58 protein-coding genes and 3 pseudogenes (1 of these 61 running past the window's edge) are annotated in these 57,671 nt (G+C 39.1%); 36 read left to right on the top strand and 25 right to left on the bottom strand.

Annotation, left to right across the window (positions count from 1 at the left end):
• From ccsA to TH67_RS09085, 8 genes are all read left to right on the top strand, one after another.
• Positions 1–118 carry the final stretch of a cytochrome c biogenesis protein gene (ccsA, locus tag TH67_RS09120; RefSeq protein ID WP_072595290.1) on the top strand. The gene continues 2,498 nt to the left of window position 1, outside the view, so 118 of the gene's 2,616 nt are visible here — the last part of the coding sequence; its start codon lies off the left edge, out of view; its stop codon occupies positions 116–118.
• A gap of 8 nt (positions 119–126) precedes the next feature.
• Positions 127–951 (top strand): tetratricopeptide repeat protein, encoded by an 825-nt coding sequence (locus TH67_RS09115; protein WP_072595289.1) that lies wholly within the window; start codon positions 127–129, stop codon positions 949–951.
• 78 nt (positions 952–1,029) lie between these two features.
• Positions 1,030–2,148: a nitrous oxide reductase accessory protein NosL gene (locus tag TH67_RS09110; protein ID WP_072595288.1), complete on the top strand. Its 1,119-nt coding sequence runs from the start codon at positions 1,030–1,032 to the stop codon at positions 2,146–2,148.
• A 1-nt stretch (position 2,149) separates the two neighbouring features.
• Positions 2,150–2,335, top strand: coding sequence for a hypothetical protein (locus TH67_RS09105; protein ID WP_054197437.1), 186 nt, complete (start codon positions 2,150–2,152; stop codon positions 2,333–2,335).
• Positions 2,325–3,434 carry an ABC transporter permease gene (locus TH67_RS09100; RefSeq protein ID WP_072595287.1) on the top strand — a complete coding sequence of 370 codons (1,110 nt, stop codon included), beginning with the start codon at positions 2,325–2,327 and terminating at the stop codon, positions 3,432–3,434. Before TH67_RS09105 ends, TH67_RS09100 begins: the two co-directional genes overlap by 11 nt.
• Positions 3,431–4,099 carry an ABC transporter ATP-binding protein gene (locus tag TH67_RS09095; RefSeq protein WP_072595286.1) on the top strand — a complete coding sequence of 223 codons (669 nt, stop codon included), beginning with the start codon at positions 3,431–3,433 and terminating at the stop codon, positions 4,097–4,099. Before TH67_RS09100 ends, TH67_RS09095 begins: the two co-directional genes overlap by 4 nt.
• Complete coding sequence (locus TH67_RS09090) at positions 4,096–5,049, top strand: hypothetical protein (RefSeq protein ID WP_072595285.1); 954 nt, start codon at positions 4,096–4,098, stop codon at positions 5,047–5,049. The genes TH67_RS09095 and TH67_RS09090 overlap by 4 nt, the downstream gene beginning before the upstream one ends.
• Positions 5,046–5,555 (top strand): hypothetical protein, encoded by a 510-nt coding sequence (locus tag TH67_RS09085; protein WP_072595284.1) that lies wholly within the window; start codon positions 5,046–5,048, stop codon positions 5,553–5,555. Before TH67_RS09090 ends, TH67_RS09085 begins: the two co-directional genes overlap by 4 nt.
• A 116-nt stretch (positions 5,556–5,671) precedes the next feature.
• Here the strand turns inward: TH67_RS09085 and TH67_RS10865 are convergent.
• The 5 genes and pseudogenes from TH67_RS10865 to rsmA form a co-directional block, all read right to left on the bottom strand.
• Positions 5,672–5,794 (bottom strand): annotated as a pseudogene (locus tag TH67_RS10865) (tetratricopeptide repeat protein); the annotation flags it as partial.
• A gap of 290 nt (positions 5,795–6,084) precedes the next feature.
• Entirely contained in the window at positions 6,085–6,858 is a 774-nt protein-coding gene (locus TH67_RS09080; RefSeq protein WP_072595283.1) for a pseudouridine synthase, read from the bottom strand.
• A 2-nt stretch (positions 6,859–6,860) separates the two neighbouring features.
• Positions 6,861–7,814 carry a KpsF/GutQ family sugar-phosphate isomerase gene (locus TH67_RS09075; protein WP_072595282.1) on the bottom strand — a complete coding sequence of 318 codons (954 nt, stop codon included), beginning with the start codon at positions 7,812–7,814 and terminating at the stop codon, positions 6,861–6,863.
• Positions 7,815–7,823: 9 nt separating this feature from the next.
• Positions 7,824–9,953, bottom strand: a complete 2,130-nt coding sequence (locus TH67_RS09070; protein WP_180371755.1) for a ribonuclease J — start codon at positions 9,951–9,953, stop codon at positions 7,824–7,826.
• Complete coding sequence (rsmA, locus tag TH67_RS09065) at positions 9,919–10,761, bottom strand: 16S rRNA (adenine(1518)-N(6)/adenine(1519)-N(6))-dimethyltransferase RsmA (RefSeq protein WP_072595317.1); 843 nt, start codon at positions 10,759–10,761, stop codon at positions 9,919–9,921. The genes TH67_RS09070 and rsmA overlap by 35 nt, the downstream gene beginning before the upstream one ends.
• Before the next feature lie 106 nt (positions 10,762–10,867).
• On the opposite strand from rsmA, the gene TH67_RS09060 reads away from it, so the two are divergent.
• Genes TH67_RS09060 through rlmN form a run of 4 tightly spaced genes read left to right on the top strand, consistent with a single transcriptional unit; the run spans position 10,868 to position 16,726 of the window.
• The gene (locus tag TH67_RS09060) at positions 10,868–14,152 is read left to right on the top strand and encodes a DEAD/DEAH box helicase (RefSeq protein ID WP_072595281.1); all 3,285 of its coding nucleotides are present in this window, start codon (positions 10,868–10,870) and stop codon (positions 14,150–14,152) included.
• Complete coding sequence (gene hisF, locus TH67_RS09055; RefSeq protein WP_072595280.1) at positions 14,149–14,904, top strand: imidazole glycerol phosphate synthase subunit HisF; 756 nt, start codon at positions 14,149–14,151, stop codon at positions 14,902–14,904. Before TH67_RS09060 ends, hisF begins: the two co-directional genes overlap by 4 nt.
• Entirely contained in the window at positions 14,904–15,584 is a 681-nt protein-coding gene (locus tag TH67_RS09050) for a purine-nucleoside phosphorylase (protein WP_072595279.1), read from the top strand. Before hisF ends, TH67_RS09050 begins: the two co-directional genes overlap by 1 nt.
• A complete protein-coding gene (rlmN, locus tag TH67_RS09045) occupies positions 15,581–16,726 on the top strand; it encodes a 23S rRNA (adenine(2503)-C(2))-methyltransferase RlmN (RefSeq protein WP_072595278.1) in 1,146 nt (381 codons plus the stop codon). Before TH67_RS09050 ends, rlmN begins: the two co-directional genes overlap by 4 nt.
• Positions 16,727–17,030: 304 nt before the next feature.
• Here rlmN and TH67_RS09040 read toward each other — a convergent pair whose 3' ends face one another.
• Positions 17,031–17,945: a pseudouridine synthase family protein gene (locus TH67_RS09040; protein ID WP_072595277.1), complete on the bottom strand. Its 915-nt coding sequence runs from the start codon at positions 17,943–17,945 to the stop codon at positions 17,031–17,033.
• A gap of 187 nt (positions 17,946–18,132) precedes the next feature.
• Between TH67_RS09040 and purB the strand changes: the two genes are divergently transcribed.
• Positions 18,133–19,464, top strand: a complete 1,332-nt coding sequence (gene purB, locus TH67_RS09035) for an adenylosuccinate lyase (protein WP_021085691.1) — start codon at positions 18,133–18,135, stop codon at positions 19,462–19,464.
• Positions 19,465–19,681: 217 nt separating this feature from the next.
• Entirely contained in the window at positions 19,682–22,057 is a 2,376-nt protein-coding gene (locus TH67_RS09030; RefSeq protein ID WP_072595276.1) for a ribonucleoside-diphosphate reductase subunit alpha, read from the top strand.
• Between the two features lie 117 nt (positions 22,058–22,174).
• Here the strand turns inward: TH67_RS09030 and TH67_RS09025 are convergent, their stop codons facing one another.
• Both TH67_RS09025 and TH67_RS09020 read right to left on the bottom strand, forming a co-directional pair.
• Entirely contained in the window at positions 22,175–22,627 is a 453-nt protein-coding gene (locus TH67_RS09025) for a hypothetical protein (protein WP_081370937.1), read from the bottom strand.
• Positions 22,611–23,144 (bottom strand): hypothetical protein, encoded by a 534-nt coding sequence (locus TH67_RS09020; protein WP_072595275.1) that lies wholly within the window; start codon positions 23,142–23,144, stop codon positions 22,611–22,613. The genes TH67_RS09025 and TH67_RS09020 overlap by 17 nt, the downstream gene beginning before the upstream one ends.
• Positions 23,145–23,458: 314 nt before the next feature.
• On the opposite strand from TH67_RS09020, the pseudogene TH67_RS09015 reads away from it, so the two are divergent.
• The 12 genes and pseudogenes from TH67_RS09015 to TH67_RS08960 all read left to right on the top strand — a co-directional run bounded on the left by TH67_RS09015 (position 23,459) and on the right by TH67_RS08960 (position 33,585).
• Positions 23,459–25,741: pseudogene (locus TH67_RS09015) on the top strand (ribonucleoside triphosphate reductase).
• 85 nt (positions 25,742–25,826) lie between these two features.
• Entirely contained in the window at positions 25,827–26,501 is a 675-nt protein-coding gene (locus TH67_RS09005; protein ID WP_072595273.1) for an anaerobic ribonucleoside-triphosphate reductase activating protein, read from the top strand.
• A 74-nt stretch (positions 26,502–26,575) separates the two neighbouring features.
• Positions 26,576–27,721, top strand: a complete 1,146-nt coding sequence (locus tag TH67_RS09000; protein ID WP_072595272.1) for an iron-containing alcohol dehydrogenase — start codon at positions 26,576–26,578, stop codon at positions 27,719–27,721.
• Between the two features lie 29 nt (positions 27,722–27,750).
• Positions 27,751–28,392, top strand: coding sequence for an NAD(P)H-binding protein (locus TH67_RS08995; protein ID WP_072595271.1), 642 nt, complete (start codon positions 27,751–27,753; stop codon positions 28,390–28,392).
• A complete protein-coding gene (locus tag TH67_RS08990) occupies positions 28,389–29,159 on the top strand; it encodes an SDR family NAD(P)-dependent oxidoreductase (RefSeq protein WP_072595270.1) in 771 nt (256 codons plus the stop codon). Before TH67_RS08995 ends, TH67_RS08990 begins: the two co-directional genes overlap by 4 nt.
• A 70-nt stretch (positions 29,160–29,229) precedes the next feature.
• Positions 29,230–30,666: a subtype B tannase gene (locus TH67_RS08985; RefSeq protein ID WP_141081779.1), complete on the top strand. Its 1,437-nt coding sequence runs from the start codon at positions 29,230–29,232 to the stop codon at positions 30,664–30,666.
• A 15-nt stretch (positions 30,667–30,681) separates the two neighbouring features.
• Positions 30,682–31,362 carry a putative quinol monooxygenase gene (locus TH67_RS08980; protein ID WP_072595268.1) on the top strand — a complete coding sequence of 227 codons (681 nt, stop codon included), beginning with the start codon at positions 30,682–30,684 and terminating at the stop codon, positions 31,360–31,362.
• An 8-nt stretch (positions 31,363–31,370) separates the two neighbouring features.
• The gene (locus TH67_RS10415) at positions 31,371–31,529 is read left to right on the top strand and encodes a hypothetical protein (protein WP_180371753.1); all 159 of its coding nucleotides are present in this window, start codon (positions 31,371–31,373) and stop codon (positions 31,527–31,529) included.
• Between the two features lie 135 nt (positions 31,530–31,664).
• Positions 31,665–32,225, top strand: a complete 561-nt coding sequence (locus tag TH67_RS08975) for an NAD(P)H-dependent oxidoreductase (protein WP_072595267.1) — start codon at positions 31,665–31,667, stop codon at positions 32,223–32,225.
• Positions 32,222–32,446 (top strand): DUF2798 domain-containing protein, encoded by a 225-nt coding sequence (locus tag TH67_RS08970; protein WP_072595266.1) that lies wholly within the window; start codon positions 32,222–32,224, stop codon positions 32,444–32,446. Before TH67_RS08975 ends, TH67_RS08970 begins: the two co-directional genes overlap by 4 nt.
• A gap of 93 nt (positions 32,447–32,539) precedes the next feature.
• On the top strand, positions 32,540–33,184 hold the full coding sequence (locus TH67_RS08965) for a ferritin family protein (protein ID WP_072595265.1): 645 nt from the start codon (positions 32,540–32,542) through the stop codon (positions 33,182–33,184).
• Positions 33,185–33,294: 110 nt separating this feature from the next.
• Positions 33,295–33,585, top strand: coding sequence for a DUF5339 domain-containing protein (locus TH67_RS08960; protein ID WP_002940734.1), 291 nt, complete (start codon positions 33,295–33,297; stop codon positions 33,583–33,585).
• A 30-nt stretch (positions 33,586–33,615) separates the two neighbouring features.
• Here TH67_RS08960 and rmuC read toward each other — a convergent pair whose 3' ends face one another.
• Positions 33,616–35,184 (bottom strand): DNA recombination protein RmuC, encoded by a 1,569-nt coding sequence (gene rmuC, locus TH67_RS08955; protein WP_072595264.1) that lies wholly within the window; start codon positions 35,182–35,184, stop codon positions 33,616–33,618.
• A 79-nt stretch (positions 35,185–35,263) separates the two neighbouring features.
• Complete coding sequence (gene ilvD / locus TH67_RS08950; RefSeq protein WP_072595263.1) at positions 35,264–36,937, bottom strand: dihydroxy-acid dehydratase; 1,674 nt, start codon at positions 36,935–36,937, stop codon at positions 35,264–35,266.
• A 318-nt stretch (positions 36,938–37,255) separates the two neighbouring features.
• Here ilvD and TH67_RS10710 point away from each other — a divergent pair, with 318 nt between their 5' ends.
• Entirely contained in the window at positions 37,256–37,384 is a 129-nt protein-coding gene (locus tag TH67_RS10710; protein WP_257638070.1) for a hypothetical protein, read from the top strand.
• Between the two features lie 75 nt (positions 37,385–37,459).
• The gene (locus TH67_RS08945) at positions 37,460–37,810 is read left to right on the top strand and encodes a hypothetical protein (RefSeq protein WP_072595262.1); all 351 of its coding nucleotides are present in this window, start codon (positions 37,460–37,462) and stop codon (positions 37,808–37,810) included.
• 35 nt (positions 37,811–37,845) lie between these two features.
• Here TH67_RS08945 and TH67_RS08940 read toward each other — a convergent pair whose 3' ends face one another.
• The 4 genes from TH67_RS08940 to TH67_RS08925 form a co-directional block, all read right to left on the bottom strand.
• On the bottom strand, positions 37,846–39,615 hold the full coding sequence (locus tag TH67_RS08940) for an aryl-sulfate sulfotransferase (RefSeq protein WP_072595261.1): 1,770 nt from the start codon (positions 39,613–39,615) through the stop codon (positions 37,846–37,848).
• A 265-nt stretch (positions 39,616–39,880) separates the two neighbouring features.
• On the bottom strand, positions 39,881–41,005 hold the full coding sequence (locus TH67_RS08935) for a cytochrome d ubiquinol oxidase subunit II (RefSeq protein ID WP_072595260.1): 1,125 nt from the start codon (positions 41,003–41,005) through the stop codon (positions 39,881–39,883).
• Positions 40,998–42,533 carry a cytochrome ubiquinol oxidase subunit I gene (locus TH67_RS08930; protein ID WP_072595259.1) on the bottom strand — a complete coding sequence of 512 codons (1,536 nt, stop codon included), beginning with the start codon at positions 42,531–42,533 and terminating at the stop codon, positions 40,998–41,000. The genes TH67_RS08935 and TH67_RS08930 overlap by 8 nt, the downstream gene beginning before the upstream one ends.
• Before the next feature lies 1 nt (position 42,534).
• Positions 42,535–42,750 carry a DUF4492 domain-containing protein gene (locus TH67_RS08925; protein ID WP_072595258.1) on the bottom strand — a complete coding sequence of 72 codons (216 nt, stop codon included), beginning with the start codon at positions 42,748–42,750 and terminating at the stop codon, positions 42,535–42,537.
• A 125-nt stretch (positions 42,751–42,875) separates the two neighbouring features.
• On the opposite strand from TH67_RS08925, the gene TH67_RS08920 reads away from it, so the two are divergent.
• The 7 genes and pseudogenes from TH67_RS08920 (at position 42,876) to TH67_RS08900 (ending at position 50,124) form a co-directional block, all read left to right on the top strand.
• Entirely contained in the window at positions 42,876–44,510 is a 1,635-nt protein-coding gene (locus tag TH67_RS08920) for a CTP synthase (protein ID WP_072595257.1), read from the top strand.
• A 105-nt stretch (positions 44,511–44,615) separates the two neighbouring features.
• Positions 44,616–45,167 (top strand): NAD(P)H-dependent oxidoreductase, encoded by a 552-nt coding sequence (locus TH67_RS08915; protein WP_072595256.1) that lies wholly within the window; start codon positions 44,616–44,618, stop codon positions 45,165–45,167.
• A gap of 239 nt (positions 45,168–45,406) precedes the next feature.
• Positions 45,407–45,529: a hypothetical protein gene (locus TH67_RS10705; protein WP_257638069.1), complete on the top strand. Its 123-nt coding sequence runs from the start codon at positions 45,407–45,409 to the stop codon at positions 45,527–45,529.
• Positions 45,519–47,093 carry a single-stranded-DNA-specific exonuclease RecJ gene (gene recJ, locus TH67_RS08910; protein WP_072595255.1) on the top strand — a complete coding sequence of 525 codons (1,575 nt, stop codon included), beginning with the start codon at positions 45,519–45,521 and terminating at the stop codon, positions 47,091–47,093. Before TH67_RS10705 ends, recJ begins: the two co-directional genes overlap by 11 nt.
• Positions 47,094–47,320: 227 nt before the next feature.
• Entirely contained in the window at positions 47,321–48,022 is a 702-nt protein-coding gene (locus TH67_RS10410; RefSeq protein ID WP_180371754.1) for a TonB-dependent receptor plug domain-containing protein, read from the top strand.
• A 5-nt stretch (positions 48,023–48,027) separates the two neighbouring features.
• Positions 48,028–49,317, top strand: a pseudogene (locus TH67_RS08905) (TonB-dependent receptor domain-containing protein); the annotation flags it as partial.
• 222 nt (positions 49,318–49,539) lie between these two features.
• Entirely contained in the window at positions 49,540–50,124 is a 585-nt protein-coding gene (locus tag TH67_RS08900; RefSeq protein WP_072595254.1) for a hypothetical protein, read from the top strand.
• A 36-nt stretch (positions 50,125–50,160) separates the two neighbouring features.
• Here TH67_RS08900 and TH67_RS08895 read toward each other — a convergent pair whose 3' ends face one another.
• The 11 genes from TH67_RS08895 to TH67_RS08845 form a co-directional block, all read right to left on the bottom strand.
• Positions 50,161–50,793, bottom strand: coding sequence for a protein-L-isoaspartate(D-aspartate) O-methyltransferase (locus tag TH67_RS08895; protein WP_072595253.1), 633 nt, complete (start codon positions 50,791–50,793; stop codon positions 50,161–50,163).
• Between the two features lie 60 nt (positions 50,794–50,853).
• Entirely contained in the window at positions 50,854–51,621 is a 768-nt protein-coding gene (locus TH67_RS08890; protein ID WP_072595252.1) for a carbon-nitrogen hydrolase family protein, read from the bottom strand.
• Complete coding sequence (locus tag TH67_RS08885) at positions 51,622–52,110, bottom strand: hypothetical protein (protein WP_072595251.1); 489 nt, start codon at positions 52,108–52,110, stop codon at positions 51,622–51,624.
• Positions 52,100–53,122 (bottom strand): ribonucleotide-diphosphate reductase subunit beta, encoded by a 1,023-nt coding sequence (locus TH67_RS08880; RefSeq protein WP_072595250.1) that lies wholly within the window; start codon positions 53,120–53,122, stop codon positions 52,100–52,102. Before TH67_RS08880 ends, TH67_RS08885 begins: the two co-directional genes overlap by 11 nt.
• Positions 53,123–53,193: 71 nt before the next feature.
• Positions 53,194–54,318, bottom strand: a complete 1,125-nt coding sequence (locus tag TH67_RS08875; RefSeq protein ID WP_072595249.1) for a PepSY-associated TM helix domain-containing protein — start codon at positions 54,316–54,318, stop codon at positions 53,194–53,196.
• A 546-nt stretch (positions 54,319–54,864) separates the two neighbouring features.
• A complete protein-coding gene (locus TH67_RS08870; RefSeq protein ID WP_072595248.1) occupies positions 54,865–55,131 on the bottom strand; it encodes a type II toxin-antitoxin system RelE/ParE family toxin in 267 nt (88 codons plus the stop codon).
• On the bottom strand, positions 55,125–55,349 hold the full coding sequence (locus TH67_RS08865) for a hypothetical protein (RefSeq protein WP_072595247.1): 225 nt from the start codon (positions 55,347–55,349) through the stop codon (positions 55,125–55,127). The genes TH67_RS08870 and TH67_RS08865 overlap by 7 nt, the downstream gene beginning before the upstream one ends.
• 399 nt (positions 55,350–55,748) lie before the next feature.
• Positions 55,749–55,889, bottom strand: a complete 141-nt coding sequence (locus tag TH67_RS08860) for an HrcA family transcriptional regulator (RefSeq protein ID WP_072595246.1) — start codon at positions 55,887–55,889, stop codon at positions 55,749–55,751.
• A 276-nt stretch (positions 55,890–56,165) separates the two neighbouring features.
• Positions 56,166–56,504 (bottom strand): hypothetical protein, encoded by a 339-nt coding sequence (locus tag TH67_RS08855; protein ID WP_072595245.1) that lies wholly within the window; start codon positions 56,502–56,504, stop codon positions 56,166–56,168.
• A gap of 4 nt (positions 56,505–56,508) precedes the next feature.
• The gene (locus tag TH67_RS08850) at positions 56,509–56,736 is read right to left on the bottom strand and encodes a hypothetical protein (RefSeq protein WP_072595244.1); all 228 of its coding nucleotides are present in this window, start codon (positions 56,734–56,736) and stop codon (positions 56,509–56,511) included.
• Positions 56,733–57,098, bottom strand: coding sequence for a hypothetical protein (locus TH67_RS08845; RefSeq protein ID WP_072595243.1), 366 nt, complete (start codon positions 57,096–57,098; stop codon positions 56,733–56,735). Before TH67_RS08845 ends, TH67_RS08850 begins: the two co-directional genes overlap by 4 nt.
• A 155-nt stretch (positions 57,099–57,253) precedes the next feature.
• Here TH67_RS08845 and TH67_RS08840 point away from each other — a divergent pair, with 155 nt between their 5' ends.
• Positions 57,254–57,475 (top strand): hypothetical protein, encoded by a 222-nt coding sequence (locus TH67_RS08840; protein ID WP_021089218.1) that lies wholly within the window; start codon positions 57,254–57,256, stop codon positions 57,473–57,475.
• Positions 57,476–57,671 lie beyond the last annotated feature (196 nt).

Below are 57,671 nucleotides of genomic sequence, written 5' to 3'. Positions count from 1 at the left end.
TCACTCATACGCAAATGTCGATGGATTTAGCGTTTCAAATTTGCTTTATTTGCTTTTAATGCTCTTGGCTTTGCTAATCGCCTTTGCTTATAGAGGTAAGGATATAAAAGAGATTTAGGAGATATGATGAAAAAGAGTTTAGTTTTATTGTTTGCTTGTTTGGGACTATTGAATGCTGGCTATATCAAAGAGGCTTTAAGTGCAAAAGACGACCACAACAAGCTAGCACAAATTTATGAAGATGCTTGTGACAAAGAGAAAAAGGCATCAGGCTGCTACAATCTAGCTGTGCTTTACAGCAGAGGTGATGGTAACGTCAAAAAGGATGAAGCAAAGGCAGCAATGCTTTATGAAAAGGCTTGTGATCAAAATTTCTCTATGGCTTGCAGCAACCTTGGCTACGTCTATGAAAAAGGCAAAGGGGTGGAGAAAGACCTAGAAAAAGCAGTTAAATTTTATGAAAAGGCTTGTAAGGATAATGAGGGTTGCACAGAGCTTGGCTTGCTTTATGCAAATGGCACCGGCGTGACAAAGGATATTGAAAAGGCAAAAGAGCTTTACGAAAAGGCTTGCAAGGCAGGGGACGGCATAGGATGTAGTAATCTTGGCTATTTGTACGCGCAAGGTGAAGGTGTCGAGAAAGACTATGCAAAAGCCAAAGTAAACTACGAAATGGCTTGTGCAAACGAAGCTGGCATAGGATGTGATAATCTTGGCTTTTTATATGTTTATGCACAAGGCGTTGATCAAAACCTTACAAAAGCGACAAAACTTTATGAGCAAGCGTGTATATATGGATATGAAAAGGGTTGCAACAACTACGCTATCATGCTAGCTGAAGGCAAAGGCGTAAAAGAAGATGTAGAAAAAGCACGTGAAATTTTCACTAGAAGCTGCACAAATGGCTTAAAAGAGGCGTGTGAGAATTTAGAAATTTTAGGAAAGCATTGATGCTTTGATAAAGCCAGGCCAGTGGCATTTAAAGCTTATGTAATATAAAAAATGAGACAAAATACTAAAGGAGATAATATGATTTTACGTTCCATCTTGGGTTCAGCACTACTGGCGAGCCTACTTTTTGGTGCCTCGGCAAATGAGCAAACTGTCAAAATGAAACCGATGTTTCAAAGCGTAGAGCCAAGCAAGGCTACACTAGTAGGAAGCGGTGAGGACAAGGAGTATTGTGCTGTTTGTGGAATGAATTTGGTTAAATTTTATAAGACTAATCACGTATATAACGGCAAGCAAGTAGCATCACTACACTGCCTATACGAGCTAACAGAAGGTAAGATCCCAAGTGATGCACAAGTTGTCGATACTAAAAATCTAAATTTGATCGATGTAAATAAAGCCTTTTATGTCGTTGGTAGTAGTGTCAAGGGCACAATGACTAGAAATAGCAAATACGCTTTCTCAACTGAGGCTGACGCAAAAGAATTTCAAGCAGAAAATGGCGGCGAGATAATGAATTTTGCTAAAGCTTACGAGGTCGCTGGACAAGACTTCGCAGGCGATAATAAAATGATCAAAGCTAAGCGTGAGGGCGGCGTTTACGCACATGGTAAGGAATTTTACGAGGCAAACTGCGACAAAACTGATCCAAAAAGCTTTAAAGCTATCTCTGAGCTAAAAGCTCATCTTAAAAAAGTATGCGATGCAAAAGAGGCTAACAAAGCTCCAGAGTACGACAAGCACTTGCAAGCCGCTGCTCTTTATCTATGGGACGCTCCGGTAAATTTAGGTACTAGCAACCAAGCTTCAAAACCTAAACAAGAAAAAAAACCTGAGAGAATAGTCGTGCCAAAGGGCGCGAGATGTGCGGTATGTGGCATGCTTGTCAAAAATTCTCCATGGGCTACGCTCATCAAAGCAGATGGCAAGGATTATTATTTTGATGGCGTAAAAGATATGGCACAATTTTACTTTGCGGATGGCAAAATGAAAGATGCTTATGTGAGTGATTATTACACGCTAGAAAAGCTTGATGCAAAAGATGCGTTTTATGTTCATGGCTCAAACGTTTATGGACCAATGGGTGATGAGTTTATCCCATTTAAAGATGAAGCAAAGGCATGGAGCTTTTTAAAAGATCATGCCGGCAAAGGTGTCATAAGATTTGACGAGATAAAGAATTTTATCGGTAAATAGTGTGAAATTTCTAGTTTTTTTGGCGTTATTTTTTGGACTCTCTTATACGCTTTTGGCGGCACACTATCTTAGCTTTGATCATAAAGCAAAGCAAGATGAGCTAAGAGAAATTTCTAAAATAACAAGAGCAAATGCTGCTTTTAGTTTTAACCAAAAGGGGCAAAAAGGCTTTGTCTATGATAGGTAAAAATTTTATAAACTACGCTGTGGTTCTGCTTTTTAAAGATAGGAAGGATTACCTTTTTAGCTTTTGCCTCTTTGCACTCATTATCTTTGTGCTAAGCTCGGTACTTTTTATCTCTGGATCGATCCAACATGATCTTATAAATTTAGTAAAAGATAGATCAAGTATCGTAGTGAGTGCATTTCGCGCTGGTAAAAATGATCTAATGCACCCTGGCTATATCTACGATATCTCGAAGATCGATGGAGTAAGCGATGTAAGGGGCGTAGTTGATGGAGAGTACTACTTCGTTCAAAAGCGTATTTGGTTCCATCTATATGAAGATGATAGCTTAAAAGAGGATGAGATGATCGTCGGAGAAGGTGTAAAGGCAGCGATGAATGAGCTTTACTACGATGAGAGCTTTAATTTTCTAACTGAAGAGCGCATGATACCAGTAAAGATAGTAAAAACCATGCCAAAACAAAGCGGACTTATCACAAATAACGCCATATTTTTGCACCCAAAAACGCTAAGGGCTATCTTAAATTTAAAAGATGAAGAGTACACAAAGCTCTATGTCGATGTGCCAAATAGCGAAGAGATCAGCCAAGTGGCTTTAAAGATTGAGAATTTATATCCAAACTCATTTGCCATTAGCATAGAAGATGAGGTGGCAAACATTAGACATCTTTATTACTATAAGGGTGGAATTTTTATGAGTATTTATGTTAGCGTTATGCTAATATTTTTCGTACTGCTTAAAAACCAAATTTCACTTGCTTACGGAAGTAAAAAGCGCGAGATAGCCATTTTGCGAAGTATCGGCTTTAGTATAAAAGAGATCATATTTTTAAAATTTATACAAAATTTCATCGTTAGCGTTAGCGCATTTTTGCTTGGCGTTATGTTAGCTTATCTCTTTGTATTTGTTTTTAATGCTCCTTTTTTAAAGGGGATATTTTTAGGTGATGAGCTTTTAAATTTTACAAATTTCACGCCTATTTTGGAGTTTGATAAGCTCTTTTTGATCTTTGTCTTTGGCGTCATACCATTTTTGGCATTCGTGCTTATCCCGTCGTGGCGTGTGGCGTGTGGCGACATAAATGAGGGGCTAAAATGATAAATGTAAGAGGCGTTAGCCTAGTCTATAACCAAGGCAAACAAAACGAGTTTTGCGCTCTAAAAAATATAAATTTAGACGTTAATAACGGCGAGTTAGTGATACTAAAAGGCGTTAGTGGAAGTGGTAAAAGCACTCTGCTCTCGCTCATAGCCCTACTTCAAAAGCCAACTAGCGGAGAGATTTTGATAGACGGCACTAACATCGCAAAGCTGCCTGACACGTTTTGCTCTGAGTTTAGGCACAAAAGGCTTGGGCTTGTCTTTCAAAATTTTAACCTCATCGAGGGTTTAAGCGTCTATGAAAATTTGTTAGCTCCGTTTGCTCTAACAAATTTCAAGGCAAACGTGCGTGAAGAGATGATAAAAAAGGCTCTAAACCTTGCAAATATCTCTCACAAAAGAGATGAAAACGTATCAAATTTAAGCGGTGGCGAACGCCAAAGATGTGCGGTGGCTAGGGCTTTGTCAATGGACGCTGATATCATTTTGGCTGATGAGCCAACGGCAAATTTAGATAGGCAAAATGCGCGCGCATTTTTAGGATTGCTAGAGTCATTTAAAGCGCTTAAAAAAAGCGTTATAGTTGCCACTCACGATAGCATTTTTGATGAGCTAAGTGCAACAGATAGGGTTGTCAGCTTGCAAAACGGAGAGATAGTATGAGTGTCTTTTTATCAAACGCCGTTATTGCCTTTTTGTTAGCAGAGTTTGTACTTTTGGTTTTGATGAGCATTTCGCTCTTTTACGTCGTTAGGATCGTGAGGTCGTGGGATTACAACGCGCTAACATCGCTTCAATACTCGCTTGAAAAACAAAACTATCTTGTAAATACTATCTTGCTTTTTTGCGTCTGTATAAAGATCGTATTGTTTATATTTTTTGCACTTTGCCTAAATGAACTCTCTGATATTGTGCCTGGTGCTATGTGTTCAGCTGGCGTGATTGGCTCAAATAAATTTGGTGGCATATTGATGCTCACTAAAATTTTGCTGATCTTTGGGCTTGGTATTTGGCTGGTTATAAATAAGCTTGACTTGCAGGCTCTAAATTTCCCTTATCTAAAGAAAAAATATGTCATTTTTATCTGCCTTTTTGTTATGATACTACTTGAGCTTGGTATAGAAATTTCGTTTTTTTACAATATCCCACTAAAAGTGCCGGTCTTTTGCTGTTCTGTTACTTTTCAAGCTCCAAAGCTACCATTTGGCTATACAAATTTTGGCTTAGTAAGCGTATTTTATGTACTATTTTTTGTTATTTTGGTGCTAAATTTTTTAAAGCAAAGTATGGCGAGCTTTGTGGCAAATTTGTTGTTTTTGGTGCTTAGCTACTATGCCATTACTTACTTTTTTGGCCTTTACGTTTACGAGCAACCAAACCATAAATGTCCATACTGCATGCTAAAAGGTGACTATTTTTATGTTGGCTACCTTATCTGGGACAGTTTGTTTCTTGGTGTATTTTACGGTCTTATGCCATATCTTGTTGAGATCATCACAAAGACAAACTACTCACACAAGCTTAAATTTTCATCGATCTGGTTAGGTGTTTGCGTGTTGATATGCTCGCTTTATGTACTCAAATACTATTTGTTAAGAGGATTTTTATTTTGATAAAACAAATTTTTTCTTTGTGTTTGTTAGCTCTAGTTTTAGCTGTACTTGCCTATAATGCCGACATAAGCGACGATAAAATTTTAGTTTTAAATAATGGCAAATCAGAGCCGATCGAGCAACTTACGCCAAATAAATTTATATGTTATGAGAGTAGGACGCTTATCGCTGATAACAACGACACAGCCCAAGCCATCATGCCAAATGGCGACATCTACTTCTTTAACGACATCACAAATTCTTTCATCTGGTATATGGCTGAAAAAGATAAGGAGAAGATCAAACTATATATCTATTCAAGAGATACAAATCGCTACATCCTAGCGCAAAATGCGTGGTATTCAAGGGTTGATATCACGCCTATGGGATACGGCATAGGGGCGTACGAGTTTCACACATATGGCATAAACGACAACTACTTTAAAGAGGTCTTGCTCTACGCAGCACGAGGTGAGACGCTACTAAATCCATATATAAACATCCTACTTTCAGAAAATAAGATATAAATTTATGAAGCTCTAAATTTGCTAGAACCCTGTTGGATTATTTTTAGTATTAAAGGCCTTTTTCGTTTAACTTTTTATAAACGTCACACCCTGGTTGAAGCCCTAATTCGCAAGCTTTATAAAAATATTCTTTTGCTATGTGGTAGTTCTTGTTTTGCGCCTTTGCCTTTTAGATAAAAAGCTCCTAAATTAAAACAACCGCGATTGTATCCATTATTGCAAGCTTTTTCATATAATTCTAGGGATTTACTGTAGTCTTGCTCCTACACCTTGACCATCCTTGTATAATTCCTAAATTATGACAAGCATAGGTAACATTATCGTCGTAAGTTTTTGCCATTGTTTAGTTGCTTTATCATAAGTCACCTTTATTGAGCTTCAAGTCTAAGCTCAATAAAGATCCTTACAAAGACTGGTAGCTAGTAAAATAATGGATAAAAGAACAGCCTTTTTCTTTTTTCTCCATTTTTGTAAATTTATTGTTGTTTTGGTTTAGCTTGTCTTCTTTTATTATAGGAACAAGCCAAATTTAGTATCTAACGTTATTAACCTTTAAAAAATCTCTTAGGTCTTCGTATTCGCTGTTTTCAAAGTAGCGCCATTTGCCAGGCTTTAGCATATCAAGACTAACGCGCCCAAAGCTAACTCTTTTTAGATCCATAACTTCAAGGTCAAAGTAGCCAAAGAAGCGGCGTAGTTCTCTGTTTTGCCCCTCGTTGATGATGACCTTTAGTTTTGTGTAGCCACCACTTGAGCCAAAGACTTTGTAGGCTAGAAATGGCTTAAATTCCATTGATTTTATAGTGGTTTTTGCGTGAGCGCCTTTGGTAGCATCCTTGGCAAAAAAGCCATTTGTCATAGCCTCAATCACCTCTTTTGTCACCTCGCCTTTTACCTTTAGATAGTATTCGCGCTCTAAGTCGCTATTCATCAAAGCTGTGGCGATTGCTGGAGCGTCAGTTAGTAAAAGTAGCCCTTCACTTGCATAGTCTAAGCGTCCTACGCTAACAAATTTTGCAAATTTCTTATCTAACGTGTCGTAGATCGTCTTTCGTCCGCGGTCATCTTTTTTGCTAACTAGCTCGCCCTTTTGTTTGTGATAAACGATAACGGTAAATTCTTTTTTTAGCTTTATCAAACGGCCATTTATACGCACTTTGTCATCTTCATCCACGCTTGTAGCAAGGTCGCTAACCACACGCCCTGCTACGCTAACCTTACCAGCTTTTATCAGCTCATCTGCCTCACGGCGTGAGTAGTTTGTGTTGTGTGAGATAAATTTATTTAGTCTTGTTTTTTCCATTTTTATAGTCCTAAACTTGCAAGGTCGTGGATGTGTAAAACTCCAACAGGTACGCCATCTTCAACAACGACAAGAAGCTGAATTTTATATTTTTCTATCAAGGCTAATGCATCCACAGCTAACATTTCCTTGTCGTTTATCTCTTTTGGATGCAATGTTGCAAATTTCATTGCTGGCTCGTCTAGGTCAAAGTCCTCTCGCATAAGTGCACGCCTAAGATCGCCATCGCTTAAAATAGCATCTAAGACACCATCTTTATCGACGATTAGGACCGTGCCAAGTTTACCGTGCGTCATAGTATCGATTGCTTTTTCTAAGCTCGCATTCCAGCGAACTATCGGTAAATTTTCGCTTCTCATCACATCTTTTACCTTTAAAAATAGCCTCTTTCCAAGGCTGCCACCTGGATGAAAATTTGCAAAGTCCTCTTTTTTAAAGCCTCGCTTTTGCATCAAACAAACAGCTAAGGCATCACCAAGAGCTAACGTTAGCGTAGTTGATGCCGTTGGAGCAGCGTTTAGTGGGCAGGCCTCTTTTTCTACGTCTATACCGATAAATGCATCGCTAAATTTACCAAGTGAACTTGTTTTACTCCTTGCCATTGCGACGATCTTTACACCAAAGCGCTTTACATGAGGTAAAATTTTGATAAGCTCATCGCTTTCGCCACTAAAGCTAATGGCTAACAAAACATCATCCTTTTCTATCATACCAAGGTCACCATGCATAGCCTCTGTTGGATGCAAAAAAAAGCTTGGCGTACCAGTACTAGCAAGCGTGGCAGCGATCTTTGCGCCTACATGACCGCTCTTGCCTACGCCTGTTACTATGACCTTGCCTTTTGTATTAAATATCAAATTTACAGCATCTTCTATCTCTACGCTTTTAGCATGTCTTAAAAGCTCGTTTGCTTCTATCTTTAAAACTTCGGCTGCGATTTGGTTGATTGTTTGCATAAATTTCCCCTACATTAGATAGATGATCGGCACGATAGTTGGGTACTTTTTGACCTTTCTAAAGATGTGCTTTCTAATCACTTGGCGCACTTGTGACTCAAGCAATCTACCATCTTTTAAAAGCTCCTCTTTGACATTGCTTAAAAACTGCGTCAAAATTTCTTGCATCTCTTTGCTAAACTCCGCATCTTGTTTGTTACCCACAAGGCCGTAGCTAATAACGCGAGGCTTGTTTATAAGCTTTGCGCCATGACGCGAAATTTGAGCGATTATCATGACTACACCTGCTTCAGCAAGGTTTTGTCTATCGATGACGACATCGTCTGAAATTTGTTTATTTATTTGATTGTCTATGAAGACTTTACCAGTTTTTACCGTTTTTACACGTTTTAAGTATTTTTGACAGATCTCCATTTGATCGCCATCACTCATTAGATAGATGTTTCTCTCGTCTACGCCGCAGCTTATAGCTGTCTCTTTGTGCTTTGCGATATGATTGTACTCGCCATGCACCGGTAAGAAAAATTTTGGTTTTATGAGGCGAAGCATCAGCTTTTGCTCTTCTTGTGCTGCGTGACCGCTGACGTGGATCTCGCTAAAGTCTTGATAAGCGACGCTTGCGCCTGATTTTATTAGGAAATTTAATACAGTTGAGATACTGCTTTCATTGCCAGGGATCGCCTTTGAGCTGATGATGATCTGATCGGTTGGTTTTATTTTGATGTATTTGTGTTCGTCGGTAGCCATTCGGTAGAGCGCGCTCATAGTCTCACCTTGAGAGCCTGTGGTAACGATCAGCACCTCGTTATCTTTAAATTTGCCAACCTCGTTTGCATCGATAAAAATTTTCTTATCAAGTTTGATGTAGCCAAGCTCCATTGCAGTATATAAATTTCTCTCCATTGATCTACCGATGACACAGACTTTGCGGTTATATTTTAGCCCCCACTCGATTGCCTGATAAACGCGGTGGATGTTTGAGCTAAATGTGCTCATTATCACGCGTCCTTTGGCCTTTGAGAATATCGCATCAAAGGTTTTGCCCACGCTACTTTCGCTTTTGGTAAATCCTTCGCGGTAGCTATTTGTGCTATCACTCATTAGACATAATACGCCTCTTTCGCCGTAGTATGCAAGTCTGCCAAGATCTGTCGGATAGCCGTCGATCGGCGTATGGTCGATCTTAAAGTCACCCGTATGGATGATGGTGCCCGCCTTTGTCGTGATAGCAAGTGCTGAAGCATCGATGATAGAGTGAGTTATGTGTATCCACTCAACCTCAAAGTCGCCTATCAAGTACGGCTTGCGCTTTTCGACAGAGCGGAAAAGCGAGCGCTCCTGCTTTAAGCCGTGCTCTTCAAATTTATTATTTATCATACCTAGCGGTAACGGCGTGGCGTAAATCAGAAATTTAAACTCTTTGTAAAAATATGGCACTGCGCCGATGTGATCTTCGTGCGCGTGAGTGATGATGACGCCTTTTATTTTATCTTTTATTTTTCTAACATAGTCAAAGTCTGGGATGAGGATATCCACGCCGTGCATACTCTCGCTTGGAAAGCTCATACCGATATCAACAATGATAGCACTGGTTTCGGTTTCAAAGATAGTCATGTTTCCGCCGATCTCGCCAAGACCGCCAAGTGGAGTTATGCGAATTTTATGTTCGCTTGAGTTTAGATACTTCATCGGCTCCAGACGAAGCTCGTGAACGGCCTTGTTTGCCACCATTGCACTTGCAATATCTTGCTGCCACTGCTCATTACCATTTAGTTTTGCAGGTAAATTTTTCTTTGGCTTTTTAGCCTTTTTTGGTTTATCTTTTTGTTCTTGTGTTTTGGTTTTTGTTTCTTGTGATTCTTGTTTTTGCTCTTTTGGCTTATTATTTTCGCCATTTTTGTTTTGATTTTTATTGTTTCTTGGTTTTTTTGGGCGAGAATTTTGGCTCTTTGGCTCGGCGTGCGTTTCAGTTTCAGCTTGCTCTGCTGCAAAGAAGTTATCTATCACGCTTTTGCTTGCTAGTGAAGCTTGCTCGGTAATTTCGCTTTCTTGTTTTGGTTTGTTTTTTGGTCTAAATCTTCGTCTTTTGTTGTTTTTGCTTTGATTAGTTACAACTTTCTCTTCGTTTTTGTCGTTCATTATCTTCCTTTAATCTTTCAAATACTTTTAGATAAGAATCGACATCTAGCTCGTGTGGACGCAAATTTTGGTTTAAAGCTAGGCTTTCAAAAATTTCTTCTAACGCATTTTTGTCAAAATTTGTAGATAAATTTTTCAAAAGCGTCTTTCTTGGCGAAGCAAACGCAGCTCTTAAAAATACTTTAAAAGCCTCGTATTGTTTTGCATCTTTGAAAATCCCGTCTTTGCCAAAAATCTTTTTTGTTTTTTGTAGTTTGATGACTGAAGATGTGACCTTTGGGGGTGGATTAAAAAGCTTTGCATCCACATCAAACAAAAGCTCACACCTGCCTTGGAGTGAAGCTAGGATTGATAAGGCGCTAAATTCTTTATCCTTGCTCTTTGCACTAAATTTAATAGCAACCTCTTTTTGTATCATCACGATAAGCCCAAGGCATTTTTCGTCATCTATCGCATTTAGTATCATCTTCGTAGCAACGTAATAGGGTAAATTTGCGACCAAAAAGTAGTTCTCGCTACTTAGTCCACCCTCTTGCTGCCACTGCTCTAATGCATCTTTACAAAAAAGTTTTAATTGTCCATTTTGGATCTCATTTGCAAATTTGACCTTTAAAATTTGAAACAGCTCACAATCTATCTCAAAACAGGTTGTCTTATAAATTTGCAAAAGTCTAAATGTCAAATCACCTAAGCCAGGCCCAATTTCAACGACGTTTGCTACGTCCTTGGGTATCGCTTGGATGATCTTGTCTAGTGTCGCTTTGTCTTGTAAAAAATTCTGTCCAAAGTGCTTTTTTGCCTTTATCATAGCCGCGATATTAGCCAAAAATTACTTATACAATGATTACAAGTTTAGTTTAATCATATATAAAATGGACTATAATCACTAAATAATAACGAAATAGGGCATAAATTTGAGCAAGGCAAATACCTTAAAATACTTTTTATTATCACAATATTTAGAGCCAAAAACCTTAGACGAGCCAAAAAAGACAAATACCAAATTTAAAAAATCAATAGACCTTGACATCGCAAATTTCGATGAGGAATTTATGCAAATTTTAAGAGTATTTGATAGCTCGCTTTTAAAAAATGGTATAGAAATTTCGATTTATGGCGGCATTTTTGAGACTGACTTGCTTGCTATTTATATCTCAAAGCTAGCAAATATTAAATTTGAAAAAAAGCAAATTTTAGATGAGCTACGCTCTGAGCAAACGAGCTTTGATAAGGCATTTTGCTATAAATTTAAGCTTGCCGGTGATTTGGTATTTTGCAAAAATGAGCAAAGTTTTGCTTTAAAAGATGTAAATTTGGATGATGATTTAACTCCATTTTTTACACCAAACTCATCTGATGATCTTTTTATCTCAACAGCTCCTTGGGCAATGGCTCGTCTAAATCATCTAAAGGAGATAAGCCAAAGTGATTTTAGCAAAGAGTGTGAGCGCATAAAAGACAAGCTATCTATTTATAAAGAAAAAATGGAATTTGGTAAATATATAAAGCTTATAAACGATGAGCTAAAAAGTGCACTTAAAACACCATTTTGTAATGATTTCTTAAGGCTTGAAGTAAAGATCATAAATCCAAATTTTAAAGAAAATGATAGCCTTTTAAATAGCTTTTTCATAGATGATATAAATTTGCTTATAAAATTTTACGAGTCAGGCAGGACGCATGAGCTAACGGATCAATTTATAGACGAGGGTAGTGAGAATAAATTTGAAAGACTTGATGTAAGAGATGAGCAAAATAAAAGGTTTGTTAGAGATTTTTTTAAAGCAGAAGAGTATCCAAGATCGGCCTTTGCTAGCGATTTTGCTTTAAATTTCTCGCAGCAAATTGCTGTTAATAACATCATTAAAAAAATTAAAGAAAAAAGTGGTGGAATTTATAGCGTAAATGGCGCTCCAGGCACTGGTAAAACAACGCTTTTAAAAGATGTAATGGCTGAAGTTGTTACGCTTAGAGCGATGAAGCTCGCACAAATGAGTAGACATGATATCTTTGCACCAGTTCGAGATAGTAGCGATAAGGTGCTTTATTTTACTCTAAATAAAGAACTTCAGGGCTACGAGATGGTTGTTAGCTCTTGCAATAACGGTGCGGTTGAAATTTTAAGTAAAGAGCTTAGCCAACTAAAAAGTATCGGTAGTTACGCAGGCGAGATTGATTATTTTAAATTTATAGCTACAAGGCTTCTCTCGGCCGATGAAAAGACAAATTTTGGAGAAAAATCTTTTATCTCAAAACCTGCATGGGGGCTTTTTTGCATACCTCTTGGCTCAAAGCAAAATAAGTCAAATTTTGTTTTTAACGCGATTAATGGCGTAAAGATCGAAAAAACGCATAGTCAGTTTGAAGACATTTCAAAAGAATTTAAAGAATTTATAGAACAAGATGGCTTTTTAATGGGGCTTGGCAAGTATTTGGCTACCGACGAAGGAGTTGATGATTTTGATATGGCAAAGGAGAAATTTAATCAAGCCCTACATGAAGTAAATCTACTTTTTAGTGAGATCAGGATCAAAGAAGAGGAGCTAAAAAGTATAAATAGTGAGCTTATAAATATCGATAAAAGACTTGATAACTATAATTCAGCAAGGCAAATAGACGAGCTTTTAAAACCACTAATAGATGAACTAGATTTGAGCAAAAATGAGCTAGAGCAAAAGGCTACGGAAGCTAACGAGCTAACAAAGCTTATCGGACGAAATGAAATTTTGCAAGAGTATCTGAGTGCGCCTATAAAGCCATCATTTTTTATTTTCCAGCAAATTTTAAAGACGCAAGCTTTTGAAAAATATAATAATGAAGCGCAAAAAGTTAGTGAGATAAATCTCCAAATAGCTGAGCAAAATTTGAAAGCAAATAAGCAAAATAGTGAAAATAAAGAGAAGAATGAAGCAAAATTAAACGAACTAAAAGCTCAAATAACTCAGCTTGAAGAGAAAATTTTAGAACTTAACACCAAGATAGACCATCTAAACAAGCTTAATGATGACTTTATTAGACGTCAAAAATTAATTGGTAGAAGTGAAGAACTTGATAGCTTTTTAAACGGTAGCTTTAATCAGAGTAATGAAGAAATGCAAAAGAGTATGCCATTTATGATGGAGCTTGGCCTTGATGGAAAATCCCACAAGACGAAGCTTTTTAACGCAAGAATCAAGCTTTTTAAAGAAGCGCTTAATCTGCATAAAGCCACTATCTTTGCTTGCAAAGAAGCTGTTAGAACAAATTTACGAGCTCTTAGCGTTATATTTAATGATGAAAAGATGGCTGAGAAAAACGGGCTTGAGGCTAAAGATAGACGTGAAATAATAAAAGGATTATTTTTACTAACGCCAGTTGTTAGTTCTACTTTCGCATCTTTTAATAATACCTTTAAAGAGCTACTAAATGGTGATATAGGCTTGCTCTTAATAGATGAAGCAGGGCAGGCAAATTTAACTAACGCATTAGGTGCACTGCTTCGTTCAAACATGGCTGTTGTAGTTGGTGATCCACTTCAACTTGAGCCTGTTGTAACATTACCACCAGCTTTAAATAATGCTATTTTGCGCTACTGTGATGCAAAGGATGAGTTTAATCTACTAAAATCATCAGTTCAACTTCGAGCCGATAAAGTACAAAATATTGGTACATATATAAAAGGAGAGGGTAAGTCCATTTGGGTTGGTTCGCCACTTATCGTTCATAGAAGGTGTGCCAACCCTATGTTTAAAATTTCAAACGAAACGACATATGATGATATGATGATACTTGGTAGAAATAGTGAAAGTAAACTTAGTGACCCCAACATCAAAACAGAATGGATTGATGTTAGTAGTGATGAATGGATAGGTAACTATAATAAAGCCGAAGGTATGATCGTTGAAGAGCTTTTAGATGGTAAGCTAGCCAAGCTAAAAGATAGTGTTAAAATAATAACACCTTTTAAAGATGTTTGTAAAAATTTAAAAGGGGCTGGTACCATTCACACCATGCAAGGCAAAGAAGCTGATGTTGTTATCTTTGTCCTTGGCGGTGCTACAAAAGGTGCTAGAGCATGGGCTGCTAGTACGCCAAATTTACTAAATGTAGCACTAACAAGAGCAAAAGAGGTTGTTTATATAGTTGGTAACCGAGAAAATTGGTCTAATTTGCCATATTTTGAGGTAGCAGCTAGAAAAATAGATAAAGGACAGATTTGAATCATTTTGCAAAACGTATAATCCCATGCCTTGATGTAAAAGATGGCAGAGTCGTAAAGGGTGTAAATTTCGTAGGACTTGTCGATGCTGGTGACCCAGTCGAGATAGCTAAAAGATACAACGACGAGGGTGCTGACGAGCTTTGCTTTTTGGATATCACAGCCTCTCACCTTGGTCGTGATACGATAGTTGATGTCGTAAAAAAGGTCGCAAGTAAGCTTTTTATCCCACTAACAGTTGGTGGCGGTATACGCACGATAGATGATATCTCTCGGCTTTTAAATGCGGGCTGCGACAAGGTGAGCCTAAACTCATCGGCGATAAAAGATCCAAATTTGATCGACGAAGCGGCTAAGAAATTTGGCTCACAGTGTGTCGTTGTGGCGATCGACGCTAAAAAGATCGAAAATGGTTATAGCGTTTTTATAAATGGTGGCAGGATCGATACTAAAAAAGATGCTTTTTCTTGGGCAAAAGAGGTCGAGTCGCGCGGAGCAGGGGAGATATTGCTAACGTCTATGGATAACGACGGCGTCAAGCAGGGCTTTAGTCTGGAGCTAACAAAGATATTTAGTGCGCTTTCTATACCGACTATCGCAAGCGGTGGCGCTGGTAAGATGGAGCATTTTAAGGATGCTTTTGAGTCTGGGGCTGATGCATGTTTGGCTGCTTCGATATTTCACTTTGGTGAGATCGAGATAAAAAAGCTAAAAGAGTATCTCAAAGCAAATGGCGTTGAGGTTAGGCTCTGATGTTAGTTATCTCTGCTGGAAAAAACGAAATCTTTGACTTTGCTTTGCCAATGGGTGTGGGGCTAGTTGATATGGCGATAAATTTGACAAAGTTTTTGCAAAAAAGATCGTGCGTGGGAGCAGATGAAAAGAGTATAAATTTAAAAAATATTGACCCGCACTACCTCGCAAAGATCGAGGCTAAATTTGCAAACTCATCAAACCCAGAGCTGCAAAATCTAAGCCAAAATTTGTCAAAAAATCCTGAACGAAATTTGTATCAGATGCCAGAAAAAATAGTTTTCGTTGGCTCGGCAGGTCTTTATAAAGATGGTGAAATTTTACAAATTTATGAAAGCTCGGTTGGGGCAAATATTGAAATTTCTAGCGTAGAAAATAGATCTTATTCACCAATTGAGTGTGAAATTTCTTCTATCGTTTCACGTGGAACTATCAAAATAAATTCGTCAAATTTCATAACGACAGACAAAAATTTGGCCCATAAAATGTTTGAAAAGGGCTATTTTTTAGAAAATATGGAGTTTTTTTCTGTTCTAAAAGTGGCTCAAATTTTTAAAATCCCTGCTTATGGAATTTTCATAGCGACAAATTTTTGTAATAAAAATGCACATGCTGATTTTGTAAAAAATCACGTAGAGGCCAAGAAAATTCTAACAAAATATATAAAGGAAAATATGTGATAAATTTGCTTGATCTTAGTATCGATGAGCTAAAAGAGTTAGTTTCTCCACCATTTAGAGCAACACAAATCTACGAGTGGATATATAAGAAAAATGCAACCGATTTTAGCCAAATGCTAAATTTGCCTAAAGATATGCGTCAAGATCTGGCTGAAAAATTTTATATCGATCCTTTAAAATGTGTAAAATTTGAGCAAAGTAGCGACGGCTCTATCAAGTATCTTCTTGAGCTAAAAGATGGGCTAAAGATAGAGAGTGTTTTGCTGCCGATGAAAGAGGAGATTAGTGATGAGAATGGAAAGGTCAGTCGCCATGCTCGTTATACGGTTTGTGTTAGTTCACAGGTTGGCTGTAAAATGGGATGTGCTTTTTGTCTAACAGCAAAAGGCGGGCTTGTCAGAAATTTGACTGCAGGCGAGATCGTAGGGCAAATTTTATGGATAAAAAGAGAGAATAACATACCATACGAGAGGCGTATAAATGTCGTTTATATGGGTATGGGTGAGCCACTTGATAATCTTACTAATGTTAGTAAAGCTATCAAAATTTTAGCTCTTAACGAGGGTCTAGCCATATCGCCACGTCGTCAAACCATTTCAACTAGTGGCCTTGGTAGCCAGATAAAAAAGCTTGGTGAGATGGATCTTGGTGTGTTATTGGCCATATCGCTTCATGCTGTTACTAATGAGCTTAGAAGCCGCCTAATGCCGATAAATAAGGCATATAACATCGAGGCTGTTATGGATGCTGTTAGGGGATTTCCTATCGATATGCGAAAGCGTGTAATGTTTGAATACCTTGTTATCAAGGATTTAAACGATAGCGTGAGCGATGCTAAAAAGTTAGTAAAATTACTTCATGGCATAAAAGCGAAGGTAAATCTTATATATTTTAACCCGCATGAAGGTAGTGAATTTGGACGGCCTGAGCTTACCAGTATGCTAAAATTTCAAGAATATCTAAGAGATCATGGTGTCACTTGCACGATCAGACAGAGCAAAGGGCTTGATATAAGTGCAGCTTGCGGACAGCTAAAACAGCGAAATGAAAATCCTAAATTTAGAGCTAACGTTAGCGATAAGAGTGCAGTTAAAGCAGAAGAAAAACCAACTAACGATAAAACTAACGTGAGTAAAAAATGACAGCTCTTGATATCGCCGAGATAATTTTTATAGTGTTGGTTGCTGGCATTGGACTTGGGCTGATCATAAAAGTTTTGAAAGAGGAAAATAAAACTTCAAAATAAAATCTGAAAATTTGGCATGAAATTTTGTAGGTGAAAAACAAAAACACAAATTTGATTGCCAAAATTTAATTCACAATGCGGCGACACTAAAAATCTAATTCTATCTTTTAATAGAAATTCTATTTCAAATTTAAAAGCAAAATTATGAAAAATTTTTATAGATTATTTTTACTAGAAAGAGTTTTTAAAATTTAAATAGTTTAATTATTTGCTTCTTTTGCAAATTTATAAAACTCATTTTCGGCGTCAAATTTACTCTTTATCTTGTAAAAAATATCATCAAATTTAAATGAAATTTCGTCCGAGTGAAGCAAGAGCCTTTTTGCTCCAGTTAAATTTATCCGTTCACGCTCGCTCATCTCTTTATCTAAAATTTTCTCTATCTGCAGGCGTGACAAACCATAAAGTGGTTCACCAAGTATCTTGTGTTTCACATGAAACAAATGTAAGCGAATTTGATGCTGCCTGCCAGTGAGAGGAATAGCCCGAAGTAAAGTCGTATCGATATCGTCAAAATATCTGATCGGCAAAATTTTAGTCACAGCACTCTTGCCATTTTCACAAATTTGCATCCGCATTTTCACATCGTCGTAGTTATTTGCTAGATTCATTTTGGCATCGATCGTAAATTCTCGCTCGATCTTACCTTGTACCATCGCAACGTAGCTTTTAAAAACCTCTCTATTTTCAAAAATTTTCTTTAGTTTAATCGTAGAATTTCTATCTTTGCCCACGACTATCACGCCGCTCGTCTCAAAATCAAGCCTATGTGCCACGCTCGCATCTCGTCCAAAAAGCGTATAAATTTCATCATTTAGCGAGTATTCGCAGTGTCTACCATTTGGATGGCTCAGCATGCCACTTGGCTTGTCAAATACCGCAAAGCTCTCACACTCAAAGATCGGCTTAAGTCCCTTTGGCTCCGCCTCATAGTCGATCAAAAAAATATCGCCACACAAAATGGCATTTTTCTCACTCACGACACTACCGCCACATATCAGCCTACCTTTATCTATGAGGCGCTGGGTTTGGCTCATGTTAAAGCCATTTTGCAGTAAAATTTCGTAAGCTTTTTGGTGATCTGCAGTGACGATAAATTTATTTACGTAGGGCAAAAATGATCCTTTGAAAAAACGAGCGAGCTATCTTAAGCCTAAATTTATAAGCGTATAACCGACATTTCAGCCCGGATTTTATATAATCAAAACTTAAATTTAGAGAAATTGCACGACGTGATTTCTGGCTCAAAAAGCCAAATTTATACTTTCAGGACAAAAGCAAACTAACACAAAAGGTTCAACAATGGTCGAAAGATACTCACGCAAAGAGATGGCTGAAAAGTGGAGCATACAAGCAAAATACGACGCTTGGCTCAAGGTAGAAAAAGCTGCCGTTAAAGCTTGGAATAAGCTTGGCTTTATAAGCGACAGCGACTGCGAGAAAATTTGCAAAAACGCTAAATTTGAAGTGGCTCGCATCGACGAGATAGAAAAGACGACAAAGCACGACGTCATCGCATTTTTAACAAGCGTCAGCGAGAGCCTTGGCGAGGAGAGCAGGTTTGTGCACTACGGCATGACCTCAAGCGACTGCATCGACACAGCCGTCGCACTTCAGATGAAAGAGAGCTTAGAGCTCATCATCAGCGACGTAGAGGAGTTCATGCAGGCGGTCAAAAACAGAGCAAATGAGCACAAGCACACGCTCATGGTTGGCAGAAGCCACGGCATCCATGGCGAACCGATAACTTTTGGCCTTGTACTTGCCATCTGGTACGACGAGATCGCAAGGGCGCTTAAGCTCATCAAAGACGCAAAAGATACGATCAGCTACGGCAAACTCTCAGGCGCTATGGGAAATTTAGCCCACGCTCCTATGGAATTTGAAGAGCTAACTTGCGAGGAGCTAGGTTTAAAAGCTGCCCCAGCCTCTAATCAAGTGATCCAGCGCGACCGCTACGCCCACGTGGTGAGTGCTATGGCTATCTTGGCTTCTACTTGCGAGAAGATCGCAGTTGCCATTAGGCACTACCAAAGGACAGAAGTTTATGAGGCGGAGGAGTACTTTAGCCCAGGGCAAAAGGGCTCAAGCGCGATGCCACACAAACGCAATCCAGTCCTTAGCGAAAATATCACCGGCCTTTGCAGGGTGCTACGCTCATACGTCACGCCTTCTCTTGAAAACGTCGCACTTTGGCACGAGCGCGACATCAGCCACAGCTCGGTTGAGAGATTTATCCTGCCAGATATGTTTATCACGGCTGATTTTATGCTGGTTCGTATCAAAAATTTGATAGCAAATTTAGTCGTATACCCAGAAAATATGATGAAAAATTTAAATTTAACAGGCGGCCTAGTCTTTTCACAGCGCGTGCTTTTACAGCTACCACAGCGTGGAATTTCTAGAGAGGACGCCTATAAGATCGTTCAGCGCAATGCTATGAAGGTCTGGGCAGACTTGCAAGAGGGCAAAAAAGCGATCGACGAGCAAGGCCACAGCCTGTTTTTACAAAATTTACTAAACGATGAGGACCTAACTAAGAGCCTTAGCAAAGATGAGATCAAAGAGTGCTTTGACTACAACTACTACACTAAAAACGTAGATAGAATTTTCGCCAGAGTTTTTGGCAAGTAAATTTAAATGCAAGAAGCAAATTTATGCTTCTTGCTTCAAGACATCGCTTCAAAAATTTTTACAATCATTTTAAAATAAGATTAATTTTTTAATTTTTAAAAATAAAATATTATTTTTTGAGTCAAATTTTATATCTAAAATCACTTTTTAAACAAAGAGAGTTTTTATCTCCTTTTGGATAAAATCCCAAATTAAAATTTAACATGGAGAGATATTTTTGAAAGTTATAAAACGTAATGGCAGAACAGAAGAGCTTGATATAAGTAAGATCAAAAAATACACAAACGAAGCAGTTCTTGGACTAAGCAACGTAAGCCTTAGCGAGCTTGAAGTAGACGCGAAAATCCAGTTTAGAGATATGATCACGACTGAGGAAATTCAGCAGACTCTTATAAAAACAGCAGTCGATAAGATCGACATCGACCGCCCAAACTGGACATTTGTTGCTGCAAGGCTATTTTTATACGATCTTTATCACAAAGTATCTGGCTTTAACGGCTACAATCACTTAAAAGATTATCTAGTAAAAGGTGAAAAAGTAGGCCGTATCATCCCTGGACTAAAAGAGAAGTACGATCTTGAGGATCTAAACGCTTATATCAAGCCTGAGCGTGACCTTCAGTTTGCATACCTTGGTATCAAAACGCTTTATGACCGCTATCTCATCAAAGATAAAAATGGCATGCCAATCGAACTACCACAGCATATGTTTATGGCAATTGCGATGTTTCTTGCGCAAAACGAGCTAGACAGTCAAGGCTGGGCTAAGAAATTTTACGACCTCATCTCTAAATTTGAAGTGATGCTCGCTACTCCGACGCTCTCAAATGCAAGGACTACACGCCACCAGCTAAGCAGCTGTTATGTAGGCAGTACGCCCGATAATATTGAGGGAATTTTTGATAGCTACAAAGAGATGGCATTACTTTCAAAATTCGGTGGCGGTATCGGCTGGGACTGGAGCAAGGTGCGTGCGATGGGCGGTAGCATCGATGGACACAAAAACGCAGCTGGCGGTATCATACCATTTTTGAAAGTGACAAATGACATCGCAGTAGCGGTCGATCAGCTAGGCACTAGAAAGGGCGCGATAGCCGTTTACATCGAGCCTTGGCATATGGACGTGAGCGATTTTCTCGATCTTCGTAAAAACTCAGGCGAGGAGAGACGCCGTGCACACGAGCTTTTTCCTGCACTTTGGATAAACGACCTATTTATGAAGCGTGTCAAAGAAAATGGCCGCTGGAGTCTTTTTGACCCAGCTCAAGTAAGTGATCTTTGCGACCTTTACGGCGAGGAGTTTGAGAAGAGATACTTGGAGTATGAAAACGACGAAAATATCCAGAAAAATACCATCCTTGCAAAAGAGCTTTGGAAGAAAATTTTAACTAGCTATTTTGAAACTGGCATGCCATTTTTATGCTTTAAAGACAATGCCAACAAAGCAAATCCAAACGACCACGAGGGCATCATCAGAAGCTCAAATTTATGCACCGAGATTTTCCAAAACACAGCGCCAAACTACTATAAGATTAAGATCACTTATGAAGACGGCGGTGAGGAGCTATTTGATGAAGAAGAAGACGTTACTGTAGATAGCGGCATAACTAAAAAAGCCAAAAAGCTTAGCGCGCTTGATAGCCTAAAAGGCAAGCAAATTTTCATCGTAGAAAAAGAGAGCATCGAGGGCAAAACGGCAGTTTGCAACCTTGCAAGTATAAATTTAAGCAAGATAAACAGCAAAGAGGACATCGAGCGTGTCGTGCCGATAGCTATCAGGATGCTTGATAACGTTATAGATCTAAATTTCTACCCGCACAAAAAGGTAAAACACACAAACCTAGCTTCTCGCTCGATCGGCCTTGGCGTCATGGGCGAAGCGCAAATGCTAGCTGAGAAGAACGTAAAATGGGGCAGCTATGAGCATTTGGCGCTGATTGATAGCATAATGGAAAACATAAGCTACAACGCGATCTACGCTAGCTCAAATTTAGCCGTAGAAAAGGGCATCTATCCAAAATTTGAAGGCTCAAAATGGAGCAAAGGCATCATGCCGATAGACACCGCGAACGAGAACGCAAAGGCGCTTTTAAACGATAAAGGCGGGCTATTTGACGAAAATGTCTGCGACTGGGACAAGCTAAGAGAAAAGGTCAAGCGCGACGGCATGAGAAATGGCTACCTAATGGCGATCGCTCCAACTAGCTCGATCTCAATCCTTGTTGGCACTACTCAGACCATCGAGCCAGTCTATAAACGCAAGTGGTTTGAGCACAACCTAAGCGGTATGATCCCAAATGTCGTGCCAAATTTAAGCCCTGATACGTGGCAGTTTTACACGCCAGCTTACGAGCTTGATCAAAGAATTCTTATAAAAGCAGGCGCGATCCGCCAAAAGTGGATCGACCAAGGTCAAAGTCTAAATATTTTCATGAGCTTAGACAAAGCAAGCGGCGGATATCTAAGTGAAATTTACACGCTTGCATGGGAGCTTGGACTAAAATCAACTTATTATCTACGCTCTGAGTCACCAGACAGCGAAAAGCTAAATGACGTGGCTGACCGTTCGATCGAGTGTGAAGGATGTCAGTAGGTAAATTTAAGAGAGAAGTTTTTCTTTTAAATTTATTTCTATTTTTTAAAATTTAGAAAATTTATAAAAAATTTAAAAGGTTTTAGATGAGCTAAAATTATCTAAAACCTAAATTTGTTACTCTGAGTAATTTGTTTTCTCTATCTCTTTTTGGCAAGTTTGCATATCAACTTGTTTTAAATGAGGTCGTCCTACAAAAAAGCCCATACCAACACTAGCTTTTACGCAGTATATTTCATTCGGTTTTGTTTCGATCGTTACTGAAGACTTTGCTTCGGTTTTGGCCCATACTTCAACTTCTTCATTTGCCTTTAAATTAGCTTTTAAGAAGCCACCATTTTTTATTGTACCGATAACTATTGTTTGAGTAGGATTTTGCGTGGTGACCTTTACATCGTAGGTTACGGCGCTGCCGCCAAAGCCTTTGTCTCTATATACATAAAGCATTGACTCATCTTGTTTCGGTGTTTCAAAGCCACCAAATTTAACTCCTTTTGCTCCACATCCACTAAGGCCAAATGTCATTAAAAGTGCAATGCAAATTTGCGCCAACTTATTTCTTAAAAACATTGAAATCTCCTTTTTCATAAGATTGGTTTAATTGAATTTGTAAATTTTCTCTCATTTTATCTATGCATTTTTTTCTAAGCTCGGTCATATTTGTGTTTTTAAATATATTTCTACTTACATTACTTAAACAAGCAGAGCTAAATTTGATCTCGCCGTGCTCATTGAAAACTCTTAAATTTGCAATCATATTGAATGTATCTTTGCTCATTGGAAAGCCAAAAAGTACTAGTGGATTAAATATATTTATGCTGTCAAAGTTTGTGCTACTTTCTTGATCGGCGTAAACAAAATCATAATTTATATTGAGTTCTGATTTGCCAGCGGTTATATTTGCAGGCAGGTATTTAATCATATATTCTTTCGTATTTTCTGGTTTTGCTATAAATTTATGATCTTGAGCTGATTTTGTTACATTTGGAGCGATTTGGATATTATAACCACAGCCTTGAAATAGAAGTAGAGCAAGTAGGGATATACTAAATTTGTCTACAAGCCATTCTTTTATCTGTTTTTGCATTTTAAATTCCTTTTTAAACAGTTAAAATTAATATTATATTATCTCTTTATTTATTAATTATTTATTAAATATATTTATTTTGCTGCAATAGATAATATAAAAATCTAAAACTAAAATAATTATTTAAGTAAAAATAATCAAATTTTAATTTAAAATATATAAACTAGATATAAATATACTTAAGAAAACTCTCTAAAATTTTATATTTTTTGATAAATATTATTAAACAAAATAAAATAGTTATCTATTGTTTAAGCTTTCTTGTCCTATACTTTTAAACTTTATATTGAAAAATTTAGAAGAAAGAGCGAGTAATGCGTGAGATTTTGAAGAGAGATGGCACAAGACAAGAATTTGTAGCATATAAGATAGTAGATGCGATAAAAAAAGCATTTGCTAGCGAAAATTTAGCTTATGATGAGAAAGTTTTTACAAATGTTGTCCAAGATATCTTTCAAAAATCAAGCGCGATAACAGTCGAAGACATCCAAGATGCGATCGAAAAAGAGCTATTTGCTGGCGGCTACTTTGACGTCCTAAAGAGCTTTATGCTCTACCGCCACACTCACAAGCTTCAGCGCGAGCAAATTTTGGGCCTAAACGCCGACACGACCTATATAAACTCAACCCAAACGATAAATGAATATATAAACGGCACCGACTGGAGAATTTCTGCAAATTCAAACACGAGCTACTCAAACGCAGGCCTTATAAATAACACCGCCGGCAAGGTCATCGCAAACTACTGGCTGGACGCTGTTTATAACAAAGAAGAGGGTCTAGCACACAGAAATGGCGACTATCACATCCACGACCTTGACTGCCTTACAGGGTATTGTGCTGGCTGGAGCTTGCGAGCTTTGTTAAACGAGGGTTTTAACGGCGTTCGTGGCAGGGTCGAGAGCAAAGCGCCAAAGCACTTTAGAGAAGCACTTTATCAAATGGCAAATTTCTTAGGAATTTTGCAAAGCGAGTGGGCTGGCGCTCAAGCTTTTTCTAGCTTTGACACCTACCTTGCGCCTTATGTTTTTAAAGACGATCTAAGTGACGCTGAGATCAAAAAGGCGATCACTAGCTTTATTTTTAACTTAAACGTTCCTGCACGCTGGGGACAAAGTCCATTTACAAATGTAACTATCGACATCACTTGCCCAAGCGACCTAAGAGATCAGATCCCAACGAGTGATGATATACACCTTTTTACAAACGTAAAAGACGAGAAAATTTTGAAAAAAGCAAACGAGCGTGGCAGAGAAAAACTAATCGATATGACTTATAAGGATTTCGAGCCTGAAATGGCACGCATAGATAAGGCATTTTACGAGGTTTTAACAGCTGGCGACAAATGCTCACAGCCTTTTACATTTCCGATACCAACGGTAAATATTACAGAGGATTTTGACTGGGATAGCGAAGTGGCGGATGTGCTCTTTGAAAATACCGCCAAAATGGGCTCAAGCTACTTTCAAAATTTTATCGGCTCACAATACACTTATGACGAAAATGGCAATAAGATAGAAAACGAAAAAGCCTACAAACCAGGACATGTTCGCTCTATGTGCTGCCGTTTGCAACTTGATCTAAGAGAGCTTTTAAAACGAGGTGGTGGTCTTTTTGGTAGTGCTGAGATGACAGGCTCAATCGGCGTCGTCACTATAAATTTAGCTCGCCTAGGATACAACTTCAAAGGCGATAAAGTCGCACTTTATAACAGGCTTAGCTATCTTTTAGAACTTGCTAAATCAACACTTGAAAAGAAGCGTAAATTTATCCAAGAGATGTATGACAGAGGGCTTTATCCTTATACGGCTAGATATCTAAAGCACTTTAATAACCACTTTAGTACGATCGGTATAAATGGTATGAACGAGCTTCTTAGAAATTTCACAAATGATAAAGAGAATATCTCAACAAAATTTGGACGTGATTTTGCTATTGAGATGGTTGAGTTTTTGCGCGATAAGATAAGGACATTTCAAGAAGAGACTGGAAATTTATATAACCTTGAGGCGACTCCAGCTGAAGGCACAACTTACCGCTTTGCCAAAGAGGATAAAAAGCGCTATCCAGACATCATCCAAGCAGGTGGCGGGGAGAATATTTACTACACAAACTCAACCCAGCTTCCAGCAAATTTTACAGATGATGCTTACGAGGCACTTGATTTGCAAGATGATCTTCAGACTTCATACACCGGTGGCACAGTATTTCACCTTTATATGAAAGAAAGGATCAGCTCGCCTAAAGCTTGCAAGGAGCTTGTAAAGAGCATAATCTCAAATTATAAGCTTCCATATATCACGATAACGCCTGTATTTAGCGTTTGTTCAAAACATGGCTATATTGCTGGAGAGCATGAATTTTGTCCGCTTTGCGATGCAGAATTAATAGAAAAAGAGAAAAACAATTCCAAATAAGGAGAGGAAATGACAGAAAAAGAAATTTTAGAAAAAGTACAAGACAAACGCACAAAATGCGTAGTCTATACTCGTGTTATGGGTTATCATCGCCCAGTTGAGAGCTTTAACCTTGGTAAAAAAGGTGAGCACAAAGAGCGTATTAAATTTGATGAATACGCAAGTTGCTGCAAAAGATAATCACCGCAGCCAATAAAAATATAAAAAACTCAAATAAAAAAGGCACAATCTTCTGTGCCTTTTAAATCTCAAAAGGTCCATAAATTTGCATAAAGTCTTTAGTATAACGCCATTTACTACGCTTGATTATCCAGACAAAGTGGCTGCGGTAGTTTGGTTTGCAGGCTGTAATATGCGATGCGTGTATTGCTACAATATAGAAGTTGTAAATTCAAATGGCAATATAGAAATGGATGAGGTTTGTAACTTTTTAGACCGCCGCATAGGCAAGCTAAATGGTATCGTCTTTAGCGGTGGCGAATGCACGGCAAATCCTTTGTTTTTAAAACTTGCAAAAGAGGTTAAGTCAAGAAATTTTTGCCTAAAGGTCGATACAAACGGCTCTCATATTGAGATTTTAAAAGAGGCGATAGGTGAAGGGCTGATTGACTATATCGCACTTGATTTTAAAGCACCAAAAGAGAAATTTGCAGGCGTAACTGGCTCAAATTTATATGAAAAATTTATTAGCACGCTAAAATATCTGCTTGAGATAAATTTTGATTTTGAAGTAAGAACAACCATGCATGCAGATTTTTTAGATGAAGCAGATATTTCTTTGATGTCTGAAATTCTTTATGACCTTGGATATAAAGGCAATTATTATTTGCAAAAATTCCTTAGCACAGGTGAAAATTTTGGAAATTTAGTTGATGCTAAAAGTAGCTTTGATCCGAAAAAAATCATCTCGAAACTTCCTATCAAACTAAGAAATTTTTAAATTTCTACTCATTATTTTTAACAAAAATTTTTGCTTTGCAAAACTATAATCATTAAAACTAATAAGGAGAAACTATGCAAAATTTTAGCTTTTTAAACCCTACAAAAATAGAATTTGGCAAAGATAAAGAGCAAAATATCGGCAGATATATGAAAGAATTTGGCGTTAAAAAGACGCTTATCATCTATGGCAGCGATAGGATCATAAAAAATGGTCTTTTTGATATCGCAGCAAAGAGCCTAAGTGCAAATGGCATTGAGTTTTGCAAGATAGGCGGCGTGAAGTCAAATCCAGTGCTAAGCAAGGTAAATGAGGCTATAAATTTAGCTAAAAAGCAAGGTGTCGATAGCGTTCTAGCCATAGGCGGCGGCTCGGTGCTTGATAGCGCCAAGGCGGTGGCTGCTGGAGTTAAATATAACGGCGACGTTTGGGACTTTTTTACCGGTAAAGATCCAAGTGAAGCGCTTATGATATTTGACATCATGACGCTTGCTGCAACTGGCTCAGAGATGAACGGCGGCTCAGTCGTCACAAACGAAGCCACGAAACAGAAATTTGCTATGCACGGAGTATGTCTTTACCCAAAAGTCTCAGTGGTAAACCCGCTGCTTCAAGCAAGCGTTAGCAAGGAGTACTTGGTCTATTCAGCCTCAGATATCATCGCTCACAGCATCGAGGGCTACTTTACGGCGAGCATTCAGCCTGAGATCATAAATTTATACATCGAAGCAAACATAAAAACCGTTATGAAGACGACTGAAATTTTACTAAAAGAGCCAGAAAACTATGACGCTAGAGGTGAGTTTGCTTGGGCTGCGACGATGGCGCTAAATGGCTTAACTTACGTTGGCACAGCTGGCTACTCTTATCCAAATCACATGATCGAGCACGCCATAGGAGCGGTGGTTGATTGCGCTCATGGAGCTGGGCTAAGTGTAGTTATGCCAGCTTGGATGAAGTGGTATAAGAGTAGAAATTTAGAGGCATTTAAACGCTTTGGCAAAGAAATTTTTGGCGTGGATGACGCAGACGCAGGCATAGAGAAATTAAAAGAGTGGTTTAGTAAGATTGGCACACCTACGAGCCTTATCGAAATCGGAGTCGATGAGACAAATTTAGACGAGATCATAGCGCTAGTTTATGACTACGCTAAGGGCAGGGGCTTGGAGCAAATTTATACAAAAGAGGCAATAAGTGAGATTTTTGCCTTAGCGAGATAGAATTTATCTAAATTTTACAAAGGAAAGATATGAAAAAAATCGCCCTTATAGCTGGAGCTAGCGGTGCTTTGGGAAGTGAGATTTTAAAAAATTTATGCGTGAGCGAGCATTATAGCAAGGTTATCGCCCTTGTTAGGCATGAACTAGAATTTACTCACGAAAAGCTTGAAGTAAAAGTAATAAATTTTGACGAGCTAAAAGATGAGGTGCCATTTATCACTGATGATGTCTTTTGCGCACTTGGCACGACGATGAAGGTGGCAAAGCACAAAGAGCAGTTTTATAAAGTCGATGTGACATATCCGATAAATTTTGCCAAATTTGGCTTGGAGTGCGGGGCAAAACGCTTTGTCTTGCTCTCAGCTGCAGGTGCAAATAGAAAGTCAGGCTCGTTTTATCTAAAGGCAAAAGGCCAAGCAGAAGCAAAGATAAAAGAGCTTGGATATAGCTCGTTTCATATCGCTAGGCTGCCGCTTATCGAGGCTGAGAGGAAAGAATTTAGACTTGGCGAGTACATGGCGATAAAGGCGTTTAAATTTATCCCAAAAGGCTTTTTTGACGAGTATCGTCCGATGAAGGCAGCTGATATCGCTAAAGTGATCGTGCAAGTAGCGCAAGATGACCACAGCGAAGGTGTCAAAATTTATAGTCCTATGGAGTATGCGAAGTGAAAAGATACATCGCCATCACTGGAGCAAGCTCAGGCATAGGAGCGGCTGCGGCAAAGGCATTTGCAAGGCGCGGGGAGAATTTGATCCTTATTGCAAGGCGTGGCGAGCTTTTAGAAAATTTAAAAAGCGAGATAGCTAAATTTGCAAATGTCGATGTCGTGATAGAACTTTGCGACCTTTCAAAGCAAGAAAACGCCCTCTTGCTTTGGCGTAATTTAGAAAAATTTGAGCTAAAAGCTCTTATAAACAACGCTGGCTTTGGCGACTATAACAAGGTCGGCGAGCAAAATTTAGAAAAAATCACGCAGATGATAAATTTAAACATCATCTCTCTTGTGACGCTCTCAACGCTCTTTACTAAAAAATATAAAGACAAAGATACGCAGCTTATAAACATCTCTTCGATAGGCGGCTACAAGATCGTGCCAAACGCCGTCACATACTGCGCTAGCAAATTTTTCGTAAGTGCCTTTAGCGAGGGACTTTACCATGAGCTAGCACAAGATAAGCAGGCGAAAATGCAAGCAAAAGTCCTAGCTCCAGCTGCCACAAAAACAGAATTTGGCATGGTAGCAACTAGCAAAGAGAGCTACGATTACGACAAGGCGTTTAAAAAGTACCACACGAGTGAGCAGATGGCGGAGTTTTTGCTTCGCCTTTATGATAGCCATTGCTGCGTTGGCGCAGTCGATAGAGATAGCTTTGAGTTTGGTCTAAGTAGTCCTAAATTTGACTACGCGATCAAATACGAGCCAAAAGATAACTAGGCGCTAAAGCCCTGGTAGCCTACGCCAAGGCTAGTAAAGCAAAAAGTAGGACAAAATGAAAAGGCAGATCATGAAAGGCGTTAGAGTTGCTATTTTAGGGGTTTGTTTAGTAGGTACTTGCTTTGGAAATGAACTTAAATTTGACGAGAGCAAGTTTGAGCTAAAAAGCGTGCAAGTTGGCGATAGGATGCTTAAATTTAGAGCCTATGAAGGCATAGTCTATGTGGCAAAGCCAGCTAGCGACTATCAGGTCTTAAATTTTTACGTGCCAGAGGGTAAATTTAGCGACCAAAAAGGGGCTATCTTTATGCCAAATGCGATCGGCGGCTACATGAGCGCAATGCCACCAAAGCCAGAACTTCAAAATGAAAAGCCAAATGCCACTCTTGAAGCGCTTCTTAGAGGCTACGTCGTGGCAAGCGTTGGCGCTAGGGGTAGGACGCTAAAAGATGGCGAGAAATTTATCGGCAAGGCACCAGCTGCGATAGTCGATCTAAAAGCGGCCGTTAGATATCTTAAATTTAACGACAAATTTATGCCAGGCGACGCAAATAAGATCATCTCAAACGGCACGAGCGCAGGCGGCGCGATGTCAGCACTTCTTGGCACAAGCGCAAATGCAAAAGAGTATGAGCCATATCTTAAAGAGCTAGGCGCTGCAAAGGTGGACGATCAAATTTATGCCGTCTCAGCCTACTGCCCTGTGACAAATTTAGAGCATGAGGACGAGGCGTATGAGTGGATGTTTGGGGATTTGGATAAATTTGAGAGGATTGATTTTTCAAGCTTTGACGCGAGCTCTTTTAACGACAGAAGCAAAAAGCCAAAGACTATCACAGGCGAGCTAAACACCACGCAAAAAGAGCTTTCACGCGAGCTAAAGAGTAAATTTCCAGCTTATCTAAACTCGCTAAATTTAAAAGACGCCAAAGGCCACGTGCTAAGCCTTGATGAAAATGGCGAGGGCAACTTCAAAGAGTATATAAACGCGCTCATCTCAAGGGCATTTACCGCTACAAAAAGCAGCGACAAAAACACGCTCACGCCTAAATTTATCACGCTTGACACGCAGGGCTGCTCGCTTGGATATACATTTAAGCTTGAAGACTTTATCGCCTCGCTAAAACGTGCCAAAGAGGTGGTTGCCTTTGACGGACTTGCGCTAGAAAATCCTGAAAACGACCTTTTTGGCGATAGCAAAACGCCTGCAAAGCACTTTACTAAATTTGCAAAAGAGCGAAGCGGCGGCGAGATGGCGGAGGCTAGCGTCATAAAGATGATGAATGCGATGAACTACACTAAAAATAAAGAGGCGGCGAAATTTTACCGCATAAGGCAGGGCACAAACGACACCGACTTAGCTCTTGCCGTGCCTGCCATGCTCGCACTTTCGCTTAAAAATGCTGGCAAGGAGGTTGATTTCGAAGCGGTCTGGGGACAAGGACATGGCGGTGATTACGATTTAGACGAGCTTTTTGCTTGGATGAAAAGAGTGGAGCAAAGATAAATTTAAGGAAATTTGATGATAAAAAAGCTATTTTTACTAGCGGTTTTGGCGGCGTTTGCCTTTGGGGCGGAGGCAAAAGTGAGCTTATATGAGCTGCTTTCAACGCCAAATAACAAGAGTTTGCTAAGACAGCTTGGTAGGGAAAATATACTAAGCTCAAAGAGCGAGCCAGGCACGCAGGCGATCTTTTTTGCGAGCGCAAAGAGCAAGCCAGAGCTATTTTACGTGCTTGAGTTTTACAAGGACGAGGCGGCTTATAAAAAGCATATAAGCTCGGCGCATTTTAAGAAATTTGCAAGCGCGAGCGCTGAAATTTTAGCTAGCAAAAAGGCTATAAGCGTGAAAAAAAGGGCTGCGTTTTCTAAAAATTTAACGCCAGAGCGCCTAAAAGATGCCTACTTTCACATTACAAACTTAAGCCTTTTAGCAAAGAGCGATGCGAAATTTGAAAAGATCATCAAAAAATATATGCAAAAAAGCGTAGATGAGGGCGCTTATGCGCAGTTTGCCTTTAGTCAAAAAGAGACGCCAAACAAATGGGTGCTGGTTGAAATTTACAAAGATGAAGCTAGCTTTGAGAGCTACCGCCACAGCGAAAACTACAAGGCTTACGCCAAAGAGCGAGCTGGGCTAATAGATGAATTTGACGGCTTTGGTCTTAATAATGAGACCTCATTTAGCAAGGTAAAATTTTAGGAGATGTTATGAAGAAAATTTCACTTTTTTGCGCACTAGCACTTGTTAGTAGCACGGCTTTTGCCCTTGATAGGGCTGGATGTGAGAGTTTAAAAGATGTGAAAATTTTAAACAACGAGATGATAGATGCGCTGTGGAACGAAAAGGATAAAGAGCATGCTAGCTAAGAGCAAGACCTATGCTGGCAAGGAATTTTTGGTGTGTGCGTATCCAAAGGTGGCTACATACGTGGGTGGCGACACGAGCAAGGCTAGTAGTTTTGTTTGCAAGTAAATTTAAGAAAGTAAATTTAAGGGGCAAAAATGAGTGAAATTTTAGTAGTATCAGGTCACACAGACCTTGAAAATTCTTTTGCGAATAAGATCATCTTGAGCGGGCTAAAAAAGCACTTGCCAGAGGCTAAATTTGACATACTAAGCGAGCTTTATAAAAACTACGCTATCGATGTAAAAGCCGAGCAAGAAAAGCTAGTAAAGGCTGATGTGATCGTGCTTGTTTATCCATTTTTCTGGTACGGCGTGCCATCGCTTTTGCAAAAGTGGCTTGAAGATGTGCTAGTTCATGGCTTCTCTCACGGCAGCAAGGGAGATAAGCTACATGGCAAAAAGCTAGTGCTTTCATTTACCTCTGGCGCGCCTGAGGAGCTTTATAAAAAAGAGGCGCTTCAGCGCTATGAGATAGAGGAGTTTTTGCCGCCACTTATGGCGCTAGCAAATATGTGTGGCATGGAGTTTGCAGGCTATGTTTATAGCGGAGGGCTATCATATCAGAGCAGGCACGATGAGGCAAAGCTTGCTTTGATGAGGCAAAAGGCGCTTGATCATGCAAAGAGGCTAGAGGAGTTGATAGGTAAAATTTCATGATACCAGCGAAATTTTATAGATATGTTTTTGCGTTTATAATGTCAGCATTTATGGCATTTTTTATGTCGTTTGTGCTGACGTATCTAAACCTTGGCTTTGTTGATGGTTTTGTAAAAATTTGGCTAATTGCTTATGTAAAAGCCTTTGTAGTAGCTTATCCTGTGCTTTTGCTAGTTTCTCCATTTGTAACAAAACTCACACAAATTTTGTGTAAAAAATAAAATAATAATATACGTTATCAATAAAAATTATTATTTACTTATTTTAATTATTTGGTTATAATCCACTCAAAATTTATCAAAATAGGAGTCAAAATGAGACAGTACGAAACATACAAATGCGAAAAATGCGGTAACGAGATCGAGGTGCAAAAGGTTGGCGGCGGTACACTAACCTGTTGCGGCGAAGAGATGAAATGTGTGACTGAAAATTTAACAGCGGTAAATTTGATGAAGGCATTTGCTGGCGAGTCACAAGCTAGAAACAAGTATGAGCTTTACGGCGATCTAGCCAAAGAAGTAGGCTATCACGCAATAGCCAGACACTTTTACGAGGCAGCTGAAAATGAAAAATGGCACGCAAGAGCAGAGTTTAAAAAATATCACGAGATGATGAACGATCCGATCGATAAGATGGATAAAAATTTACTTGATGCGGCAGCTGGCGAAAACTACGAGCATACGACGATGTATCCAGACTTTGCAAAGATCGCAAAAGAAGAAGAGCTAAGAGATGTTGAGAGGCTATTTAACGCGATCGGCAAGGTTGAAGTTGAGCATGAGAGGGAGTATTTAGAGCTTAAAAAGATGCTTGATGAAGAGGGCTTTTTTGAGAGTGAAGAAGAAGATATCTGGGTTTGCGAGGTGTGCGGACACGTTCACAGAGGCAAAAAAGCTCCAGGCGCTTGCCCACTTTGCAAAGCTCCAAAAGAGTATTTTAAGCGCGAATTCTTAGGCTAAAAAAGCCAAAATTTAGCCAAGGCGCTTGTCTTGGCTAAATTTAATAAATTTAAATCTATTTAAAATAAAAAAGTTATATAATCTCCTTAAATTTTCACAAGGAGAAAGAGATGAAAAAATCACTTTTAGTTTTAGCTACTCTTGGCTTTGCACTAAGCCTAAACGCTGCAGATCTTACAGATACTTGCAAGTCTTACTTCTCAGACATCGACAAAATGGTCGAAGCTTACAAACAAGCTGGTCAAGAGCAACAAGTAAAAATGTATGAAGATCAAAAGAAACAATCAATGGATCAACTAGCTTCTTTACCAAAAGAGCAACAAGACGCTACTTGCAAACAAGCTAAAGAGATGTTTGCTCAAGTAATGGATCAAATGAAAAAACAAGGTCTTTTAAAATAAATTTTTATGGCTAGTTTTTCTAGCCATATCCTAATCCTCTTTTTCTAATTCGTCATTTACGCCGATCTCTTTTACTTTTATATCTTTTTGATCGTCTGGAGACAAGCGTTTAAAATTTTCAAGTCTACTAACAAGACCATCTCTACCACTAAAACTTGATGCAAGGGCGTTAAAATGTTTATTTGCAGTATTTAGTGTATTGCTAAGTCTATTCATATGCTCGGCTACATTGCGGACTTTATCATAAATTTTAATCGCACTCTTTACGATATTTTTGGCCTCTTCATTGCCACGCTCTATGCGCCATAAATTTGCCACTGTGCGAAGAATAGGCATAAGCGTAGTGTGAGATACTAGTATTACGCGCTTTTGAAATGCGTAGTCAAAAAGTGAACTATCAAATTTCATAGCCTCGATATATGCTGGCTCAATTGGTATAAACATCAATACAAAATCAGGGCTATCAGGTACGATCTCGCCGTAATTTTTACTATTTAAGCTATCTATGTGATTTTTCATAGAGGCGATATGCTCTTTCAATGCTAAATTTAGCTCCTCTTCGTTGCTAGCTGTGATAGCCTTTTCGTAAGCTATAAGTGAGACTTTAGAATCAACTATTAGGTGTTTGCCATCTGGTATCTTTACTATAAAATCAGGAATAAGACGTTTACCTTCTTCGTTCTTGAAATTTTGTTGTGTCAAGTAATGCTCATCTTTTACAAGTCCAGAAGCCTCAAATGTGCGTTCAAGCTGTATTTCACCCCAGTTTCCAAGTGTTTTATTGCTACCTTTTAGTGCAGTGGCTAGTGAGTTTGCCTCTTTTGACATTGAGATACCAATCTCACTTATGTGCTTAATCTGCGTTCCTAACGCGCTCATGCCTTTAACTGATTCGTCGTGGACTGCATTTACGCGCTCTTGAAAGGTTGAAATTTGCTCCTTTAGCGGCTTTAGCAAAAGATCTAAAGAATTTTGGCTATTTTGTGTGAAATTCGCACTTTTTTCTTCAAATATTTTATTTGCAAGATTAGAAAATTCTAAATTTAACTCATTTTTTACTTTTAATAAATTTGCCTCTTGCTCTTTTAGACTATTTTCTTTTGCTTCTATTTCATTTCTAAGCACAGCCATATCACGTTTTAATCTATTTTCTCTCTCACTCACTTCAGCTAAAGCATTTTTATTTTGATTTAGCTCAGCCAGTGTTGCAGTGAAATTTGCCTCGTTATTCTTGGCCCTTTCATTTGCTGTACCGATACTCTCTTTAAGCTCGTTTATCACGCGTTCCATTGCATCTTCGGCTTCATCTTTTTGTACTATTTTGGTTTTTAGCGCATTGATCTCGCCGATGAGCTCGTCTATTCGCTCGTGATTTGACATAAGCCTTGCTTTTTGCTCGCTAATCAGTTGCAGATTTTCACTATTTTTAGATACTAAATTTGTTAGATTTGATGAAATTTCAAAATTTTCTTGCTCTTTTTGTGTCAAATTTCTTTTTAGCTCGAGTTTGTCTCTATTAAATGAATAGATGACAAATATCGCAATCAAAAATAGTGCTCCTAAAAATATGGCAGCATAAAAATAGAAATCTTGTTGCATTTAGTATCCTTAAAAAAATGAAGAAATTTTAATATTTTTATAAAAGCAAAGAGGCTACTCCTTGCTTTATAGTAAATTTTTATGCTTCTAGCACTGCTCCGTTGCTTGCGTTTGTGACTAGCTTTTGATACTGCCTTAGCCAGCGAGAGGTTAGCGCCTTATCGACTGGTTTAAATTCCGCTCTTCTCTTTGCGATCTCGGCCTCGCTTAGGTGAACGTTTATCTCGTATTTATCGACGTCTATATCGATGATATCGCCATCTTGTAGCAAGCCTATCATGCCGCCCTCAGCTGCTTCTGGGCTCACGTGACCGATGCTTAGACCTCTTGTCGCTCCGCTAAAGCGACCATCTGTGATGAGCGCTACATCTGCACCAAGGCCTCGTCCCATGATAAGCGAAGTAGGGCTTAGCATCTCTTGCATGCCAGGGCCTCCGCGCGGACCTTCGTAGCGGATGACGACGACATCGCCTTTATCTACTTTACCACTTGAAATGCCAGCTATAGCTTCATCTTGTGAGTTAAAGCAGACTGCTTTACCGCTAAATTTACGCTCGCCAACGATGCCAGCTGTCTTGATTACACAGCCTTGCTCGGCTAAATTTCCAAACAAAATGGCAAGTCCGCCAACTTGTGAATAGGCGTTTTCTACTTTGTGAATGATGCTTTCATCTTTGATGTCACTTACCTTTACACGCTCTCCTAAAGTTTCGCCACTAACTGTGAGATTATCCAAATTTAGCATGCCATTATCTCTGCGTGAAATTTCTTTTATTACTGCATTCATGCCACCAGCTCTACCGATGTCCTCCATGTGCACATTTGGTAAGCTTGGGCTGATTTTAGCGATATGAGCGATATTTTGGCTGATTTTATTTAGCTCTTTGATGTCTAAATTTACGCCAGCCTCTCTTGAGATGGCTAGCATGTGAAGAACGGTGTTGCTGCTGCCGCCCATCGCCATATCAACGACAAGAGCGTTGCGGATCGCTTTTTCATTTAGTATGTTTCTGATTTTAAATTTCTCATCAAGTGCGATCTCACAGATCCTGCGAGCAGCCTGCCTGATGAGCTCCTCACGCTCTGGAGTTAGCGCTAGGATAGTACCGTTGCCAGGGAGTGCTATGCCCATTGCTTCACAAAGCGTGTTCATAGAATTTGCCGTAAACATACCGCTACAGCTGCCGCCACTTGGACATGCGTTGCACTCGATATCTTTTAGCTCAGCCTCATCTATCTCTTTGGTCTCAAATTTACCAACTGCCTCAAACGCAGTCGCAAGATCGATTGGCTTGCCATCTTTTGTGTAGCCTTTTTTCATTGGGCCACCGCTTACAAATACGGTTGGGACATTAACCCTCAAAGCACCCATAACCATGCCAGGGACGATCTTGTCGCAGTTTGGCATACAAACAAGTGCGTCAAGTGCGTGAGCGTTCATCACGGTTTCGATCGAGTTTGCGATGATCTCACGACTAGGCAAGCTATATAGCATGCCTCCATGCCCCATCGCGATGCCATCATCCACGCCGATGCAGTTAAACTCAAATGGAATACAGCCATTTTTGCGAATTTCATCTTTTAAAATTTGTGCGTATTTATTTAAGAAAAAGTGCCCAGGTATGATCTCTATAAAGCTGTTTGCAACGCCGATAAAGGGTTTAGCAAAGTCATCGTCTTTTAGCCCGGTCGCACGTAAAAGTGAGCGGTGTGGGGCTCTTGTGTAGCCTTTTTTGATTATGTCGCTTCTCAAATTTGATCCTTTTTAAAAATTTGAGAGGATTTTATCACATATAAAGTATCAAAGATTTTAAAAATTTTTTGCAAATTTGAAAATTTTTTTATTACATAAATAACACATTAAATTTGTAAAATTTATCCAAAAAGGATGAGCTAAATAGCTACGAAATTTCGGCAATTTTAATCAAAGCAGTATGCAAAATAATAACGTAAAAATATTATCAATGTGTTATAAATATTGATTTATAGGGCTTTATTGTACCCTGGTACAATTTACAAGACTTATGAAAATTTATACAATGCGATAAAATTTTTTAACAAGGATGATAAAATGATCGCAAAAACAGAGGGCATAAAAGTGATGCCAATGCAAACTAAAATTTTAAATTCTGGCACAAACTTTTATGAAAATAACTTCACAAATACAACTTTAATTTTTCCTTTTTACGCGAAGAAGTAAAACAACTTCTAATCTCCAAAACAAGAGCGATTTAGCTTTTATTTTAAATTTAATTTATAGTTAAGAGAGTTTTATATGCAAAGTGAAAAAACAGAAATTTTACTTGATGAAGTGAATGAAACAATAGATTCGATATTTAGAACCTGTAATAAAAATGGTGGAACAAAGAAAGCTTTGGAAAATAGAAAGCTAAATAAAGAAATTTTAAAAGATAAATTTGCATCGATCTTTTTAAAATTTGACCAGATAGATGATGATAATTTTAAAAGCATAGTTCTTTCAAGTGATGAGACAAAAGAGCTAAGCGATATGGTAAAAACATTCGAAGCGGATAAAGATATAGACTTGCCAGAACTAGAGCGAGCGATAAATTTTAACCTTACTAGAATCAAAGAAGCAATCTATAAATTTCAAAACAACAACTAAAAGCTGGTGCGAGAAAAATCTCACACCAGATACTGCTAATAACTAAATACCTCCGGATCAATAACCATCGCCCTATAAGCGACATCATCTCTTGAAGCAGAGTCCACATCCATCTCAAATTTGATCTCATTTGTCTTTGGATCGATCTCAACTAAGACCATTTTGATAGTCTTGTCAGGACGGAGTAAATTTACATTTGAGCTTGAGATAAAGTAGGTGCTTTTATCCTTTTGCCACTCAACGTTGCTAGTGACTGCGCTATAAAAGTCAAAGCCACGCTCTTTGCCAAACTGCCAAGTTTGTTCAACCGTACCCTTTTTCTCATCTATCTTGTACTCAACAGCACGGGAGTATTTATCCTCTTTAAAGGCTGGCTGCTCCATGCCCCTTGCGTCGCCATTGTCAAATACGCTTAGGTGTTTTATACTACCTTTGTTGTCGTATCTTGGCGTTAGCCATGCAGTGTGCTGAGTCCATGACCAGTCAAATTCGCCCTCGCATTTTGAGTTTTCGCATTTTATCTTATTGCCTTTGCTATCGACTGGAGTTAGCACTTTGGCTTTAAATTCTTCACTCCAGCCCTCAGGCGAAGCTAATATCCATTTTACTTTCTTGTCACGTCCTATCTTTACGATGCCTTGGTGGCGAAGCGAGAGGATAATGCTATCGTCGCTCTCATCGTATGAGATAGAATTTACGTGAGCCCAGTTTCTGCCTGTGCCAGTAGAGGTGATGTCGCCAAATGGCTGATCGTCGCTTATCTTTATCTCCTTTGCGTCCATGTCGATGTTTAGGCAAACAGCTCTAGCATCAAGCGCTTTTATGAGGTTACTGCGGTAGACGTTGTTACCAAAAATTTCATTTAGATCCCACTCTTCGACCACTTTACCGGTGCTATCGACCTCGATGATGTGATCTCTTATGGTGTGAGAAATTTTGCCGTCTTTATGATGGTAGTTGTATTTGCCAACTCTAAGAAGTGCGTGATCGTCCTTTAATGGCATAACTTCATGGCTTAGATCGATGTAGCCTCTTGGAAGCGGGCGATTATAAATTTCTTTTCCCATAAGGTCATATCTTAGATATCTTTGAGCCATGCCAAAGCTGATATCGCCATTTTTTAGCTGATGAAAGCCCATCATCATACCACCATCCATCACTCTTCTCTCGCTGCGGTCGTAAAATTTCTGATAGTCAAGATACCATCTAACCTCACCTTTGGTATCTACGATGTAGTTTTCGGTAAAGTCGTTCCAGCTAGCAGCTCCGCCATTTTTCCAATCAAGCGGTTTATAGACGCTTGTGATTGTGTTGTTTATTAGATAGAGCCTGTTTTTAAAGACAGGATCGACCTTTTTGACGCGAGTCTTTTGCATGTGAGAAAATCTAAAATCACGGCTATATGTGACGATAGGCTGGGCGTAAATTTTATATGTTTCTACCTTTTTAGCTCCATTAAATGTGTAGCTAAGCACGACCTCGTTTAGATAGTCAGGATAAAGGCCCCAAATAGGCACGCCATCATGCGTAAGCAGGGCATGCTCTGAGACGTTGTAGTCGATGTCGATACCGCCATCTGGCTTGCCTTTTACTTTGACATGGATATCTTTGATGTCTTTGCCAGCTCTATCGATGATAGCAGTTAGCGGCGATACGTCGTAGGGGTTTATAAAGACTAATCCAAGCTCGCCTTGAACCTTTACGTGATGAGCCAGGACTCCAGCCTCTAGTGGCGTGATGCCTATACTAAGACCACTAACCAAAACAGCCGCAAGGGCAACAGAACCTAAGAAATTCTTGCTCATTTTCGCTCCTTTAATAAAATTTAATGATATCTTACTACCCAAATTTCACACAAAACTAACGCTTATATGAAAAGTGGCTTAAGTAAATTTATCAAGAAGTCGTTTTAAAGAGTAAAAATAAAAAGAAGAATTTAGGAGCAAACGCCCCTAAATTTTAGTTATTTGTATCAAATTTCTTAAGAGAAAAAAGAACAAATTTATAGCTAACAAATAGCGTCACTGGCCAAAGTATCAAAAAAATTCCTGCTTCTAACATCTTTTATCCTTAGTATGCGTGATGATCGTTTTTGATCTCGTCTTGCGTGATCTTCTTGCTATCTATCGCTCGCCAGACGACGATGATATAAGTAAGCACTACTGGCACTAGCAAACTAACATAGGCCATAACGCCAAGTGTGTAGTGACTTGAGCTTGCGTTTTTGATAGTTAGCGAGCTAGCAAGGTCACTAAATGATGGATAAAATGCTGTGCCATTTAGGCCTGTTATTAAAAATAGTGCAGTCACAGCTAGTGTTACGCCAACGCCGTAAGCAAAAATTCCACGAATACTTTTTGTAAATACTCCTTGGAAAATTCCAACAAGCACCAAAACAACGCCAACAAGAAGCAATATACCGACGATAGGCATTTCGATCAAATTTATAGCGTATTTGTAAGGCATAAGGCTAACTACGCCATTTGCGTCGTATGCAAAGCCATCTTTTGTAAGTATCCACGCAAGAAAGCCTAGGAAAAATGGCAAGAATAGCACGGTGTTGATAAGTAGCTGTTTTCTAGCGTTTTGTATAAATTCGCCATCAGCGATGTTATTTATAAGATATAAGCAGCCACCTACGCGAGATAGGAAAAACATCGCTATGCCAAGCAAATACAAGTAAGGATTTGCCAATGCTTCAAGACCGCGAAATGGAGTCTTCCACTCGACAAAATTGTGTTCATTTAGCACAAAATCGCTTCCGCTAAAAAATGTACTAACCGCCATGCCAATAAGGATAACGCCAAGTGAGCCATTTATGAAAAGGAAAATTTCATAAGTTCTAGCGCCTAAGAAGTTATCAGGCTTTTTGCGGTACTCGTAGCTTACAGCTTGGATGATAAAGCAAAATAAAATAGCCAGCCAAACCCAGTAAGCACCACCAAAGCTAGTAGCATAAAATAGCGGAAATGCCGCAAAGCATGCGCCGCCAAACATAACAAGCGTTGTAAATGTAAGCTCCCATTTTCTACCGATAGAATTTATAAGCATATCTTTTTTAAGCTCGTCCTTGCCAAGGCTAAAGATGAGCGACTGCCCACCTTGAACAAACATCATAAAGACTAAAAGTCCGCCAAGAAGGCTAACTATAAACCACCAATAAATTTGTAAATTTTCTAAGCTTAAACTATGCATGGTCGTTAAATCCTATCTTTATTTGCTTAAGCATGATTTTGATCTCAGCAATTAGCAAGACCGTAAATAAAACAGCAAATAATATAAATGAAATTTTGATATTTGAGTCTGCTAAATTAGTAGCTCCAACGCCAACGGTCATGAGATCTTGTATCACCCATGGCTGACGACCGACCTCTGCTACTATCCAGCCAGCTTCAGCTGCGATGTAGCCAAGCGGTATAGTAAAGAGGCAGATCCACAAAAACGCTCTTATGTTTTCAAATTTATATTTTCTTGAGAGATTTAGATAAAGAGTGATAGCAAAAAGAGCTATGAAGTAAGTGCCAAGTGCGACCATGATGTGGAAGCTATAAAATGTAAGCGCAACTGGTGGCACAGCCTCTTTTGCGTCTTTAAGATAGCCATATCCTAAGAAATTTAGGTTGCTTTCTAAATTTGAAAGCGAAGTTTTCATTAGGCTCTCGTCATTTGCTTTTTTGGCTTCTTTGTAGTTTTTAAGAGCCTCGATAGCAACTTTGCCCTTTGCCATCTTCTCTTCAACGCTCATTATGCCGCGCTCGCTGTTGCCATAAAGTAGGTCGTTTATACCTGGCGTAAATGAGTCAAGCTCTCTGTTTGCCATGATGCCAAGTGCGTAAGGTACCTTTATCTCAAGCAAAAAGGCATCGCTCTCGTCGCCAAGCTTTTTAGCTAGGTTTAAAATACCAGCGGCAACTAGACCAGCGTTTTTCTCGCCATTATAAAGTCCCTCCATCGCAGCAAGCTTCATAGGCTGCTTTTGAGCTACAAAATATGCACTCTCATCGCCACTAAGTAACAAAAATGCCGAAGTGATAAGTCCAAATGCGCTAGCAACGACGATGCTTTTTTTAGCTAGCAAGATGTGGCGTTTTTTGATTAAAAACCAAGCAGAAATTCCTATCACAAAGATAGCTGAGATGGTGTAGCCGCTAGTTACTGTGTGTAAAAATTTGCTAATGCCAAGAGGATTTAGCGCGACTTCGAAGAAATTCTCCATCTCCATTCTAGCAGTATCTGGGTTAAATTTCATGCCTATTGGATACTGCATCCAGCCATTTGCGATTAAGATCCAAAGCGCGCTTAAATTTGAACCGATCGCAACAAGCCAAGTTGAAAATAGGTGAAATTTCTTACTAACCTTTTCCCAGCCAAAAAACATAATGGCAAAAAATGTACTCTCCATAAAAAATGCGAGCAAGCCCTCAATCGCAAGAGGAGCACCGAAGATATCGCCGACAAACCAGCTGTAATTCGCCCAGTTTGTACCAAACTCAAACTCCATGATGATGCCAGTAGCAACGCCGATAGCGAAATTTATACCAAAGAGCTTTAGCCAAAATTTCGTTATCTCAAGCCAGACTTTATCGCCGGTTTTAACATATATCGTCTCCATAATGGCGATGATAAAACTTAGCCCCAAAGTAAGTGGGACAAACAAAAAGTGGTAAATGGCAGTCAGCGCAAACTGAGCCCTAGACCAGTCAACAAAATCCATCTCAGACATTTTATTCCTTTATTAAATTACGAATTACAAATTCGCTTTTTTCTTCGTCGGTTTGAAATTTGGTATTAAGAGTCTCGTCAAAGATAAAGACCTTTAAAATTCCAAACATAATGATAAGCTTTATTATTATGAGAAGCCATAATTTCTTGCCTATTTTCATGTTTTTAAAGCCCTCTATATATAAAGAGGCAATGATGTTTAAGTAGTTTTTTATCATAGTTTTTGAAGTCTATAACAAAAAGACTTAAAGAATAATTTTTAAAATTTATACGATTAATGCCTTACTAAATATTTAAGGGGTATAATCCGCAATTAAAAAATAAATAAATTTAAGGAAATTTAATGGCAAAAGAGACGAAGTACATTTTTATCACAGGTGGAGTTTTAAGCTCACTTGGAAAAGGCATCGCAGCTGCGTCTATCGCGACTCTTTTAAAAAATTCCGGACTAAAAGTAAGTGTTTTAAAAGCTGATCCATATATCAACGTAGATCCTGGCACGATGAGCCCGCTTGAGCACGGAGAAGTCTTTGTCACAGACGATGGCGCTGAAACAGATCTAGACCTTGGTCACTACGAGAGATTTTTAGATGAGAGCCTAAGTCAGGACAATAACTTCACAACAGGCAGAGTTTATAGCTCTGTTATAGAAAAAGAGCGAAGAGGCGATTACCTTGGAAAAACTATACAAGTTATCCCTCACATCGTTGGCGAGATAGTTGATCGCATCAAAAAAGCAGGCGAGGGCAAAGATGTGCTCATTGTTGAGATCGGTGGAACAGTTGGCGACATCGAGGGCTTGCCATTTTTAGAGGCGATAAGAGCTTTAAGAGTAGAAGTTGGTAAAAAAAGAGCGCTAAATATCCACCTAACGCTTGTACCATTTATCAAAGTAGCTGGCGAGCTAAAGACAAAGCCAACCCAGCATAGTGTAGGCGAGCTAAGACGTATAGGCATAACACCAGATATCATCGTCTGCAGATCTGAAATGCCACTAAACCGCGAGCTAAAAGATAAGATAGCAGCAAGCTGTGGTGTTGAGAAAAATTGTGTCATAGAGAGCTTAGACAGCGCAAGTATCTATCAAATTCCACTTTCATTTTTAAAGCAAGATATATTAACGCCGATTGCTGAAAATTTAGGCTTTAATGAGCTAAAACCAGATATGGCAAAGTGGGATAGCCTAGTAAAAAGGATAATCGCTCCAACAAATGAAACTACAATAGCATTTGTGGGTAAATATATCGATCTAAAAGAGAGCTACAAGAGCCTAACTGAGGGCATCATCCACGCTGGAGCAAATTTGGACGCTAGGGTAAATTTACGCTGGATAGATAGCGAAAAGATAGAAGAGAACAATGTAAATGAGCTTTTAAAAGATGTTGATGGCATCTTGGTCGCTGGAGGCTTTGGCGAAAGAGGCGTTTTAGGCAAGATGCAGGCTATAAAATTTGCTCGTGAAAATAAGATCCCTTATCTTGGAATTTGCCTTGGTATGCAGCTAGCACTCATTGAGTTTGCAAGGGATGTTTTGGGCTTAGAGGATGCAAATTCTATGGAATTTGACAAAGAGTGTAAAAACCCTATCATCTATCTAATAGATAGCTTTATCGACGCCCACGGCAAAAAACAGATAAGAACGCACACAAGCCCACTTGGCGGCACTATGAGGCTAGGTGCTTATAACTGCGACATCAAGCCAAAGACGCTTTTGGCTGAAATTTATGGCAACGCAAAGAGCGTAAAAGAGCGTCACCGCCACCGCTACGAGGCAAATCCAAAATATAAAGAGACCTTTGAAAAGGCTGGTCTAATAGTAAGTGGCGAGAGCGATGGACTGATAGAGGCTATCGAGCTAAAAGGCCATCCGTGGTTTGTGGGCGTGCAGTGTCATCCTGAATTTACTAGCCGTCTAACTAAGCCAAATCCTGTGATATTAGGCTTTATAAAGGCAAGTTTAGAAAACGTCAAATCTTAAATTTAGAGCCATCTGGCTCTAAAAATTCTTTTAAAAATTTTACTGTTTTATTCAATTATTTGCCAAATAAATCCCACTACTTGCCATAAATTTTTAAGGAGAAAAATGAAAACTCTAATCATCTTAGCCCACCCAGACATCAAAAACTCGGTCATAAACAAACGCCTGCTGCAAGAGGCTCTCAAAGAGCCGCAGCGCTTTAGCGTTCATGATTTGACGCAGGTTTACGGAGGCAAAAGTATTGACGCCGCGCGCGAGCAAGAGCTCATCAGGGCCCACGACGCCCTCATTTTGCAGTTTCCGCTTCACAACTTCTCCTGCCCTCCGATTTTAAAATCGTGGATCGACGCGGTGATGACGCACGGCTTTGCTTACGGACGCGGCTCGGACGGCATAGCGGGGCGCAAAGTGGCTCTAGCCGTGACCGCAGGCATCAAAAAGAGCGACTACCACCCGCAAGGACGCTATCATTTTAGCTTGCGCGAGGTTCTTACGCTGTTCGAGCTTGCGTTTAAATACTATTTTCACGCCGATTACCGCGACTTTTTCGCATTTTACGGCGCCGAGGAGACTCCGGGTGTGGACTACGTATCAAGCGACAGCGAAATAGAACGCGGCGCTAGAGAATACGCGGAGTTTTTGAGAAATTTGGAATAAATTTTTATAAAAATGGTTTAAATTTTCTGGCATAAACCATTTAAAATTTATAAATTTAATTGTATAAATTTTTGCTAATGCTTACTATTTTTGTCGGGTTAAATTTGTAAAGACTATCAATTTAACAAAGCTTTTAAGCTTGCCATTAGCCCTAAAATCCTACTTTCATTTAAAATTATAAGAAATTAAATTTCAAAAAGATATAATCCAAGCATTCAAAATAAAGACGAAAGATTGCGATGAAAAAGAAGTATTTTTATAGCCAAATTTTTGGCAATATGGGTGTAAATTTAAGTGAACAAGTGGCATTAAATAAAGTTGGTAAGTTCTTTAAAAATTCTTGCCAAAACCATGCTAAATAAAGAGGATATAAGGAATTTACTAGCGCATAGATTTTGTAACGACATACATAAAAAAATTAGTGAAATTCCGACACCAAGTGCCTTAAAAGATATCTACAAAGGCGCTAATCGCATAAAAGAAGCGATCGAGAAAAACGAGCGTATAGCCATTGTGGGCGATTATGATGTTGATGGTGTGGTTTCAAGTGTGATTTTGGCCGAGTTTTTTGATGATCTTGGCGTAAAAGACTACCTAGTAAAAATTCCAAATAGATTTAAAGATGGATATGGGCTAAATCCTGAGATAATAGACGAACTCTCAGCCGATGTAAGCCTGATTATCACCGTTGATAACGGCATCTCGGCAAATGATGCAGCTATTATTTGTAAAGAAAAAGGCATCGATCTTATTATCACTGATCATCACATGCCTCCAGCTGTTCTCCCAGAAGCTTATGCGATCATTAACCCAAAACAAGAAGACTGCAACTTTCCAAATATCGAAATTTGCGGTGCTGAAGTGGCATGGTATTTGGTTGGCGCGCTAAAGGATGTTTGCAAGCTAAACTACGATATGAGCAAGTTTTTAGAGCTTTTAGCTATCGCGATAATCGCTGATATGATGGAGCTAAGAGATATGAATAGAATGCTTGTTCGCCTTGGCATTTGTAAGCTAAATGCGTCTAAGCGTTCTGCATTTCACGCTATAAAAGAGTTTTATGGTAAGGAAAAATTTGAGTGCGATGATATTAGCTTTCTTATAGCTCCGCTTATAAATTCAGCCGGACGCATGGACGATGCGATGAATTCATTTAACTTCTTGCGTGCAAAGAGCATCGAAGAGGCTTACAACTACCTTGATACGATCATTGAATTTAACAACTCCAGAAAAGAGGAGGAACGCCAACTCTTTGAGTGCTCGCTAAAGGACGTAAAAGAAGATGATGAAGTCATCATCACTTGGGGTGAGCAGTGGCACGAGGGCGTGATAGGCATCGTAGCTAGCCGCCTAGCAAAACACTTTGCAAAGCCAGCTATCGTCTTTAGCATCGATAAAGGCCGTGCAAAAGGTAGTGCTAGAAGTATTGGTAAGCTTGATATCTTATCTCTTATAGCAAGCCACGAAAATTTGCTAACAAGCTACGGCGGTCACAAAGGAGCGGCTGGACTTACGCTTGCACCTGAAAATTTGGTGAAATTTAAAGAAGCAATAAATAAAAGTTGCTCATGCCTAAATATGCAAGATTGCAAAAGCTCAGACGAGCTACTTGGCGATATAATGCCAAGCGAGATAGACTTTGAACTGCTTGAAATTTTAGAATTTTATGAGCCGTATGGACAGAAGAATCCACGCCCAGTCTTTAAGATAAAAAATGCTCTTGTTAAAAACGAAAGACTTATAGGTAGAGATCAAAATCACTTAAAGCTCATCTTGCAAAAGGATAATAAAACGCTTGAGGCTCTATTTTTTAACTTTACAAAACACGCTAGAGTTGGCGAGATGATAGATATTATCTTTTGTATATCAAAAAATTCATTCCGCGGACTTGTTACTCCACAACTACTCATAAAAGAGATTTTATAAATTTTTATCTCGGTTTTATAATGCTAAAATTTTAATGAAACCGAGATCGCTTCGGCTTTAATTCACAAAAATCGTTTCTTTATATATTTAATGCAGTCCAACTAAAATAATACTATTTGACTCAAATTTCTGTATTGTAAAATTAATGTTATATAAATATTTATACTTTATTTAAGTTTGTTTTTGCTTTAATTTCAATTTTAAATATTAATTTCATAGGACTAAACATGAAAATTTCTTACGTTTTAGTATTTGCTTTAGTACCAAATTTAATGCTTGGTGCTGATGAAACGATAGACTTGGCTCCGGTTACCGTTTCCGCAAAGATACAAAAGTCCGTTCTTGACGAACCGACAAAGGCTCAAATAGTAGGCAAAGGCGCGATACTAGAAAACGGCGACATCGCTAAATCGCTTTTAAATTTGAGCGGCTTTACGATGGAACGTAAGGGCGGAGGCGGCAGCGAGGTTTATTACCGCTCGCAGACGGCGGCCAGACTGCCGGTATTAATCGACGGTAGCACGCTAAACGGCGGTTGCGGTATGCGCATGGATACGCCCATCACTTACATCTCGGCGCAAAACTACAGCTCGGTTCGCATCGTAAAAGGTCCGCAAGACGTAAGATACGGCGCGCTCATTAGCGGCGGTATATTTTTCGATAGAGAGATAGCAAGGCTATCAAAACCGAGCTTCGGAGGAAACATAAGCGTGCTGGGCGGTAGTTTTAGAAGATTTGAAACTGCCGCGGACGTAGCGGCGGGCAACGAGCTGGGCAGTTTAGAAATTTCCGGCGGACACTACCAGAGCGGCGATTATAAAAGCGGCGACGGACAGAAAATGCATACGCACTATAAACGCAACAGCGTCTCGATCGTAGGCACGCTAACGCCCACGGAAACTACGGCCTTACAGTTAACGCGGATCTAGGCGATGGCGAAGCGGCGTATGCCGATAGGATGAGGGATGGCATACAGTTTGACCGTAAATCTTTCGGACTCAAATTTGAACAAGACGTCGGCGAGCATAAGATCAGGCTAAGCTCATACTATCATCAAATCGATCACATAATGGACAACTTCACCATGCGTCCGGTGGTGCCGGGCGTTGGACGCGGCAAGGGATACAGCATCAGTCACCCGATACGCGATATGTACGGCTTTAAGCTAGAAGGCGAGTTAAATTTCGATAATCTAACTAGCTTCATCGGCGCAGGATACTCTCAAGATACGTTTAAATGGCGAGGTGCCGGAAGCGGTATGGCGGGCGTATCTAAAGCCGAAATGGACGCCGCCCTATCAAAGCCGCACGTAAAAGAGCGCAAGGTAACGTATAAAACTATATACACTCAAAACGAATACATCCTTGAAAACGACTACGGGCTTTTTGGCGGACTTAGGTTAGATGTCGGCGAGAGAAAGCAGCTACTAACGCATAAAAGTAGGAGCGAAAATTTATTCTCCGGCTTTTTTAGATACGAAAAATATCTACAAAATTTAACGCTTTATGCGGGACTAGGTCACGCGCAAAGGTTACCGGATCACTGGGAAACAAATAAAGACGATAATCTCAAGCTAAATAAAGAAAGAAACACTCAACTAGACTTTGGTACCGTGCTAAAAGATAAAAACTACGAGCTAAACGCGAATTTCTTCGTCTCGAAAATGGATGATTACATAATGATAAAATATAGTCCTATGGGCATGTCTTCAAATGTATTTAATACCGATGCTTTACTATACGGTGGCGAGATCGAGGGCGATACGCTACTAGCTGATATATTTAGACTGGGTGCCGGCGTATCCTACGTCTACGGCAAGGTGACTAAAAACGCGGGCGGATTAAAAGACGGTGACACATTGCCTAAGGTTTCTCCTCTAACGTTTAAATTAAGCGCCGGCCTAGAAAAGTCAGACTGGTTCGTCAAAGCCGACTTCTACGCTAACGCGTCGCAAAAACGCGCGCAAAAAGGCTACGGCGACGTGGGCGGCATGGATCTGGGCAAGAGCGATAGCTTCTGGACGCTAGGACTAAGCGCGGGCTATAAATATAAAAATTATCAATTTTTGCTAGCGGCGGAAAATTTAAACGACGCCAAATACTCCTATCATAACTCAAAAGGCGGCTACGGCGGCGGTATCGCAGGATACGAGACTATCCCGAACGGCACGAGACTTTATGAGCCTGGCAGAAGCTTTTGGGCAAAATTTAAGGTACATTTTTAGGACGTAACTTAATAAATTTGGCATGGCTGTGGGCTTAGGATTTGCCCTAAAGCCGTGCTAAATTTAAGTATTTTTGCTCTTATCTTCTTAATAATACTCATACTTACTACATTTACTATTAGTAATAAATTGGCACTTGGTATAAAATTTCTTATTAAATTTAAATTTTATATAGATTAAAAGCATAGATGTAAAATCTCAAAAATTTTTTAAAGGAGAGGTATGAAAAATTTACTTGTAAAATCAAGCTTAATTCTAGCTTTGGTAAGCTCAGCTGCACTAGCTCAAGGTGCATTTGTTGGTGGTGAAGGTGATTATTCGTTTAACTCAAAAATCAAAACAAAAAACATAGCAAGTAGTGAGAAAAATAACTTCAAAAAAGGTCACTATGGTCTTGGCTTTTATGGCGGTTATGATTTTGACAGCTATAGAGCTTATGGTGGTTATTATTATGACTTTAAAGCTAGGAAAAATGCTGGTGAATCAGATGCAAAATGGAGTAAGCATAAATTTTTAGGCGGTGTTGATTATACGCCAAGCATCACTGAAAATTTTAAAGCCGTTCTTGGCGGATACACAGGTCTTGGCTACTTGAGCGTTAGAGAGAGATTTAATAACGAAACAAGTAAGAAAAATTTCAAAGGCTTGCTAGTTGGCGCAAAAGCGGGCGGTATCTACTCATTTGATGAACATAACGCGATCGAGTTTGGCTTAAAAGCTGATAAGACTTTTTATAAGAAAAATAGCGGAGCTCAGCTAAGAGATACGACTATAGGAATTTATACAGGCTATACTTATAAATTCTAACATTTAGGCAAGGCTTAGGCTTTGCCTAATTTTAGGCTACTCTCTACCTTCAAGAAGTGGCACAAAAAGGCACTCATCCAAGTACTCTTTTTCTAAATTTCCATCTTTATCTTTTTTAAATTTAGCGATAAATTGCTTGCCATCTTTTTTCATTGGAGCTACTAAAATTCCACCATTTTTAAGCTGCTTAAATAAATTTGGTGAGATCTCGTCAGCAGCTGCCGAGAGCAAGATCCGATCAAATGGTGCGTAGCTTCGCCAGCCGTTGTTGCCATCGTCATATCTTACATGCACGTTTTTTATTTTTAGTGCCTCGAAGCGTTTTTTCGCCTCCATGGCTAGCTTTTCTATACGCTCGACACTAAAAATTCTATGTGCAAGTTTGCTTAAAATCGCTGCTTGATAGCCACTACCGCAGCCTATTTCTAGGATATTGTCCATATTTTCGCACTCTAGTGCCATTGTCATCTTTGCCACAGTTAGCGGTGAGCTGATCCACTGATTGCCCAGTATCGGCTGAGCATCGAGCTTATAAGCATGTGCAGTGATTGGTACAAAAATTTCACGCTCAGTGGTGGCTATCGCATCGAACAAAAGTGGGCTTAGCGTGATCTCGTCGGCTATATCGCTAGCCAAATTTTGGCATTTTATCGCTTCTAGTTGGGTCAAAATTTATATCCTAAATAAAAATTAAATCGTTATTATACGATTTAAAGCTTATCTTAAAATTTATAAAAGCCCTAAGTTTTTCTTTATCTGCGTGATCAAATTTGCATCAAAAACCGCGCTTTGCTCTAACGTGCCATCTGGTAAAAATACTCCAGCAACTTCTAATGCAAGAGAGCTTGAGATCATGACGTAGCAGTTGTTTGCGATAGCTAGAGCCTTGCATAGGCTAAGATAAGCATCCTCTCTAGCCTTACCCCACATGGCTGGCACCATGATGATGTCACATCCTTTTAGCTTTGCCCAAAGTGTGCTATCGCGTAGTTCAAAGCATATTAGCACGCCAAGCTTGAGCCCTCTAAAATTAAAGGCATTTATATCGCTCACCTCGCCAGCGGCAAAAATTTCATGCTCTAAATTTGGCCTAAAAAGTTCGGCTTTAAATTGTGAATGAAAAACATTATTTGAGTTAAGAAGCAAAAATTCGTTATAAATTTTTGGCTGGTGCGGATTTAGATTTGAAATTTGAGCGAGCCCTGCACTTTTGTTTAGGCTAGTAAGGTGCGTAAAACCAAGAAATTTATCTGGGCTAAGCGCCTCTTGCAAGCGTTCAAGTAGCATTGCATCAAAGCTGCCTATCATGCCACCGAGCATCGCTTTGTTTGCCCCTGCGAAAAAGCCGTCGAAATCATATCCACTTATGCAAAGCTCGCTTGCAAGAATGAGTGAGTTTTCAGGCGCAGCCTCAACTAAATTTGCAAGCTCTTCTAGGCGATCTGTTGCATTTTTTGCCTTTAAAGTTAGGCTTATTAGGTTTAAATTTTCGCTCATTTATTTTCCAAATACAAATGTCATAGGTTTTTCGTCGTGGCAGTCTTTTGGAATTTTGCAGTTTATATCCGTACCACCTATGTTTGGTGTAGCTTTTAAAATAACGCTTATAGCTGTGATTTTATCATCTCTCTGGGAGAATGAATCGTTAAAGACCCAGACCTCAAAGCCAAGACCCCTAGCCTCATCATGTGAAACTATTCTTACCTCTTTTAGATCTTTTGCTTCAAAGCCACACTGTTTGTTTATGCCAAACATCACGTCATTTCCTAGCACAGATCCTAGCGGTGCGAAACTTGGTGCAATTTCACCGTTTGGCATCTCTTGATAGATTTCCGCTTGGCTTGTCTCTTTTACCTTAACAAGCTTGTAGGCGTAGAAATTTTCGAGATTATTTTTATTTGCTTGATCAATTATCCTTTGATTGCTGCTCGCACACCCCGCAAAAAGCACGCAGGCAAGGGCTAAGATGCTATTTTTAAAAGTCATCAAAGCTGATACTTCCCTTGCTATAGTTTGTCACCTTTGCTTCAAAGAAATTTGACTTTTGGTCGTTAAATTTCGCAAAGTCATCGACCCATTTGATAGGGTGAGCTACGTTGTATTTGCGTTTTAGGCCGATCGCAACTAGGCGTTGGTCGATGAGATAGTGGATGTACTGCTCGATGATATCATCAGTAAAGCCCATTATTTGGTTTTGAGTGATGTATTTGCCCCATTTGATCTCTAAATTTCCAGCTTTTTCAAACATATCATAAATTTTTGCCTCAGTTTCAGTTGTGAAAAGGTCAGATCTCTCTTTGCGGACTGAATTTATCATGTTTTGAAACAAAAGTAGGTGCGTGATCTCGTCGCGTTGGATGAAGCGTATCATCTGCGCTGAGCCCAGCATCTTGCCCGCACGAGCTAGAGCGTAGATCGCTGTAAAGCCGCTGTAAAAATAGATACCCTCTAAAATTTGGTTGGCAACCATCGCAAGAAGTAGTTTTTCGTCAGTTACTTCACCTGCAAGCTCCTCATAGACACTTGAGATGTAGTCGTTTTTCTCGCGCAATACATCGTCGTGCTTCTCCATCTCGTAGATGAGGTCGGTATTGTCACAGATCGCTTCGACCATGACAGCGTAAGACTTGCTGTGGTTTGCCTCTTCGTAGGCTTGGCGGCTTAGCACGGCGTTAATCTCTGGCGCGGTAATGTAAGGGTTGATGTTATCAGCTAGGTTGTTTGTCTGAAAGCTATCCATCGAGATGAGCTGGCTCCAGACTAGGTCATACATGCGTTTTTCGGCCTCTGTGAGGTTGTAGGCGTAGTCGCGCACGTCATCGGTGGTATCGACCTCCTTTGGAAACCAGGTATTTGCCTCCATGAGGTCCCAAAGCTTTAACGCCCACTCGTATTTTGCCTTGGTGAAATTTAAAATGCCGTGTGGGTTGCCGTTAAAGACTCTTCTGTCGGTCAAATTTTCATTTGAACTTGGGTTGTATATGCGTTTTCTATTCATAAATTTCTCTCTTGTTTGTAGTAAAAATTTCTCAAAATCTTACCCAAAGCAAGGTAAAAATTTACTTTTATTTAGAGTGCCTTAGTCCTTTTTATGGTCATTAAAAAGCCAGTTATGATTAGTAAAACCGCGATCACACATGATACGGCAAACACTACCTGACCAATTTCGCCAAACATCTCTCCAGTGTGCAAGCTAAGCACTTTTCGCCCAGCCTTTTTTGCCTCTGGGATGCTCTCAGACTTGCTAACAAGCTTGTTTTCTTTGATCTTGCCAGCGCTAGCGTCAAGCTTTAGCTTGCCCACTTGGCTCTCGCTAGTTTCGTAGTTTATAGTGTAGGTAGTTTGGTTATTTTCAGGTACGTTTATCGTGAGCGATTTTAGCTCTAGTGTGACGTTATCTTTAAAAATTTGCTCCGCAGTCTCGATCTCTTTAAATTTCTCGTCGCTTATTGGGAGTAAATTTGATTGTGGTAGACTTTTTTTCATTGGAGCTGTTTTTAGATCAAAAAATATACTATTTACACCGCTTCTGACCCAGCCATAAGACCAGTAAAGTCCAGTTAGCGACATCACCACAAGCAAGATCGCCACGTAGGTGCCAAGGCTAGTGTGAAGGTTGTAGAAGCAGGCGTAGCCCTTTGCTTTTGGTTTAATTTTTAGCGAATTTAAGAAATTTCGCTTGATCGCTGGTGCGTAGAGGATGAGGCCACTGATAGCAAGCAGAGCCATGATGATAGAGCTAATGGCAACTATTTGTTTGCCGATATTGGCTGGTACTTTGCTATCAAGCAAGGCAAGTCCTAAATTTCTATGAAGACTTAAGATAATGATACGAAATTTCTCACCCCAGTCCTCGCTAATAACTTCGCCACTTCTTGGATCTATGAAGAAATTTAATTGCTTTTTATCCTTTGTAATGCTTATACGATAAGCTTCATTTGCTCCACCTATTTGTAAGCTTTCAAGCGTATCAAATTGAATCTCACTTTTTGCTTTAGCTAGGAGTTCATTTAAACTTAAATTTGTTTTTTCGCTAGGAACTAAGTTTATAAAATTTTTATTTATTGCGCTTTTGATCTCTTCTCTATAAGATGCAAATGGTGCTGAAAGAGTCATGAATATTAGCGGAATAGCCGCAATTAGTCCAATTATTAGGTGGATGTTGAAAATGATTTTTCCTCGTTTTAAAAACATTTTTTTCCTTTGAATTTTAATAGCGAATATTATTTTATTTTTTGTTAAAGCAAGATAAAAATTTATAAAATTATTTTTTAGTTATTAACTTTTACTAATGTTGATAAGGGTCTTAATATCAATTATCCATTAAATTTTTACATATTGGCATCTTATTTTTTGGTAAAAAGTTATTTTTAGCAAAAGGTATAAATAATGATAGATGTATTTAGATTTATGGTGGAGTTAAGCGAAAAATGATTTTAGCTCTAAAGTCCGTTATTATCGTATTTTGAGAAAATTAAAAGCAATAATTTTTACACTCAAACTTACACTCGAGCTTTTAAGGTTCAAGCGATTAAATTTTTGGTTATGAAAAGTTTAGTTTTCAATACAAAACTATCATAAGTGCCTAAAATAGGGGATTGTAAAGTTGTAAAGTTAAATGATTTAAGTTTCGGACGCTTAAAGTGGTCGTTTTGGCTTAAGGATTAGTAGTTTTCATCTCTTTTTTGCTCGAAAACTTAATTAAGGTTATTTTGTGAAACGTTATCGCTTTTATACGTTTCACTCTCCCCACTCGTTAGCCTTGTAAATGCCTAAAAGTTTAATGGCGTCTTTGTTGATTAAGTAGGGTATTACATAGCCTTTGGCGATTAGCTCTCTTTTGTCGTCCGTTATCGCTCGTCCTAGTCGTGGGTTGTCGCTCAAAAGCTCCACGGCGTCTAGTAACTTGCTAACAAAACTCTGCGCCCTGCTTGGGCTATCCTTTGCGATAAAGTCAAACACTGCTTTTAATTCGAGGTTAAAACGTGCTGTGCGTCTAATTACCATTTGGCTATCTCGTCGCGTATTCCCTCCAGCGGATAGGTTTCAAGCTCTCCGCGTCTGATAGCCTCAACGTCCGCTTCATATTCGCTAAAGCGCGATTGATATTTAACCTCATCGCTTAGGTTTAGCTTCACGCCGTCAAATTTAGCTAGCGTTATTAGTATCTCTCTTGCTTTTTCTATGAAATCGGCGTTATCTGTCCGTATGGTTAATGTCTGCATTTGCAACCCTTTCTTTTGATTATTTTAGCTTGTATTGTTAAAAGGTGGCTTAGTATTCACTCTTTGGCATTCACTTTTATTCACTAACTACCCACTTTATACGCTTATTGCGTGCTTACTAGTATTCGCATGGTATTCACTTAGGCGCTCATTTCTATTTCTGATTTTTGAGTTTGTGCCGATAATAGCGTTATTTGAGCTTCAGCTGAGTGCTCATTTTTGTTCCCATTCTTTTTAGTGGTAACTTTTCGCTTTTAGCCTTGTTTTTATCGTTGTTTGTATGGTAACTTTTCGCACTTACTATTTAAAACCTCGCTTGCTCCGGTTCTTGCCTTTGCGAAAGCTTTTGCTGTTTCTTTGCTGTTTTATGCTTTGGTATTTAAATAAATAGCCGTTTCTTTACATCGTATTTTTTACATATCGTTTTGCGCTCGCCTTTGCTCTGTCTGGCTTCATTCTATTTGTCATAATACACTTGTAAGCCTCTAGTGGCAAAGCGTAAATTTTGGCTAGCTCTTTATCGTATTTACTCACTTTCATAACTCTCAAATTGTTAATAATAGTTTCGTCCGTGTAAGGGCTATTAAATACTTTTAGGATTAAAAAGGCTATTTAGGTTAAGTAATAATCATCTGCTCGCTTCTCCCAGTCTGGATAGAATTTATCAAGGATTTTAAAAAAGGTTTCAAGTGTGTTAAACTCTTTTGGCAGGATTGATTTAGCCTTTTTGATTTTTTCAATATTTTATGAAAAAGGCTGTTTACCCTCTCGTGGAGTGATGAGGTTAGTGGCTAGCCTCGCCCCTTTAGATTATGATTAGCTTGCTTGCATATCGTTTTGCAAGCTCGCACCTTTTAAGGGCTTATGCCATTTAAAAATCCCTTTGGCTTCTAAGGGGTTATTTTTATTAAAGTCCTCTTTGCTTCTATCACCAGGGCTTAGGCGGTCAAGCTGTCTTTTTAAGTGCTTTACTTGTGCTTCTGCGTGCCTGAGCTCGTTAATGTAATAATCTACGAATAGCCACGCCTTAGCCCCTGCTTGATAAATGGCTTCATCTCTGCTAACGTCCTGGCTTTGCTCTAGTGTGCTTATTAGCTCATCAAAGCTTCGAGCCCTTTCAAGCTCGTATAGTCTTACGCATCTCTTGGCCGTCATTTTCTTACCCCTTAGTCGCTTTTGTGTCTTTTAGTGCATAATCGTCAAGCGTTGAGGCAATATCGAGTAAAATACCACTTAGTAGATAAGTAGCGTTTAGCCTCTCATTGTCGTCTATGCTCTCGTGTTTATTTGCTAGTGCTAGCATTAACGTTGATACTTGCCCTAATACGCAAGTTATTTCAATGCCTAACTCAAAATTCTTATTGATTTCGTTAAAAACTAACTTCATTTTTGCCCCTTTAGTGATAATTTGCTTTTTAGCTCTGCATTTTCTTTTTTTAACTCGTCTATCTCATCGCACAAGGCTACGTAATTACTAGCTAGCCTTTCAAACTTTGCTTTTGCTTGCTCTATCTTGGCTTTTAATTGCTCGTTTTGCTCCTCTAGCTCGACATGTTGTGCGTGAAATTTGCCATTATGCATTAAAACCCTAGCATTTTCGCTTCTTAGCGTGTGGCTCTCATAAAATAGCGAGTATGCCACATCATAAAGTGTTTGTTCGCTTGCCTCTGTGTTGCCATTGTTCTGCTCGATAACAAACTCATGAAACCTTTTAAACATTGGTCTGTCTGAATTGGTTGGGATTAACATTTGTTCTCCTTTAAAAGTATATTTACGCTATTAATTTTAAGTAAAATCATATTGTAACGATACTTAAAAGATTATTAACTAAAATAGCATAACAATATTTTATTTTTATTTTTTATTGCGTTATGCTATTATTTCATAAAAAATAAAGGCTAAAAATGGATAAAAACGAATTTCAAAACTTGTTAAATAAAGCTGGTATCAATAAAAAACGACTTAGTGAATTATCTAACATCCCTTACGCAACCGTTAATGCCTGGGGGTCACGCACTCCATATCCACCTTATTTAAAATTTATGCTTGAAAACTACATTAAATCGCTTGATATGGATAAAATCGTTGAGGTAGTTAAGCCCTACACTGAAAACAACGAGGATTAATATCATTTGTAACGAGTTAGTACGTTACTTGTAACGTATGTAACGTTACAAGTGTTACACACGTGTTACCGATAGAGTGACATATATGCACCCTAGGGTGTCAGCTGTGATGACATCCTTTAAAAGCTACCTAAATCTAACTTACCCAGCTCAACTTTGATCTTGGCTCTAACTACGTAAAATACGATATTTTTTA

It is taken from the genome of Campylobacter concisus (genome assembly GCF_001891085.1).
Classification (GTDB): domain Bacteria; phylum Campylobacterota; class Campylobacteria; order Campylobacterales; family Campylobacteraceae; genus Campylobacter_A; species Campylobacter_A concisus_O.
The sequence above is the reverse complement of the archived record's forward strand: the minus strand, read 5'-3'. Positions and strand labels throughout refer to the sequence as shown.

Excerpts from the sequence above, each read along its gene's own strand:
- TH67_RS09115 (WP_072595289.1), top strand. The coding sequence starts at position 127 with ATGAAAAAGAGTTTAGTTTTATTGTTTGCTTGTTTGGGACTATTGAAT.
- TH67_RS09110 (WP_072595288.1), top strand. The coding sequence starts at position 1,030 with ATGATTTTACGTTCCATCTTGGGTTCAGCACTACTGGCGAGCCTACTT.
- TH67_RS09100 (WP_072595287.1), top strand. The coding sequence starts at position 2,325 with ATGATAGGTAAAAATTTTATAAACTACGCTGTGGTTCTGCTTTTTAAA.
- TH67_RS09095 (WP_072595286.1), top strand. The coding sequence starts at position 3,431 with ATGATAAATGTAAGAGGCGTTAGCCTAGTCTATAACCAAGGCAAACAA.
- TH67_RS09090 (WP_072595285.1), top strand. The coding sequence starts at position 4,096 with ATGAGTGTCTTTTTATCAAACGCCGTTATTGCCTTTTTGTTAGCAGAG.
- TH67_RS09080 (WP_072595283.1), bottom strand. The coding sequence starts at position 6,858 with ATGGAAAAAACAAGACTAAATAAATTTATCTCACACAACACAAACTAC.
- TH67_RS09075 (WP_072595282.1), bottom strand. The coding sequence starts at position 7,814 with ATGCAAACAATCAACCAAATCGCAGCCGAAGTTTTAAAGATAGAAGCA.
- TH67_RS09070 (WP_180371755.1), bottom strand. The coding sequence starts at position 9,953 with ATGAACGACAAAAACGAAGAGAAAGTTGTAACTAATCAAAGCAAAAAC.
- rsmA (WP_072595317.1), bottom strand. The coding sequence starts at position 10,761 with ATGATAAAGGCAAAAAAGCACTTTGGACAGAATTTTTTACAAGACAAA.
- TH67_RS09050 (WP_072595279.1), top strand. The coding sequence starts at position 14,904 with ATGTTAGTTATCTCTGCTGGAAAAAACGAAATCTTTGACTTTGCTTTG.
- purB (WP_021085691.1), top strand. The coding sequence starts at position 18,133 with ATGGTCGAAAGATACTCACGCAAAGAGATGGCTGAAAAGTGGAGCATA.
- TH67_RS09025 (WP_081370937.1), bottom strand. The coding sequence starts at position 22,627 with ATGTTTTTAAGAAATAAGTTGGCGCAAATTTGCATTGCACTTTTAATG.
- TH67_RS09020 (WP_072595275.1), bottom strand. The coding sequence starts at position 23,144 with ATGCAAAAACAGATAAAAGAATGGCTTGTAGACAAATTTAGTATATCC.
- TH67_RS09000 (WP_072595272.1), top strand. The coding sequence starts at position 26,576 with ATGCAAAATTTTAGCTTTTTAAACCCTACAAAAATAGAATTTGGCAAA.
- TH67_RS08995 (WP_072595271.1), top strand. The coding sequence starts at position 27,751 with ATGAAAAAAATCGCCCTTATAGCTGGAGCTAGCGGTGCTTTGGGAAGT.
- TH67_RS08985 (WP_141081779.1), top strand. The coding sequence starts at position 29,230 with ATGAAAGGCGTTAGAGTTGCTATTTTAGGGGTTTGTTTAGTAGGTACT.
- TH67_RS08980 (WP_072595268.1), top strand. The coding sequence starts at position 30,682 with ATGATAAAAAAGCTATTTTTACTAGCGGTTTTGGCGGCGTTTGCCTTT.
- TH67_RS10415 (WP_180371753.1), top strand. The coding sequence starts at position 31,371 with ATGAAGAAAATTTCACTTTTTTGCGCACTAGCACTTGTTAGTAGCACG.
- TH67_RS08975 (WP_072595267.1), top strand. The coding sequence starts at position 31,665 with ATGAGTGAAATTTTAGTAGTATCAGGTCACACAGACCTTGAAAATTCT.
- TH67_RS08970 (WP_072595266.1), top strand. The coding sequence starts at position 32,222 with ATGATACCAGCGAAATTTTATAGATATGTTTTTGCGTTTATAATGTCA.
- TH67_RS08965 (WP_072595265.1), top strand. The coding sequence starts at position 32,540 with ATGAGACAGTACGAAACATACAAATGCGAAAAATGCGGTAACGAGATC.
- TH67_RS08960 (WP_002940734.1), top strand. The coding sequence starts at position 33,295 with ATGAAAAAATCACTTTTAGTTTTAGCTACTCTTGGCTTTGCACTAAGC.
- rmuC (WP_072595264.1), bottom strand. The coding sequence starts at position 35,184 with ATGCAACAAGATTTCTATTTTTATGCTGCCATATTTTTAGGAGCACTA.
- TH67_RS10710 (WP_257638070.1), top strand. The coding sequence starts at position 37,256 with ATGATCGCAAAAACAGAGGGCATAAAAGTGATGCCAATGCAAACTAAA.
- TH67_RS08945 (WP_072595262.1), top strand. The coding sequence starts at position 37,460 with ATGCAAAGTGAAAAAACAGAAATTTTACTTGATGAAGTGAATGAAACA.
- TH67_RS08940 (WP_072595261.1), bottom strand. The coding sequence starts at position 39,615 with ATGAGCAAGAATTTCTTAGGTTCTGTTGCCCTTGCGGCTGTTTTGGTT.
- TH67_RS08935 (WP_072595260.1), bottom strand. The coding sequence starts at position 41,005 with ATGCATAGTTTAAGCTTAGAAAATTTACAAATTTATTGGTGGTTTATA.
- TH67_RS08930 (WP_072595259.1), bottom strand. The coding sequence starts at position 42,533 with ATGTCTGAGATGGATTTTGTTGACTGGTCTAGGGCTCAGTTTGCGCTG.
- TH67_RS08925 (WP_072595258.1), bottom strand. The coding sequence starts at position 42,750 with ATGATAAAAAACTACTTAAACATCATTGCCTCTTTATATATAGAGGGC.
- TH67_RS08920 (WP_072595257.1), top strand. The coding sequence starts at position 42,876 with ATGGCAAAAGAGACGAAGTACATTTTTATCACAGGTGGAGTTTTAAGC.
- TH67_RS08915 (WP_072595256.1), top strand. The coding sequence starts at position 44,616 with ATGAAAACTCTAATCATCTTAGCCCACCCAGACATCAAAAACTCGGTC.
- TH67_RS10705 (WP_257638069.1), top strand. The coding sequence starts at position 45,407 with ATGAAAAAGAAGTATTTTTATAGCCAAATTTTTGGCAATATGGGTGTA.
- recJ (WP_072595255.1), top strand. The coding sequence starts at position 45,519 with ATGCTAAATAAAGAGGATATAAGGAATTTACTAGCGCATAGATTTTGT.
- TH67_RS10410 (WP_180371754.1), top strand. The coding sequence starts at position 47,321 with ATGAAAATTTCTTACGTTTTAGTATTTGCTTTAGTACCAAATTTAATG.
- TH67_RS08900 (WP_072595254.1), top strand. The coding sequence starts at position 49,540 with ATGAAAAATTTACTTGTAAAATCAAGCTTAATTCTAGCTTTGGTAAGC.
- TH67_RS08890 (WP_072595252.1), bottom strand. The coding sequence starts at position 51,621 with ATGAGCGAAAATTTAAACCTAATAAGCCTAACTTTAAAGGCAAAAAAT.
- TH67_RS08885 (WP_072595251.1), bottom strand. The coding sequence starts at position 52,110 with ATGACTTTTAAAAATAGCATCTTAGCCCTTGCCTGCGTGCTTTTTGCG.
- TH67_RS08880 (WP_072595250.1), bottom strand. The coding sequence starts at position 53,122 with ATGAATAGAAAACGCATATACAACCCAAGTTCAAATGAAAATTTGACC.
- TH67_RS08875 (WP_072595249.1), bottom strand. The coding sequence starts at position 54,318 with ATGTTTTTAAAACGAGGAAAAATCATTTTCAACATCCACCTAATAATT.
- TH67_RS08870 (WP_072595248.1), bottom strand. The coding sequence starts at position 55,131 with ATGGTAATTAGACGCACAGCACGTTTTAACCTCGAATTAAAAGCAGTG.
- TH67_RS08865 (WP_072595247.1), bottom strand. The coding sequence starts at position 55,349 with ATGCAGACATTAACCATACGGACAGATAACGCCGATTTCATAGAAAAA.
- TH67_RS08860 (WP_072595246.1), bottom strand. The coding sequence starts at position 55,889 with ATGAAAGTGAGTAAATACGATAAAGAGCTAGCCAAAATTTACGCTTTG.
- TH67_RS08855 (WP_072595245.1), bottom strand. The coding sequence starts at position 56,504 with ATGACGGCCAAGAGATGCGTAAGACTATACGAGCTTGAAAGGGCTCGA.
- TH67_RS08850 (WP_072595244.1), bottom strand. The coding sequence starts at position 56,736 with ATGAAGTTAGTTTTTAACGAAATCAATAAGAATTTTGAGTTAGGCATT.
- TH67_RS08845 (WP_072595243.1), bottom strand. The coding sequence starts at position 57,098 with ATGTTAATCCCAACCAATTCAGACAGACCAATGTTTAAAAGGTTTCAT.
- TH67_RS08840 (WP_021089218.1), top strand. The coding sequence starts at position 57,254 with ATGGATAAAAACGAATTTCAAAACTTGTTAAATAAAGCTGGTATCAAT.